General features: G+C 67.1%; 47 protein-coding genes and 2 pseudogenes. 17 read left to right on the forward strand and 32 right to left on the reverse strand.

From position 1 onward, the window contains the following. Together ACXDF8_RS22515 and ACXDF8_RS22520 are read left to right on the forward strand one after the other, a co-directional pair. Positions 1-1,097, forward strand: a 1,097-nt coding sequence (locus ACXDF8_RS22515; RefSeq protein ID WP_457225499.1) for a cytochrome P450, incomplete at its 5' end; no start/stop codon positions are given. A 350-nt stretch (positions 1,098-1,447) separates the two neighbouring features. Then, positions 1,448-2,191 carry an aspartate/glutamate racemase family protein gene (locus tag ACXDF8_RS22520; protein ID WP_457225500.1) on the forward strand — a complete coding sequence of 248 codons (744 nt, stop codon included), beginning with the start codon at positions 1,448-1,450 and terminating at the stop codon, positions 2,189-2,191. Here the strand turns inward: ACXDF8_RS22520 and mftG are convergent. The 7 genes from mftG to mftA all read right to left on the reverse strand — a co-directional run bounded on the left by mftG (position 2,114) and on the right by mftA (position 8,609). After that, positions 2,114-3,550, reverse strand: coding sequence for a mycofactocin dehydrogenase MftG (gene mftG, locus ACXDF8_RS22525; RefSeq protein WP_457225501.1), 1,437 nt, complete (start codon positions 3,548-3,550; stop codon positions 2,114-2,116). The two genes, ACXDF8_RS22520 and mftG, sit on opposite strands and share 78 nt — an antisense overlap. Positions 3,551-3,554: 4 nt before the next feature. Then, positions 3,555-4,967: a mycofactocin biosynthesis glycosyltransferase MftF gene (mftF, locus tag ACXDF8_RS22530; RefSeq protein WP_457225502.1), complete on the reverse strand. Its 1,413-nt coding sequence runs from the start codon at positions 4,965-4,967 to the stop codon at positions 3,555-3,557. Further along, positions 4,964-5,707: a mycofactocin biosynthesis peptidyl-dipeptidase MftE gene (gene mftE / locus ACXDF8_RS22535; RefSeq protein ID WP_457225503.1), complete on the reverse strand. Its 744-nt coding sequence runs from the start codon at positions 5,705-5,707 to the stop codon at positions 4,964-4,966. Before mftE ends, mftF begins: the two co-directional genes overlap by 4 nt. Positions 5,708-5,833: 126 nt before the next feature. Further along, on the reverse strand, positions 5,834-7,027 hold the full coding sequence (gene mftD, locus ACXDF8_RS22540) for a pre-mycofactocin synthase MftD (RefSeq protein ID WP_457225504.1): 1,194 nt from the start codon (positions 7,025-7,027) through the stop codon (positions 5,834-5,836). Between the two features lie 3 nt (positions 7,028-7,030). Then, on the reverse strand, positions 7,031-8,200 hold the full coding sequence (mftC, locus tag ACXDF8_RS22545; RefSeq protein WP_457225505.1) for a mycofactocin radical SAM maturase: 1,170 nt from the start codon (positions 8,198-8,200) through the stop codon (positions 7,031-7,033). Next, entirely contained in the window at positions 8,197-8,511 is a 315-nt protein-coding gene (mftB, locus tag ACXDF8_RS22550; RefSeq protein ID WP_457225506.1) for a mycofactocin biosynthesis chaperone MftB, read from the reverse strand. The genes mftC and mftB overlap by 4 nt, the downstream gene beginning before the upstream one ends. A gap of 2 nt (positions 8,512-8,513) precedes the next feature. After that, positions 8,514-8,609: a mycofactocin precursor MftA gene (mftA, locus tag ACXDF8_RS22555; protein ID WP_457225507.1), complete on the reverse strand. Its 96-nt coding sequence runs from the start codon at positions 8,607-8,609 to the stop codon at positions 8,514-8,516. 90 nt (positions 8,610-8,699) lie between these two features. Between mftA and mftR the strand changes: the two genes are divergently transcribed. After that, a complete protein-coding gene (gene mftR, locus ACXDF8_RS22560) occupies positions 8,700-9,317 on the forward strand; it encodes a mycofactocin system transcriptional regulator MftR (protein WP_457225508.1) in 618 nt (205 codons plus the stop codon). A 44-nt stretch (positions 9,318-9,361) separates the two neighbouring features. Here mftR and ACXDF8_RS22565 read toward each other — a convergent pair whose 3' ends face one another. Both ACXDF8_RS22565 and ACXDF8_RS22570 read right to left on the reverse strand, forming a co-directional pair. Further along, positions 9,362-10,549, reverse strand: a complete 1,188-nt coding sequence (locus ACXDF8_RS22565; protein ID WP_457225509.1) for an NAD(P)/FAD-dependent oxidoreductase — start codon at positions 10,547-10,549, stop codon at positions 9,362-9,364. A gap of 66 nt (positions 10,550-10,615) precedes the next feature. Then, complete coding sequence (locus ACXDF8_RS22570) at positions 10,616-11,062, reverse strand: Rv2324 family transcriptional regulator (RefSeq protein ID WP_457225510.1); 447 nt, start codon at positions 11,060-11,062, stop codon at positions 10,616-10,618. Between the two features lie 123 nt (positions 11,063-11,185). Here ACXDF8_RS22570 and ddaH point away from each other — a divergent pair, with 123 nt between their 5' ends. The 4 genes from ddaH to ACXDF8_RS22590 are packed head-to-tail and all read left to right on the forward strand — an operon-like array spanning position 11,186 to position 15,665. Beyond that, positions 11,186-12,031: a dimethylargininase gene (ddaH, locus tag ACXDF8_RS22575; protein WP_457225511.1), complete on the forward strand. Its 846-nt coding sequence runs from the start codon at positions 11,186-11,188 to the stop codon at positions 12,029-12,031. After that, a complete protein-coding gene (gene rocD, locus ACXDF8_RS22580) occupies positions 12,028-13,251 on the forward strand; it encodes an ornithine--oxo-acid transaminase (RefSeq protein ID WP_457225512.1) in 1,224 nt (407 codons plus the stop codon). Before ddaH ends, rocD begins: the two co-directional genes overlap by 4 nt. Before the next feature lie 42 nt (positions 13,252-13,293). Further along, the gene (locus tag ACXDF8_RS22585; protein ID WP_457225513.1) at positions 13,294-14,787 is read left to right on the forward strand and encodes an amino acid permease; all 1,494 of its coding nucleotides are present in this window, start codon (positions 13,294-13,296) and stop codon (positions 14,785-14,787) included. Next, positions 14,784-15,665 (forward strand): universal stress protein, encoded by an 882-nt coding sequence (locus ACXDF8_RS22590; RefSeq protein WP_457225514.1) that lies wholly within the window; start codon positions 14,784-14,786, stop codon positions 15,663-15,665. Before ACXDF8_RS22585 ends, ACXDF8_RS22590 begins: the two co-directional genes overlap by 4 nt. Before the next feature lie 6 nt (positions 15,666-15,671). On the opposite strand, the gene ACXDF8_RS22595 is transcribed toward ACXDF8_RS22590, so the two are convergent. The 8 genes from ACXDF8_RS22595 to ACXDF8_RS22630 form a co-directional block, all read right to left on the reverse strand. Continuing rightward, on the reverse strand, positions 15,672-16,526 hold the full coding sequence (locus ACXDF8_RS22595) for a mycofactocin-coupled SDR family oxidoreductase (protein WP_457225515.1): 855 nt from the start codon (positions 16,524-16,526) through the stop codon (positions 15,672-15,674). Positions 16,527-16,690: 164 nt separating this feature from the next. Continuing rightward, positions 16,691-17,554, reverse strand: coding sequence for an SHOCT domain-containing protein (locus tag ACXDF8_RS22600; RefSeq protein WP_457225516.1), 864 nt, complete (start codon positions 17,552-17,554; stop codon positions 16,691-16,693). Positions 17,555-17,616: 62 nt separating this feature from the next. Next, on the reverse strand, positions 17,617-17,928 hold the full coding sequence (locus ACXDF8_RS22605; protein ID WP_457225517.1) for a hypothetical protein: 312 nt from the start codon (positions 17,926-17,928) through the stop codon (positions 17,617-17,619). Positions 17,929-18,066: 138 nt separating this feature from the next. Beyond that, positions 18,067-19,257 carry an elongation factor Tu gene (gene tuf / locus ACXDF8_RS22610; RefSeq protein ID WP_457225518.1) on the reverse strand — a complete coding sequence of 397 codons (1,191 nt, stop codon included), beginning with the start codon at positions 19,255-19,257 and terminating at the stop codon, positions 18,067-18,069. Between the two features lie 82 nt (positions 19,258-19,339). Then, positions 19,340-21,442: an elongation factor G gene (gene fusA, locus ACXDF8_RS22615; protein ID WP_457225519.1), complete on the reverse strand. Its 2,103-nt coding sequence runs from the start codon at positions 21,440-21,442 to the stop codon at positions 19,340-19,342. A 73-nt stretch (positions 21,443-21,515) separates the two neighbouring features. Beyond that, entirely contained in the window at positions 21,516-21,986 is a 471-nt protein-coding gene (rpsG, locus tag ACXDF8_RS22620) for a 30S ribosomal protein S7 (protein ID WP_078017994.1), read from the reverse strand. Continuing rightward, positions 21,986-22,360, reverse strand: coding sequence for a 30S ribosomal protein S12 (rpsL, locus tag ACXDF8_RS22625; RefSeq protein WP_007767794.1), 375 nt, complete (start codon positions 22,358-22,360; stop codon positions 21,986-21,988). The genes rpsG and rpsL overlap by 1 nt, the downstream gene beginning before the upstream one ends. A 300-nt stretch (positions 22,361-22,660) precedes the next feature. After that, on the reverse strand, positions 22,661-23,299 hold the full coding sequence (locus ACXDF8_RS22630) for a TetR/AcrR family transcriptional regulator (RefSeq protein ID WP_457225576.1): 639 nt from the start codon (positions 23,297-23,299) through the stop codon (positions 22,661-22,663). A 175-nt stretch (positions 23,300-23,474) separates the two neighbouring features. Here ACXDF8_RS22630 and ACXDF8_RS22635 point away from each other — a divergent pair, with 175 nt between their 5' ends. Beyond that, positions 23,475-23,873 (forward strand): DUF3060 domain-containing protein, encoded by a 399-nt coding sequence (locus tag ACXDF8_RS22635; protein ID WP_457225520.1) that lies wholly within the window; start codon positions 23,475-23,477, stop codon positions 23,871-23,873. Positions 23,874-23,890: 17 nt separating this feature from the next. Here the strand turns inward: ACXDF8_RS22635 and ACXDF8_RS22640 are convergent, their stop codons facing one another. Genes ACXDF8_RS22640 through ACXDF8_RS22655 form a run of 4 tightly spaced genes read right to left on the reverse strand, consistent with a single transcriptional unit; the run spans position 23,891 to position 27,967 of the window. Continuing rightward, positions 23,891-24,697: a crotonase/enoyl-CoA hydratase family protein gene (locus tag ACXDF8_RS22640; RefSeq protein WP_457225521.1), complete on the reverse strand. Its 807-nt coding sequence runs from the start codon at positions 24,695-24,697 to the stop codon at positions 23,891-23,893. Then, complete coding sequence (locus ACXDF8_RS22645; protein WP_457225577.1) at positions 24,694-25,416, reverse strand: PaaX family transcriptional regulator C-terminal domain-containing protein; 723 nt, start codon at positions 25,414-25,416, stop codon at positions 24,694-24,696. Before ACXDF8_RS22645 ends, ACXDF8_RS22640 begins: the two co-directional genes overlap by 4 nt. Positions 25,417-25,430: 14 nt before the next feature. Further along, on the reverse strand, positions 25,431-26,342 hold the full coding sequence (locus tag ACXDF8_RS22650) for a crotonase/enoyl-CoA hydratase family protein (protein ID WP_457225522.1): 912 nt from the start codon (positions 26,340-26,342) through the stop codon (positions 25,431-25,433). After that, the gene (locus tag ACXDF8_RS22655; protein WP_457225523.1) at positions 26,339-27,967 is read right to left on the reverse strand and encodes an acyl-CoA dehydrogenase family protein; all 1,629 of its coding nucleotides are present in this window, start codon (positions 27,965-27,967) and stop codon (positions 26,339-26,341) included. Before ACXDF8_RS22655 ends, ACXDF8_RS22650 begins: the two co-directional genes overlap by 4 nt. A gap of 62 nt (positions 27,968-28,029) precedes the next feature. On the opposite strand from ACXDF8_RS22655, the gene ACXDF8_RS22660 reads away from it, so the two are divergent. Beyond that, the gene (locus tag ACXDF8_RS22660; protein ID WP_457225524.1) at positions 28,030-28,365 is read left to right on the forward strand and encodes a cupin domain-containing protein; all 336 of its coding nucleotides are present in this window, start codon (positions 28,030-28,032) and stop codon (positions 28,363-28,365) included. On the opposite strand, the gene ACXDF8_RS22665 is transcribed toward ACXDF8_RS22660, so the two are convergent. Beyond that, positions 28,362-29,123 carry a deoxyribonuclease IV gene (locus tag ACXDF8_RS22665; protein WP_457225525.1) on the reverse strand — a complete coding sequence of 254 codons (762 nt, stop codon included), beginning with the start codon at positions 29,121-29,123 and terminating at the stop codon, positions 28,362-28,364. The genes ACXDF8_RS22660 and ACXDF8_RS22665 overlap by 4 nt on opposite strands. An 82-nt stretch (positions 29,124-29,205) precedes the next feature. Here ACXDF8_RS22665 and ACXDF8_RS22670 point away from each other — a divergent pair. After that, positions 29,206-29,280 (forward strand): annotated as a pseudogene (locus tag ACXDF8_RS22670) (BBE domain-containing protein); the annotation flags it as partial. A gap of 133 nt (positions 29,281-29,413) precedes the next feature. Here ACXDF8_RS22670 and ACXDF8_RS22675 read toward each other — a convergent pair. The 6 genes from ACXDF8_RS22675 to rplJ form a co-directional block, all read right to left on the reverse strand. Then, a complete protein-coding gene (locus tag ACXDF8_RS22675) occupies positions 29,414-33,367 on the reverse strand; it encodes a DNA-directed RNA polymerase subunit beta' (RefSeq protein ID WP_457225526.1) in 3,954 nt (1,317 codons plus the stop codon). Between the two features lie 62 nt (positions 33,368-33,429). Beyond that, positions 33,430-36,927: a DNA-directed RNA polymerase subunit beta gene (gene rpoB / locus ACXDF8_RS22680; protein WP_457225527.1), complete on the reverse strand. Its 3,498-nt coding sequence runs from the start codon at positions 36,925-36,927 to the stop codon at positions 33,430-33,432. 376 nt (positions 36,928-37,303) lie between these two features. After that, on the reverse strand, positions 37,304-40,582 hold the full coding sequence (locus ACXDF8_RS22685; protein ID WP_457225528.1) for a lipocalin family protein: 3,279 nt from the start codon (positions 40,580-40,582) through the stop codon (positions 37,304-37,306). A gap of 245 nt (positions 40,583-40,827) precedes the next feature. Then, positions 40,828-41,874: an ABC transporter ATP-binding protein gene (locus tag ACXDF8_RS22690; RefSeq protein ID WP_457225529.1), complete on the reverse strand. Its 1,047-nt coding sequence runs from the start codon at positions 41,872-41,874 to the stop codon at positions 40,828-40,830. A gap of 179 nt (positions 41,875-42,053) precedes the next feature. Then, the gene (rplL, locus tag ACXDF8_RS22695) at positions 42,054-42,443 is read right to left on the reverse strand and encodes a 50S ribosomal protein L7/L12 (RefSeq protein ID WP_457225530.1); all 390 of its coding nucleotides are present in this window, start codon (positions 42,441-42,443) and stop codon (positions 42,054-42,056) included. Positions 42,444-42,476: 33 nt separating this feature from the next. After that, positions 42,477-43,016, reverse strand: coding sequence for a 50S ribosomal protein L10 (gene rplJ / locus ACXDF8_RS22700; protein ID WP_457225531.1), 540 nt, complete (start codon positions 43,014-43,016; stop codon positions 42,477-42,479). 394 nt (positions 43,017-43,410) lie between these two features. On the opposite strand from rplJ, the gene ACXDF8_RS22705 reads away from it, so the two are divergent. Further along, positions 43,411-44,286, forward strand: a complete 876-nt coding sequence (locus tag ACXDF8_RS22705; protein ID WP_457225532.1) for a type IV toxin-antitoxin system AbiEi family antitoxin — start codon at positions 43,411-43,413, stop codon at positions 44,284-44,286. Between the two features lie 74 nt (positions 44,287-44,360). On the opposite strand, the gene ACXDF8_RS22710 is transcribed toward ACXDF8_RS22705, so the two are convergent. The 4 genes from ACXDF8_RS22710 to ACXDF8_RS22725 are packed head-to-tail and all read right to left on the reverse strand — an operon-like array spanning position 44,361 to position 50,873. After that, complete coding sequence (locus ACXDF8_RS22710; protein WP_457225533.1) at positions 44,361-45,260, reverse strand: ROK family protein; 900 nt, start codon at positions 45,258-45,260, stop codon at positions 44,361-44,363. Position 45,261: 1 nt separating this feature from the next. Further along, complete coding sequence (locus ACXDF8_RS22715) at positions 45,262-45,897, reverse strand: DUF7158 domain-containing protein (protein ID WP_457225534.1); 636 nt, start codon at positions 45,895-45,897, stop codon at positions 45,262-45,264. Continuing rightward, positions 45,894-50,078, reverse strand: a complete 4,185-nt coding sequence (locus tag ACXDF8_RS22720) for a glycoside hydrolase family 38 N-terminal domain-containing protein (RefSeq protein WP_457225535.1) — start codon at positions 50,076-50,078, stop codon at positions 45,894-45,896. The genes ACXDF8_RS22715 and ACXDF8_RS22720 overlap by 4 nt, the downstream gene beginning before the upstream one ends. Before the next feature lie 27 nt (positions 50,079-50,105). Next, positions 50,106-50,873, reverse strand: coding sequence for an endonuclease/exonuclease/phosphatase family protein (locus ACXDF8_RS22725; RefSeq protein ID WP_457225536.1), 768 nt, complete (start codon positions 50,871-50,873; stop codon positions 50,106-50,108). A gap of 332 nt (positions 50,874-51,205) precedes the next feature. On the opposite strand from ACXDF8_RS22725, the gene ACXDF8_RS22730 reads away from it, so the two are divergent. The 6 genes and pseudogenes from ACXDF8_RS22730 to ACXDF8_RS22755 all read left to right on the forward strand — a co-directional run bounded on the left by ACXDF8_RS22730 (position 51,206) and on the right by ACXDF8_RS22755 (position 57,493). Continuing rightward, positions 51,206-52,552, forward strand: a complete 1,347-nt coding sequence (locus ACXDF8_RS22730) for an ABC1 kinase family protein (protein ID WP_457225537.1) — start codon at positions 51,206-51,208, stop codon at positions 52,550-52,552. 3 nt (positions 52,553-52,555) lie between these two features. Further along, positions 52,556-53,464, forward strand: a complete 909-nt coding sequence (locus ACXDF8_RS22735; RefSeq protein WP_457225538.1) for an alpha/beta fold hydrolase — start codon at positions 52,556-52,558, stop codon at positions 53,462-53,464. Positions 53,465-53,606: 142 nt separating this feature from the next. Further along, positions 53,607-54,405 (forward strand): annotated as a pseudogene (locus ACXDF8_RS22740) (class I SAM-dependent methyltransferase). Positions 54,406-54,541: 136 nt separating this feature from the next. Continuing rightward, entirely contained in the window at positions 54,542-55,447 is a 906-nt protein-coding gene (locus ACXDF8_RS22745; RefSeq protein ID WP_457225539.1) for a cyclopropane mycolic acid synthase family methyltransferase, read from the forward strand. A 135-nt stretch (positions 55,448-55,582) separates the two neighbouring features. Next, the gene (locus ACXDF8_RS22750) at positions 55,583-56,281 is read left to right on the forward strand and encodes a YciI family protein (RefSeq protein WP_457225540.1); all 699 of its coding nucleotides are present in this window, start codon (positions 55,583-55,585) and stop codon (positions 56,279-56,281) included. Then, complete coding sequence (locus tag ACXDF8_RS22755) at positions 56,282-57,493, forward strand: RNA polymerase sigma factor (RefSeq protein ID WP_457225541.1); 1,212 nt, start codon at positions 56,282-56,284, stop codon at positions 57,491-57,493. It begins immediately after the preceding gene. Positions 57,494-57,671 lie beyond the last annotated feature (178 nt).

The raw sequence follows: 57,671 nt of genomic DNA on the forward strand, positions 1-57,671 counted from the left end.
TCACCAAGCACGCCGACGTGATGGCCATCGAGCGGCAGAATGACCTGTTCACCAACGCTCCCCGCCCGTTGCTCATGGAGACGGAGCTCGACGCGAAGCTGCTTGCCGACCGCGAAGCGGGGATCGGTCTGAGCACCCTGATCCACATCGACGATCCGCACCATCGCGACTTACGCAAGATCGGCGCCGACTGGTTCCGCCCGAAAGCCATGCGCGCCTTGAAAACCCGGTGCGACGAGCTGGCGAAGATGTACGTCGACCAGATGGTCGAACGCGGCCCGGAGCTGGACTTCGCCCAGGAGATCGCGGTCAACTACCCGCTGTATGTGATCCTGTCGCTGCTGGGTCTGCCTGAGTCGGACTTCCCCCGCATGCTCAAGCTGACCCAGGAGATGTTCGGCGGCGAGGACAGCGAATTCCAGCGCGGCAACACCACCGAGGACATGCTCGCGGTGTTGCTCGACTTCTTCAACTACTTCGCCGCGTTGACCGCGTCTCGCCGCGAAACACCCACCGAGGACCTGGCTTCGGCGATCGCCAACGCGACCATCGACGGTGCGCCGCTGTCGGATATGGACACCGCCTCCTACTACGTGATCGTGGCCAGCGCCGGACACGACACCACCAGCGCCGGCATCGCCGGCGGACTGCTGGAGCTGCTGCGCAATCCCGGTGAGCTGGCGCGGTTGCAGAACGACATGAGCCTGATGGGCACCGCCGTCGAAGAGATGATCCGCTGCGTGGTGCCCGTCAAGGAGTTCATGCGCACCGCTCAGGCCGACACCGAGGTCCGCGGCGTGCCGATCGCCAAGGGCGAATCGGTACTGCTGTCCTACGTTTCGGCCAACCGCGACGAGGACGTGTTCGACGATCCGATGCGTTTCGACGTGGGCCGTGACCCCAACAAGCACCTGTCATTCGGCTACGGGGTGCACTTCTGCCTCGGTGCAGCGCTCGCGCGCATGGAGATGCACAGCTTCTTCACCGAGCTGGTCCCGCGGATCACGTCGATCGAACTCACCGGCGACCCGCAACTGATGGCCACCACCTTCGTCGGAGGCCTCAAACGCCTGCCGATCCGGTACTCGCTGAAGTGATCTCGGCGGCCGCCGTGCGGTGGACGGCCAGGAAGCCATCCACCGCGGCGCGGGCGCAGTCGCGGTAGTCGAAGTCAGCCAATGTGCTGATCCGCCCTGCCACCAGCGGGCCTATCAACAGCCCTGGCCGAACTCGGCGAGGTGGACCGCGCCCAGGCCATCATGCTGGGCCGCGGATCGCTGCGTCGGTCCGCCATGGCGCACCTCCTTTTGCGCGCTTCTGCGCGCAGGTCCCGGTTCGGGTTGCGTCACCGGCAGTTTCGTTCGTGTCGACTCCACAGGGTACCGATTCGTCTCGGCGGCGTTGCTCATCCGGCGGATGGCCGGCCCCCGGCACTAGACTCACACCCGTGCGGCTGCTGTTCGTCAACCCCAACACCACAGCGACCATGACGGCCGCCATCGCCGCGGCCGCCGCCAGCTGCGCGGACCCGGCAACGGTGGTCGAAGCCGTCAATCCACCGCGGGGGCCCGCCAGCATCGAGAACGACGACGACGAACGTCTTTGTGTACCTGGACTTCTCGCGGAAATCACGACAGCGTCGAATCGGTCTGCCGCACACCGGCCGGACGCCTACGTGATTGCCTGCTTCGGCGATCCCGGTTTGATTGAGGCTCGACGGTTGGTCGGCACCCCCGTGCTCGGGATCGCGCAGGCGGCGATGCACGCCGCCGCTCTGCTCGCCGGCCGGTATTCCGTCGTCACCTCGATGGCGGCCACCATACCGAGGGCGTGGGAGCTTGCCCGCGCCTACACCACCGACGCGTGTGCGGGGGTGTATGCCTGCGACATACCGGTGTTACGGATCGACGACGACGCCAGTTTCGGTCCGATCGCGGCGCTGTGTGAACGGGCACTGGCCACCGACGACAGCGGGGCGGTGGTGCTGGGTTGCGCGGCGATGGCCCGCTTCGCCCAACCGCTGCGGGAGCGGCTGGGTGTCGCGGTGATCGACGGCGTGCAGGCAGCCACCCGGCTGGCCGAGGCGTTGGTGCCCCTGGGCGGAGCTGTTCGCTCAGCGAACGAATTCTGCCGCGCGATGCCCGAGCATGGCGATCGTGGCGTGCGGTCCGCGGCTGGTGATTCGGGGTAGCACCGATCCGTCGACCACCCACAGACCGTCGATTCCCCGCACTCGGCAGCGCAGGTCGACAACGGCGGCGTCGTCGCCGTCGGCACCCATCGGCGCGCTGCCGCAGAGGTGCTGCGAAGTCGACCACAGCGGTTCGCCGAGCTGCGTGCTCCCGCCGAGCATCTCCGTTGCCATCCGGAGCCCGCTTCGCAGGTCGCTGACGTCGTCGGGCTCACTGTCGTAACGATGCTCGATCAGCGGTGGCACCGCCGGGTCCGCCGAGGCCAGTGTCACCCGACCGCGCGCCCGTGGCTGCATGAGTGCCACACCGAGGTGCGGCCAGTCCGGCCGCCCAGTTGTACCGTCCCCGACCATGGCGATGAAACCGCCTGTATAGGGCCTGATCTCGAGCCCCTCGGCCACCAGAACCACCTCCAGAACCGGGCGCGAAGCAGCGACGGCCCACGTGGTGGGCACCACCCACTCCGGATGATCAGAGGTCCGCCGGCCCACCGGAAGGTCGACGAGCGTCCTCACCCCCGCGCCCTGCAGCACCGAGGCGGGGCCGATACCGGAGAGCATCAGCAGATGCGCCGAACCGATGGCACCGGCCGAGAGCACCACACGGTCGGCCGTGATCGTCACCGGTCCAGCCGGCCCGATTGCCTCGACGCCGACCGCTCTGGAGCCACGCGACAGCACCCGCAGCACCCGGGTCCGCGACTGCACGGTGAGGTTGGGCCGGGTCATCGCCGGCTCCAGGAACGCCGCCCCCGGGCCGGTGCGCACCCCGGCGACGATGTTCAACGGTACTGCCCCGACTCCCGGTGGAGCATTCGCACCCGATGGCTCGGCGTTGAGATCGGGCAGCCAGCGCAGCCCCGCTGATCTGGCAGCGTCGATGAATGCCGCTGTGCTGCCGGCGAACTCACCGGTACGGCCGATGACGATCGCGCCACCGTCGGCCCGGTCGGGAAAGTCGAGGTCGGTCTGGATGGCCCGGTAGTGCGCCAGTACGTCCAGCCAAGCCCAGCCCTCGAGGCCCAAGTTGTCGAAGTCGGCGGGCAGCGCACGACAGAAGTAGCCGCCGTTGACCGCACCCGAGCCGCCGACGGTCGCGCCGCGTACGAGGTCGGCGGGTCGGTCGGGGTCCTCGGTCAACCGGGTGCGGAAGCGCGCCACCAAAGGGCTGGCCGCGCCGATCGGCAACTGCAGGCCGTTGCGGGTCAGCGCGGCCACGCCTGGCTCACCCGTCCCGAGACCGGCCTCCACAACAGTGACCCGACAGCTGGAGTCGGCACTGAGGCGTTCGGCGAGCACAGAGCCGGCACTGCCGGCTCCCACGACCAGTACGTCGCTGTGCGGGATGTCGTCGACCACCGGGTCAGGTTTTGATCTGCGGTCTGAGCGGCCGCAGCGTACGTTCCCGGACCACACCGGTCCAGAGGCCAGCACCGTAGGCGAGGTCGTCGAGCCGTTTGAGAAGCAGGTACGCCAGAAGACCGATCGGCTTGCCTTCGGCGTCGGCGTTGCGACTGCGGCTGATCCAGTCCTGCACCCCGTCGAGCACCGCCGCGACCAGCACCGCCTGGCGACACCGTCGTGAGACCAGAGCCGCGACCAGCGCCAGCGGCCAGTAGTGGCGGCACACCGCGGCCGAAAGTTGCAGTGGCGCCGCACCGATCCCACGCAGTGCCAGGATGGCCACGTCGACGAGCCCGGCGTCGGTGTTCTGCATTGCCTTGGCGGTGCGGCGGGTGGTGACTCCGGCGACCACCAACGAGGCCACGTACCCCGACACCGAACCCAGCGCCAGCAACAGCCAGACCACCAGGCTCCACGCCGAGATGACCATCGGCGCTGTCTTGTCGGGGTGCCGGATCGACAGCGGCGCCGCCGAGCTGCCATAGAAGGCCTTGCGGCCCAGCCATTCTCGCATCTGCGTACGGTGTTCGTGGGCGACCAGCGCGATGGGTTCGTAGCGCAGCCGCGACCCGGACTCGATGAGCCGCCAGCACAGGTCGACGTCCTCACCGGCGGGTAGCGTCTCGTCGAAGCCGCCCAATTCGTGCAGTGCCGACCGCCGGCAGATGATGGCGGCGCTGGGCACGTAGGACACCGGACCATAGGGCACCACCGGCGCCTCCCGCTCGCCGAGATCCAGGGACGAGCGCACCGCTTCGTAGCGCGCGACCAGTTGATCGCTGTGGCCCAGCCCGACGATCCGGGGGGCGACCAGCGCCACCGCCGGATCGCAAAAGTGACCGAGCAGCGCTTCCAGCCACCCCCGCCGCGGCACCACATCGGAATCCAGGAACGCCACGAAGTCCGTCGTGCATGCGTTGAGTCCGGTGTTTCGGGCGGCGGCCGGGCCCCTGCTGCGCGGATGCCGAAGCACCTCGATATCGCACCGGGCGCCGGTGAAGTCATCCTGCTGTACCGCAGTCGCCGAGCCGTCGTCGACGACGATCACCCGCATCCCGCGCAGCGACATCACCAGGCGATAGAGCCCAAAGGGGTTGTCCCGGACCGGGATTACGACGGTGACGTCACGATGCGAGGGTCCACCGGCAGGGCGCGGATGCGCGACGGTCGCGTCGAGCAGGGCACGGGCAAGCTGTGCGCTCACCGCGTCCCGGACCTCAAGGCGACCGCCATCGAGCAAAGTCTGGGCCGCCGGCGCGAGCCGCAGCAGTCGGGTCGGTGACCCACCGAGCAACGCCGAGCCGGCGCCCAGAGTGCGGACCCGGCGGTCGACCTGCACGGCGAATCCGTCGGGCAACCGAGGCTGGGTCATGCGAGCATCCCGTCGGCACCGGGCTGCCAGCGGCCCACCCGTCGCGAACAGTCGGCAACCATCTGTTCGAAGATCCGGGCCCCATCCACCGCAGTCGCCGTCGTCGGATCACCCAACACGCCCACCTCACTTACCGCAGCCACCCCGCCGCGACGCATCTGCGGCAAAAGGGTAGCCAGTGGCGCCTGATTCCCGCTACACCAGGCGTCGGTATCGACGGCCGACGGCGAAATATGCAGCAATAACGACGTTTCCGTATGCCCGGCGTGGGCATCCCCGCCATCGGCCAGACACGGGCACCAGGCGGCGTCGCGGCCTTCGACCCGCAACAGGCGCACCGCCGATCGCAGCGCTTCGACGTTGCCGCCGTGGCCGTTGACGAAGACGATCCGCCCGGCCCAGTCGCACGCCGAGCGGCCGTACTCGACCAGCACGGTGGTCAGCACCTCGGTGCCGATGGAGATCGTGCCAGGGAAACCCTGATGCTCACCGGAGGCGCCGTAGGCGATGGCGGGCGCGAGCAGGTACTCATCCCGATCGAATCCGTTGAGGCCCTCGGTGGCAGCGCGGGCCACCGCCGTCGCGATCCGGGTGTCGGTGTCCAGCGGAAGGTGCGGGCCGTGCTGCTCGGTGGATCCGAGCGGGATCAAGATCGTCGGCGCGGTATCGCGGAGTTGTCTCGACGTCGAGTCGCCCAACTCACTCCGGAAAGCCACGCGCCGATGGTAGGCCGAATTCACCTGTCGTGCGCCAATTGTTCGAGGAGTAGACGCAATTCTTTCGCTTCCGGGCGGAACCGGCCCGTCCGCCGGGTTTACCGACGTCCCGTCAGTCACGCCAGCACCACAACCGCACTTACCTCGGGGTCAGAGCGCGCCGTCCCTCGGCACTCCCAGCGCCCGCACGAAGCCGTCCGGAACCAGGATGTCCTCGGCCGTCAGATCGTGCACCGACGCCTTGCCGAGCCCCCGCAGAGCCGAGTCGATGCCGCCGGTGAGGATGTCCAGCACGTTCTCCACACCCGTCTGCCCAGCGGCCGCGAGGCCCCACAGGTAGGCCCGGCCGATCATCACAGCCCGGGCGCCGAGCGCCAGCGCCTTGACTACGTCGCTGCCGCGGCGAACACCGCCATCCAGCAACACCTCGATCTGATCACCCACCGCGGACGCGATCACCGGCAGCGCTCGGATCGACGCCGGCGTCCCGTCGAGGTTGTTGCCGCCGTGATTGGACACCGAGATCGCCGAAACACCGGCATCGACAGCGCGTTTGGCGTCATCAACCCGCATGACACCCTTGAGCATGAACGGTCCGCCCCACAGCTCACGCAGCCAGGCGATGTCGTCCCAGGTCGGCGGGGGCGTACCCATCCACTGGCCGTAGGCGTCGAAGAACGCCGGGCCGGCTTCGCCCTTGCCAGCCTGATTCGGCACCGACAGCGTCGGCGGCCGCATAGTCTTGGCCCACTCGTAGAACCAGCGCGGCTTGGTCAGGACCTCGGGGCTCATCTTGAGCATGGTCTTGAGGTCCATCTTCTCCGGAATTTTCGGGCTCCCCCAGTCCCGCCCGTGGCTGAAGCTCCAGTCCGTCGTGACGATGAGCCCGACGGCACCGGCAGCGCGGGCCCGCTCGGCGCGCGCGGCGATGGCGTCCCGGTCACCCAACCAGTAGATCTGGAAGAACGTCTTGGGGTTTGCCGCGACCACCTCTTCGACGGGCTTGCTGGCAAACGACGACAGCCCCATCGCGGTGCCGCGGGCCGCCGCGGCTCGAGCCACGGCCACCTCCCCGTCGGGGTGCACCGCTTGCACCCCGGTCGGCGAGATGACGACCGGCAGCGAAATGTCCTGCCCCATCACCGTGGTTGCCATATCCCGCTTTTCAAGGGCGCCGATGACGTGGGGCGCGAAGCCGAGCTCGTTGAAGGCCTCGTTGTTGCCGTTGACGGTGAGGCCCTTCTCGCTACCACCGACGAGGGCACCGTAGGCGGACTTGGGAAGGCGCTTCTTGGCGCGCTGCTGCGCGATGGCGACGGTTTCGAACCAGGTGTCGCGTGTCATGAACTAGACCGGACTTTCGTTGCAGGGTTTGGCTGGGGGCCGGGTGGACAGGGTCAGCATGATCGGCTTACCGCGAGAATGGTCGGCGCTGGGGCGCGGCTTGTCCCGCTCCGTGGCCAGGGCCGGTGCGCCGTAGCCTTCGACGCACTCCGGGTCGGGGCCATCCAGGGGCAGACCGGTGAAGAACTTGGCGGCCATGCAACCACCCCGGCAGGCGTCGTAGTGTCCGCAGCTGCCGCACGCACCGGCCGACTGCGGCTCGCGCAGCTCGCGGAACAATGGCGCGTTCTTCCAGACGTTATCAAAGCCGTTATCCGACACAATATTTCCGGCCAGGAACCGGTCGTGAATCGCGAACGGGCAGGCGTAGACATCGCCGACGGGGTCGATCAGACACACCACGCGGCCCGCCCCGCACATGTTCAGCCCGGCCAGCGCGCCGGGCGCGCCCAGCCCGGCGAGGTGGAAGAACGAGTCACCGGTGAGCACCCGTTCCCCCTTCGCCACCAACCACTCGTAGAGGGTCACCTGCTGTTCGGGGGTGGGATGCAGTTCGTCCCAGACGTCGGCGCCGCGGCCCGAGGGACGTAGCCGGGTGATGCGCAGGGTGGCGCCGTACCGGTCGGCCAGCGCCTTGAACTCGTCGAGCTGGTCGACGTTGTGGCGGGTGACGACCACCGAGATCTTCGCGTCGGTGAACCCGGCAGCGGCCAGGTTCTCCAGCGCGCGGGTCGCCATCACGAACGAGCCTTCGCCACGCACCGCGTCGTTGACCTCGGCGGTGGCACCGTCGAGCGAGATCTGCACGTCGACGTAGTCGCTGGCCGCCAGCCGGGCCGCCACCTCCGGGGTGATCCGCACGCCATTGGTGGAGAACTTCACGCCGACGTGGTGGGCGGTCGCATAGTCGACCAGTTCCCAGAAGTCCGGTCGCACAGTGGGTTCGCCGCCGCCGATGTTCACATAGAACACCTGCATGCGCTCGAGCTCGTCGATGATGCCCATGCACTGCGCCGTGGAGAGCTCGCGGGGATCACGCTTGCCCGACGAGGACAGGCAGTGCACGCAGGCCAGATTGCAGGCGTAGGTCAGTTCCCAGGTCAGGCAGATCGGGGCGTCGAGGCCACTCTCGAACTGCTCGATCAACCGGGGTACCGGTGCCACCGAAGTCATTGGGATTCCTTGCAGATCAGCATGTTCGAGGTCACCAGCACGGCCAGTGCGTGCAGGTAGGGCGCCTCGTCGGATTCGTCGACGCCTGCGGCGCGCAGGGCCGAGCGCGCGTCGGGGTGTTCGGGCAGCGAATTCACCACCGCCAGGATCGTGCGGTTCTTCAGAAACGACAGCTTGCGGGTTCCGAAGTGGTAGAGCAGCGCGCCGAAGGGTTCCGGACGCACCGCCACCTGCGGGTGCAGACGCCAGCTGAGGGCCGGGTCGAAAGCCGACCCGGCCACAGCCGGATCGCCCACTGCGTGGGCGGGCACGGTCAGTAGACCCCGCACATCCCGTCGATGGAGACCTCTTCGACCAAGGTCTCGGTCACCATTTCGGTCTCGTTCTCGGTTGCCTGGCTCGGCTCCATGAAATGCACCCTTTCGTCACCTGGGTTCTCGACAATTGTGATCGAGATCGCAAGAATATGGCATCGGGTGCCGAAACGGAAGAGGGATTGATGGCGAATGCTCCGGCCGGTGTTCCGACGGCACGGGTGGGCCGGCGCCGGTCCACCACCCAGGACCACATCGCTGACGTCGCGCTCGACTTGTTCGGCACCTATGGCTTCGGATCGGTCAGCGTCGACGACGTCGCGCAGGCCTCCGGGATCGCCCGACGCACGCTGTTCCGCTACTACTCCTCGAAGAACGCGATCCCGTGGGGAGATTTCGACTCCCATCTGCAGCACTTCCACCGGTTGCTCGAGGGTGCGGCGCCCGGCACTGCGGTCAGCACGGCATTGCGGGCAGCATTGTTGGCGTTCAACACCTTTGACGAATCCGAGACCGAGCGGCATCGGCAACGGATGCGGGTGATCCTGCAGACGCCCGAGCTGCAGGCCTACTCGATGACCATGTACGCCGGCTGGCGCGGGGTGGTGGCGGAGTTCGTCGCGGCGCGAACCGGCGCAACACCCACCGACCTGATCCCCCAGTCGGTGGCCTGGCTGATGCTCGGCGTCGCGTTGTCAGCCTACGAGTACTGGCTGGCGCACGAGTCGGTGTCGCTGCCGCAGGCGCTCGGTGACGCCTTCGACGCCGTGGCGCACGGACTCGACGGCCTGGACGCCCGCTAAGCCGGTCACGCCGACACCGGCGATCCCCCGGTCGCTGGGATCGCTCAGGACTCGGGGAGCACCTCGGCGATGGGTGCACCGTTGGCGATCTTGGCCCGGCTCTTCATGACCTTGCCCGGCATGCCGCCCCCGACCACGCCGGCGACGATGCCGTCGCGCTCGTAGAAGGCCAGGAACTTGCGGCCGTCATCCTCGACGATGTGCACGATATCGGTGGCCTCCGGCTCACCGAGGCACTGGATCTTGACGTCGTACTGATCGCTCCAGAAGTAGGGCACGACAATCACCGACGGCGGCTCCTGCCCCAGCATGGTCGGCACAATCACCCGGGCCTGCTCGGCGACATTGCTCCAATGCTCCACCCGCGCTTGGTGACCCGTCGCGTCGCGCCAGGAGGCCGCATCCCCGAGCGCCCACACGTGGGCGACGCTGGTGCGGCCGGCCTCGTCGCAGACCACCCCGTTGTCGACGGCCACCCCGCTGCCTGCCAGCCAATCGGTGGCCGGCCGCGAACCGATGCCGACCACCACCAGATCGGCAACCAGCTCGCTGCCGTCGGAAAGCACCACAGCGCTCACCTTGCCGTCGGCGCCGCGGACTTCGGCAACGCCGACCCCGGTGCGCACGTCGACGCCTTCGGCTCGGTGCAGCCGGGCGACCAGGCTGCCGACCTGCTCCCCCAGGACCGCGGCCAACGGGGCGGGCTGCGGCTCCACCAGCACGACGTCGACCCCGAGCTTGCGCAGGCTGGCGGCCACCTCGCAACCGATGAAGCCGGCACCGATGATCACCGCATGCCGTGCCGAGGCCGCGTGCGCACGCAACGCCAGCGCCTCGTCGAGGTTGCGCAGCACCCGGATGCCCTCGAGGTCGGGGAAGGACGGAATCCGCTTGGGCACCAGACCGGTCGCGATGACCAGCTCGTCATAACCCAGCACCGAGCCGTCGGCGAGAGTGACCGTCTGCGCCGCGGTGTCCAGCGACGTCGCGGCACTGCCGAGGCGCAGCGTGATGTCGTTGTCGGCGTAGAACTCGGCCGGCTTCAGCGTGACGTCGTCGAGGTCGGCGTGCAACACGTCCTTGGACAGCGGCGGCCGGTCGTAGGGCAGATGCGCCTCGTCACTGACGATGGTGACGCGTCCGGCGTACTCCGACTTCCGCAGCTGCTCGGCAGTGCGGGTGGCGGCCAGGCCACCGCCGACGATGAGAATCCCGTTATCGCTCGTACTCACGAGGTGTTCTTACACGATGGCCGGCCCGACGTGGCGTCCAGCCCACCCTGAGAGCACCGCACGGAGTTAGGACGGTGAGCGGTCGATCAGGTTCGACAGCACCACGATGCTCTCGCTGCGCTCGATGTCTGCGCTGGCCCTAATCCGCTCCAGGGCTGCCTCGAGGTGTCGCATGTCGCGCGCGAGCACGTGCAGAATCGCGTCCGAGGTGCCGGTGACGGTGGCGGCGCTGATCACCTCGGGGATGTCGATCCAGGCCTGCCGCAACTGATCCGGCGCGATGGTCCCATGGCAGTAGACCTGGACGTAGGCCTCGGTATTCCAGCCGAGTGCACTGCGGTCGATCACGGTGGTGAAGCCGCGGATGACACCGCTGTCGAGCATGCGATCGACCCGCCGCTTGACCGCGGGCGCCGACAGATTCACCTTCGCCCCGATCTCGGCGAACGTGGCGCGGGCGTGCTCGGCGAGCTCGGCGAGGATGCGTTCATCGGTGTGGTCCAACCGGTCCACTGGCCGCCCCCTTCAGATCGACGCAACAGATCGACACGCTGCCGACTCTGACGCAAGAATTCGAGTATAGACACGCAATAAGTGGCGATTGCTTGCGTCCGGGGGTGCCCATATCGTTGATTCATGACGTTATCGCCCGATATCGCCGCCCAGTCCAGCAGCACTCCACGCCGACAACGGCTCCGCCACTACGCCATGACAGCGCCGACGTTCTTCACCGTCGAGTATGCGATCAACCCGTGGATGGACACCGCGACGCCGGTCGACACCGATCTGGCCCTCGCGCAGTGGGAGAACCTGCGCGACACCTATCGGCGCCTCGGCCACACGGTGGATCTCGTCGATCCGGTTCCCGGCCTGCCCGACATGGTCTACACCGCCAACGCCGGATTGATCATCAACGGCACCGCGATCGTCGCGCGGTTCAAGCATGCCGAGCGCCACGGCGAGTCCGCCGCCTACGCCACCTGGATGGACCAGCACGGCCACCGGCCGATCGCCACCCGTCACGTCAACGAGGGCCAGGGCGATCTGCTCGTCGTGGGCGCGATGATCCTCGCGGGCACCGGCTTTCGCACCCACCCGCACGCCCACGACGAGGTCGCCGCGATCACCGGGCTGCCAGTGGTGTCATTGGAACTCGTCGACCCCCGCTTCTACCATCTCGACACAGCGCTCACCGTGCTCGACGACACCACGATCGCCTACTACCCGCCGGCCTTCACCGATTCCGCGCGCGCCCGGCTGACCGAGTTGTTCCCCGACGCCATCGAAGTGGCAAGCACAGACGCCTACGTCCTGGGTCTCAACGCGGTCTCCGACGGTAAGCACGTGGTGCATCCCGCCGCGGCCCACGGCTTCGCCGAGCAGCTGCACCGCTGCGGTTTCGACCCGATCGGCGTCGACCTGTCCGAGTTGCTCAAGGGCGGCGGCTCGGTGAAATGTTGTACGCTGGAGGTCTTTTCATGACGCTCGCGCATAGCACCACCGGGGCTACCGCAAGCGCCATCGCACTTGACGACACCTACCTGGCCCACAATTACTCGCCGCTTCCGATCGTCGCCGCCAGCGCCCGCGGGGCGTGGATCACCGATGTCGAGGGCCGCCGCTACCTGGACTGCCTGGCCGCCTACTCGGCGGTCAACTTCGGCCACCACAACGACGAGATCATCGCCACCGCCCACCGCCAGCTCGATTCGCTGACCCTGGTCAGCCGGGCGTTCCACTCCGATCGGCTCGGCCCGTTCGCCGCCGCGCTGGCCACGCTGTGCGGCAAGGACATGGTCTTGCCCATGAACAGCGGCGCCGAGGCGGTCGAGAGCGGGATCAAAGTCGCCCGCAAATGGGGCGCCGACGTCAAGGGCGTCAGCGACGGGATGGCCAACATCATCGTGGCTGACAACAACTTCCACGGCCGCACGATCAGCATCGTCAGCTTCTCCTCCGACCCCTCCGCACGCGGCGGGTTCGGTCCCTTCACACCGGGATTCCGCTCGGTGCCCTTCGGCGACGCCGACGCCGTTGCCGCCGCGATCGACGAGCACACCGTCGCGGTGCTCGTCGAGCCGATCCAGGGCGAAGCCGGGATCATCGTTCCGCCCGACGACTATCTACCCCGGGTCCGCGCGCTGTGCACCGACCACAACGTTCTGCTGATCGCCGACGAGATCCAGTCCGGCCTGGCCCGCACCGGACACACTTTCGCCTGCGACCACTGGGGGGTGGTGCCCGACATCTACCTGCTGGGCAAGGCCCTCGGCGGCGGCGTGGTGCCGTTGTCGGCGGTGGTCGCCGACCGGGATGTCCTGGGCGTGCTCAACCCGGGCGAACACGGGTCGACGTTCGGTGGCAACCCGCTCGCCGCCGCCATCGGCACGACGGTTGTCGAGATTCTTCGCCGCGGCGAATTCCAGTCCCGCTCAGCTGAACTCGGCCTGCACCTGCATGCCCGGCTGCGCTCGCTGATCGGCCAGGGTGTGCTGGCGGTGCGCGGGATGGGACTGTGGGCCGGCGTCGACATCGACGCGCGCCTTGGCACCGGCAAGGAGCTGAGCAAGGCGCTGGCGCGGCACGGCGTCCTGGTCAAGGACACCCATGGTTCGACGTTGCGGTTCGCCCCGCCGCTGGTGATCACCGTCGAGGAGATCGACTGGGCTGTTGACCAGTTCGCGAGCGTGCTGACCCGGTGAGGCCCATAATCGGCTAAATCTCGCCCGACCCGGGAGGCGCACATGACAGCCCCGCCAATCAATCTGACCGAGCAGATGCTGCGTCGGCGGCCCACCCTCGGCGCCCCGGTGGCACATGGCGCCTCCGATCATCTCAAGCGCACCATCGGCACGTTCCAGCTGACGATGTTCGGCGTCGGGGCCACGGTGGGCACCGGCATCTTCTTCGTGCTCTCCGAGGCCGTCCCGGAGGCCGGACCCGGCGTCATCCTCTCGTTCGTGATCGCCGGCATCGCGGCGGGCCTGGCGGCGATCTGTTACGCCGAACTGGCTTCGGCGGTACCGGTGTCGGGCTCGACGTACTCCTACGCCTACACCACCCTGGGCGAGGTGGTCGCCATGGGCGTGGCGGCCTGCCTGTTGCTCGAGTACGGCGTGTCGACGGCCGCGGTGGCCGTCGGCTGGAGCCAGTACGTCAACAAGTTGCTCGACAACTTCTTCGGGCACCATCTGCCCCAAGCTATTTCGGCCGCGCCCTGGGACAGCAGCCCCGGGATGGTGAACCTACCCGCCGTGGTCCTGGTGGTGCTGTGCGCCCTACTGCTTATTCGGGGCGCCAGCGAGTCGGCGACCGTCAACACCGTCATGGTGCTGATCAAGCTCGGTGTTCTGGTGATGTTCGCCGTGATCGCGTCCACCGCCTTCGACCTGGATCGCTTCGCCGACTTCGCCCCGCTGGGCGCCGCCGGAATCGGCTCGGCCGCCGGCACGATCTTCTTCTCCTACATCGGTCTGGACGCCGTCTCCACCGCCGGCGACGAAGTGAAGGACCCCCAAAAGACCATGCCGCGGGCCATTCTCGCCGCACTGCTCACCGTCACGGCGGTCTACATCCTGGTCACCGTGGCCGCCCTCGGCGCGCAGAACTGGACCGATTTCGAAGGCCAGGAGGCCGGCCTGGCCACCATCCTGGATTACGTCACCGGCGCTCACTACTGGGGCACCGTGCTGGCCGCGGGTGCGGTCATCTCGATCTTCTCGGTGACGCTGGTGACGCTCTACGGCCAGACCCGGATCCTGTTCGCCATGGGCCGCGACGGACTGCTGCCCCCGATGTTCGCCAAAGTCAGCCCCCGCAGCATGACTCCGGTGAACAACACCGTCATCGTCGCGGTCGTGGTCGGCATCCTGGCCGGGATCGTCCCGCTGAACTACCTGGCCGACATGGTGTCGATCGGCACCCTGGTCGCCTTCATCGTAGTCTCGGTGGGCGTGGTGCTCCTGCGTGTGCGTGAACCCGATCTGCCCCGCGGGTTCCGCGTGCCCGGCTATCCCGTCACGCCCGTGCTCTCGGTGCTGGCCTGTGGCTACATCCTGTTCAGTCTGCACTGGTACACCTGGATTGCCTTTTCCGGCTGGGTCGCCGTCGTGCTGGTGTTCTACTTCGTCTGGGGCCGCCACCACAGTGCGCTCAACGGCGGCGGCAGCGTGATCGCCGGTGCCGCACCGGGAATCGAGGACGTCGAGGTGGTCACTCCGCCACGGGACGCGTCATGACCGTGGTCGTCGGCTACCTGGCCGGTAAGAGCGGGACGGCTCCGCTGCACCTGGCCGTCGGCGCCGCACGCACGCTGGGCACCTCACTAACGGTGGCGACCGTGGTCCCCAAGCCGTGGACCACCCCGTCCCCGGCGCGCATCGACGCCGAGTACGCCGCCTGGGCCGACCAGCTGGCCGCCGATTCCGCCAAAGAGGCGCAGCGCTACCTGACCGGCCTGTCCGACGGCCTCACGATCGCCTATCACAGCCACGCCCACCGCTCGGTCTCCGGCGGACTCGTCGAGGTGGTCGGAGAACTCGAGACCAAGCTCCTGGTGCTGGGCTCCTCCGCCAATGGCCAGCTCGGACAGGTGGTGGTCGGATCCACCGCCGACCGATTGCTGCACTCATCGCCGGTTCCGGTCGCGGTCGCCCCACGCGGCTACCGCGGCTCGCGAGGCGGCCGGCTCACCCGGATCACCTGCGCCTACCCCGGCACACCCGAGGCACTGCCCGTGGTCAGCCGGGTCTCGGAGTTCGCGACTCAGTTCGGGCTGCCGCTGCGGGTAATCACCTTCGCGGTGCGCGGGCGCACCATGTACCCGCCGGAAGTCGGCCTGCATGCCGAGGATTCGATTCTGGCCGCGTGGGAGACCCAAGCCAGGCAGATGCTCGCCCAACTGCGCCGCGACGGCGTGGTCGACGACGACGCCGTGCTTCAGGTGGTCAGCGGCAACGGCTGGGATCAGGCGCTCGACGCCGCCGAGTGGCAGGACGGCGAAGTTCTGGCGCTGGGCACCTCACCTCGGGGCGATGTCGCCCGGGTCTTCCTCGGGTCGCGAGGGTCGAAGATCATGCGGCACAGCCCCGTTCCGGTACTGGTGCTGCCGGGGTAGGTCCGCTCAGTACTTCATGACTCCGCGGTCGACGCTGATCTGGGAGCCGGACAGTGTCGACGAATTGTCGCCCGCCAGCCAGACCACCACATCGGCCACCTCGTCCACGCTCATGAAGTCCGATCGCTTGCCCGTCGCGCTCTGCCCCACCGGCAGGTAGGGCATCGGCGCGAATCCGTTCAGATAACTGGGATGCGCGGCGAAAACACCGATCATCGCGTCGTTTTCGGTCATTGGCGTGGCGACCGAGTACGGATGGATGGAGTTCACCCGGATGCCGTACTCACCGGCTTCCAGGGCCAGGGAATTGGTCAACGCGGTCAAGCCGTGCTTGGAGGCCGCGTAGTGGCTGTTGCCCGGGGTCGCCTTCACCCCGGCCGACGAACTCACCACGATGATCGAACCGCCGTTACCCGCCTCGATCATCGCAGGGACGACGGCGCGAAGTGTGCGCCAGGTGCCGGTGAGGTTGACGTCGATCACGGTGTTCCACTGCTCGTCGGTCAGCTCCCAGAGCCGTCCCCAGGACAGCACACCGGCATTGGCGACGAGGACATCGAGCCGGCCGAACTGCTCCACACCGTCGGCGACCAACTGGCGCAACGCCGCGTCGTCGCGGACGTCGACCTCGCGCGCCAGCGCCTTGCGGCCCTGCTCCTCGACCAGTCGCACGGTCTCGCGCAGTTCGTCGGGGGTGGCGCCGGGATAGGGCACGGTGTCACTGACGGGGGCGCAGATGTCGCAGACGATAACGTCCGCGCCCTCCTGGGCCAGCCGCACCGCGTGTGCCCGGCCCTGGCCGCGCGCGGCGCCGGTGACGAATGCCACTCGTCCATCAAGCGTGCCCGACGATGTTGCCATCCAAGGTCCTTTCGATCAGTCCAGACCAAGGTATCAGCCGCACTGGAACGTGTTCTAGATGTCGCCGAATGAGCATTCGGCCCCGCATCGGCGAGATGACCGACCACACGAGCGAACCGTCCGCTGAACCCGTTGGCGCACGGCGGTTTCGACCACCTGCCCGATCAGAGCTCGGAGAGGATCTGCTGGCGTTTGGCGGTGTATTCGGCCTCGGTGATCGTGCCGGTCGCGCGCAGCGTCGCCAACTCCTGGAGACGCTGCGCGGTCGTCATGTCCGGTATCGGCGGCAGGTAGGGCTGCGGCATCGGCGGCGAAGCGGGCGGGGCCGGCGGGGGCGGCGGCGTCCCGGCTGAAGCGGACGCGGTAGCCGCGGCACGGCGCACGACGTCCATCACTTGTTGTCGGACCACCGGATTGGACCGAATGTCGATAGTGCCGTTCATCGGCACACCGTTGGCACGCAGAATCTGCATGATCTGCATCAGCGGCCCGGCCTGACCGCGCAGATCGTAGGTCTTGTTGTCCTCGGCCAGGGTGAACTGCGCGGGCACCACACCCGCGATCAAAGCGCTCGCGTCCCAGTCGATTTCGTATTTCTGGGTGCCGGGTTCGACAAGTGCCACCAGTTTGTGGGCGTTGAGGATCTGCATCCGCACCGGGCTGGAAGCCACGGTCACGGTGGCTTCGAAGCTCGGCTGTCCCGGCACGTCGAAGCGCAGATTCACCTTGATCATCTGCTGGTCGTTGACGAACCAGGAAGTGTCGGAGATCCCGGAGATTTCCGCCAGCACCAATACCCCGCGCTGGGCCAAGTCCTGATGACGGGCCGCGGATTTGGCACCGGCGTTCGTCAGCCAGAGTGCGGCCAGCACATCGGTCGCGGTGATGAGCAGGCCCACCCAGAACATCCAGTTGAGGTAGGGCCGGGCCATCGGCCCCAGGGCGAAGTACACGATCAGGAAGATCGGGCCGACGAGACCGCCGAACAGCAGAACGGTCAGCTGTGCCTTGAGATAACGACCCAACATGGCCATGTCCCTTCTCGACAGGCAGTTGCCGGACACAGATTAGCGCCAACTGACGGGCGGCATCAGGGGTCGGGCGTCGATTCCAGCAATCGATCGAGGCTCGGCATCTGCGGGGTCAGGTGGGTGAGCAGGCCACCCAATGGGTCGTCGGCGGGCGGCTGGCCAGCGACTGCCGTCGGCATCGGAGCGGTTGAGGTGGTCGGCCTCGGCATCCGACTGGCCGGCGACTCCCGGCGCCCGTCGACACTGGCCGCGCTGACCATCACGACCGACACCACCAAGGCCACGAGCACGACGATCAGCGCCGCACCGCCGATCAGAACCGACGGCGGGTACGCCCGTGGCTGGTAGCCCTCGATATCGCTGGTGTTCACTCCCCCCACCCGCTTGAGATGCCGCAGCGTAGCACCCGGGCGGGCGCTCGTAGACCGGGTCCGCAGAATACGAAAGCGGCGCCCACCCGAAGGTGAGCGCCGCTTCGCGCGACTGAACCTAGATGCTCAGACCATTACCTACTTGATGATCTTGGTGACCCGGCCGGCGCCGACGGTGCGGCCACCTTCACGGATCGCGAACCGCAGGCCCTCGTCCATGGCCACGGGCTGGATCAGCTTGACGGAGATGTCGGTGTTGTCACCGGGCATCACCATCTCGGTGCCCTCGGGGAGGGTCACGACGCCGGTCACGTCCGTGGTACGGAAGTAGAACTGCGGGCGGTAGTTGTTGAAGAACGGCGTGTGGCGGCCGCCCTCGTCCTTGCTCAGGATGTAGACGCTGCCCTCGAACTCGGTGTGCGGGGTGGTGGTGCCGGGCTTGACGACGACCTGGCCGCGCTCGACGTCCTCACGCTTGACGCCACGGACCAGCAGACCGACGTTGTCACCGGCCTGGCCCTGGTCGAGCAGCTTACGGAACATTTCCACACCGGTGACCGTGGTCTTGGTGGTGGTGGGGCGGATGCCGACGATCTCGACCTCTTCGTTGACGTTGATCACGCCACGCTCGACGCGACCGGTGACGACGGTGCCACGGCCGGTGATCGTGAAGACGTCCTCGACGGGCATCAGGAACGGCTTGTCGGTCTCGCGGACCGGGTCCGGGATCGACTCGTCGACGGCGTCCATGAGGTCCTCGACGGACTTGACCCACTGCGGGTCGCCCTCGAGAGCCTTCAGCGCGGACACCTTGATGACCGGTGCTTCCTCGTCGAAGTCCTGGGCGGCCAGCAGTTCGCGGACCTCCATCTCGACGAGCTCGAGGAGCTCTTCGTCGTCGACCATGTCGGCCTTGTTCAGCGCCACCAGGATGTAGGGGACGCCGACCTGGCGGGCCAGCAGCACGTGCTCGCGGGTCTGCGGCATCGGACCGTCGGTGGCGGCGACCACCAGGATTGCGCCGTCCATCTGGGCGGCACCGGTGATCATGTTCTTGATGTAGTCAGCGTGGCCGGGAGCGTCGACGTGGGCGTAGTGACGCTTCTCGGTCTGGTACTCCACGTGGGAGATGTTGATGGTGATACCGCGCTGACGCTCCTCGGGCGCATTGTCGATCTGGTCGAATGCGCGCGACTCGTTCAACGTCGGGTACTTATCGTGCAGAACCTTCGTGATTGCTGCAGTCAGCGTGGTCTTGCCGTGGTCAACGTGACCGATGGTCCCGATGTTGACGTGCGGCTTCGTCCGCTCGAACTTCGCCTTCGCCACTTCTGTGTCCTCCTGGACTTGTTGGTGCTTGCTAAAGCAGTTTTGATGTTTTCAGTTGTGTGGTCCGCCAAGCCGACCGGGTTTACTGCCCGGTTGCCTTCGCGATGATCTCCTTCGACACGTTCGCCGGAACTTCGGCGTACGAGTCGAACACCATGGAGTAGTTTGCCCGGCCCTGTGTCTTCGACCGCAGGTCGCCGACATAGCCGAACATCTCCGACAGCGGAACCTGGGCCTTCACGACACGAGCACCGCTGCGCTCCTCCATGGCCTGAATCTGACCACGGCGGGAGTTCAGGTCGCCGATCACGTCACCCATGTAGTCCTCGGGTGTGGTGACCTCGACGGCCATGATCGGTTCGAGGATGACCGGCTGTGCTTGCGCGGCAGCCTTCTTCATCACCTGGGAACCGGCCACCTTGAACGCCATTTCCGACGAGTCGACGTCGTGGTAGGCGCCGTCGAGCAGGGTGACCTTGACGTTCACCAGCGGGTAGCCGGCCAGGACGCCGTACTGCATCGCGTCCTGCGCACCAGCATCCACCGACGGGATGTACTCGCGCGGGATGCGGCCACCGGTGACCTTGTTCTCGAACTCGTAGGTCGCACCGTCTTCGCCGGTGAACGGCTCCAGATCGATGATGACCTTGGCGAACTGACCCGAGCCACCGGTCTGCTTCTTGTGGGTGTACTCGACGTTCTTGGCGGCGCGACGGATCGTCTCGCGGTAGGCCACCTGCGGCTTACCGACGTTGGCCTCGACCTTGAACTCACGACGCATGCGGTCCACCAGGATGTCCAGGTGGAGCTCGCCCATACCGCCGATGACGGTCTGGCCGGTGTCCTGATCAAGGTGCACCTTGAAGGTCGGGTCTTCCTCGGCCAGCTTCTGGATGGCCGTGCCCAGCTTCTCCTGGTCACTCTTGGTCTTGGGCTCGATGGCGACCTCGATAACCGGGTCGGGGAACGTCATCGACTCCAGCACGATCTGCTTGTTCGGGTCGCACAAGGTGTCACCGGTGGTGGTGTCCTTGAGGCCGATGACCGCGTAGATGTGGCCGGCGGACGCCGAGTCGACCGGGTTCTCCTTGTTGGAGTGCATCTGGAACAGCTTGCCCAGCCGCTCCTTCTTGCCCTTGGTCGAGTTGATGACCTGCGCGCCGGAATCGACCTTGCCCGAGTACACCCGGACGTAGGTCAGCTTGCCGAAGAACGGGTGCGTGGCGACCTTGAACGCCAAGCCCGAGAACGGCTCGTCTGCCGACGGCTTACGAGAGATAACCTCGTCTTCCTTACCCGGGACATGGCCCTCGGCGGGCGGAACGTCCAGCGGGTTGGGCAGGTAGTCGATGACGGCGTCGAGCATGGGCTGAACGCCCTTGTTCTTGAACGCCGAACCGCACAGCACCGGGTAGGCCGCGCTGGTGATCGTCAGCTTGCGAAGGCCGCCCTTGATCTCCTCGACGGTGAGTTCCTCGCCGCCCAGGTACTTCTCCAGCAGCGCCTCGTCGGTCTCGGCAACAGCCTCGATCATCGCGGTGCGGTACTCCTCGGCCTTTTCCTGAAGGTCCGCGGGGATCTCGACGACGTCGTACTTCTCGCCGAGCTTGGTCTCGCCGGTCCACACCTTGGCGTTCATCTCGACCAGGTCGACGACGCCCTCGAAGTCGGCTTCGGAGCCGATCGGCAGCTGGATCGGGATGACGTTGGCGCCCAACCGGTCCTTCATGGTCTGGACAGAGAAGTAGAAGTCCGCGCCCAGCTTGTCCATCTTGTTGACGAAGCAGATACGGGGGACGTCGTACTTGTCGGCCTGGCGCCATACCTGCTCGGACTGCGGCTCGACACCTTCCTTGCCGTCGAAGACGGCCACGGCGCCGTCGAGCACGCGCAGCGAGCGCTCCACCTCGACGGTGAAGTCGACGTGGCCAGGCGTGTCGATGATGTTGATCTGGTTGTTGTTCCAGAAGCAGGTGGTCGCAGCCGAGGTGATGGTGATACCCCGCTCCTGCTCCTGCTCCATCCAGTCCATCGTGGCGGCGCCGTCGTGCACCTCACCGATCTTGTAGCTCATACCGGTGTAGAAGAGGATGCGCTCAGTCGTCGTCGTCTTGCCGGCGTCGATGTGCGCCATGATGCCGATGTTGCGGACCTTCGTCAGGTCGGTCAACACGTCCTGTGCCACGGCTAAATTCCCACTCTTTCGCTTGAGTTAATGCTGTTGGTGTTGAACCCGCGCAGCACTGCGCGGGTCGGTGTCACCAGCGGTAGTGCGCGAAGGCCCGGTTCGCTTCGGCCATCTTGTGGGTGTCCTCACGCCGCTTGACGGCGGCACCCAGACCATTGCTGGCATCGAGGATCTCGTTGGCCAGGCGCTCGATCATGGTCTTCTCGCGGCGCGCCTTGGAAAAGCTGACCAGCCAGCGCAGGGCCAGCGTGGTCGAGCGATCGGGGCGCACCTCGACGGGCACCTGGTAGGTGGCACCACCGACGCGGCGGCTGCGGACCTCCAGGGCCGGCTTGACGTTGTCCAGCGCCCGCTTGAGGGTGATGACCGGATCGGTGCCGGTCTTGTCGCGGGCCTGTTCGAGTGCACCATAGACAATGCGTTCGGCCAGGGATTTCTTCCCGTCGAGCAGCACCTTGTTGACCAACTGGGTGACCAGCTGGGACCCGTAGACCGGGTCGTTGACGAGAGGACGCTTGGGAGCGGGGCCCTTGCGCGGCATCAGCTCTTCTCCTTCTTCGCGCCGTAGCGGCTACGGGCCTGCTTGCGGTTCTTGACGCCCTGGGTGTCCAGCGAACCGCGGATGATCTTGTACCGAACGCCGGGCAGGTCCTTCACACGACCACCACGCACCAGCACCATCGAGTGCTCCTGCAGGTTGTGGCCCTCACCCGGGATGTACGCGGTGACCTCGACCTGGCTGGTCAGCTTGACGCGCGCGACCTTGCGAAGCGCCGAGTTCGGCTTCTTCGGCGTCGTCGTGTACACGCGGGTGCACACGCCGCGGCGCTGCGGGCTGCCCTTGAGGGCCGCGGTCTTCACCTTGGCGACTTTGTCGCGGCGACCCTTGCGGACCAGCTGCTGAATGGTTGGCATGTACCGGCTTTCTGTCTCTCGTTCGTCTTTGCGCGATCTTCAAGTCTCTGTACTGCTGTTTCGGCCCTTCCGCGTCCCCCGCGGCCGGGCGTGTCGCACGCACTGTGCATCGGCTGAATCCGATGCATACTGGACATGCGAATTGGCCCGGCGTGCGCGCATGCGTCCCCGCTTGCGCCCCTAGTGGCCAGGCACGAGCCCCCACGATACCAGGCACGGCACGCGCCCTCCAAACTCAGAGGCCGATGCCTTCCCGCAGGTCAACGCGCGAATGCCGGCAGCGGTTGCGAAACTCGCCGATCAGCCGCGGCCACCGTTGCGGTGCGCCATACCCGTCGCCAGGCGCAGCACCATGTCGGAGAACACCGCGTCGGTGTCCACCTCATCCATGACGCCGGTCATCTCCAGCAGCACGAACCCGTGCAGCGCCGCCCAGAACTCCAGCGCGGCGTAGAACGCGGCGTCGCCGTCCAGGCCGTAGGAGGCCAGCACCTCGATGACCGGGGCGGCGGCGGCGTGCGAAGCGGCCGTGTACTCCGGATCGTCCCCGCCCAGCGGCATCCTGGTGAACGCCGAGTAGCGGCCCGGATGGTGATGGGCATAGCTGCGGTAGGCGCTGGCCATCGCCATCACGGCGTCGTCACGGGTGCGGCCCTGGCCGACCGTCGAGAGCATCTGCAGGATGTCGCCGACGACCCGCATCCGCACGGTGCGGCGCAGGTCTTCCAGGCTGTGCACGTGGTTGTAGAGCGAGGGCCCCTTGGTGCCGAGCTGGATGGCCAGCGCATTGATTGTCAGACCGTCCCAGCCTTCGCGGTCCAGGAAGGTCAGCGCTGCATTGACGATGACGTCGCGGCTGAGTTTGACCGACCTCGCCGGTGTCCGGCCCCCGGCGCGCGGCCGCCCACCCGCCGAGTCGGATTCCGGCCGAGATGCCATCAGTTCGCCCTTCATCGTGGATCGTCGAAGAACTCTAGTTGACCGTCGGGCGGCCCCGTAGGCTCCAACTGGGGTCGAGCGATAACGTCGTCGACGACCTCACGGTCTAGCGCCGGGATCAGTACCGACCGGGCCGACCGCGTTCCGGCCGAGGATGAGAAGGAAGTTGTCGCCGATGCACTCCCCCACTCTGATCGCCGGGATCGGCGTTCTGACCGCGCTGGCCCTGGCGGGCTGCGGGTCCACCAGTAACGACAGCCACACGCCGACGGCCACAGCCGGCAGCTCGGGCGCCCAGGTCGAGGTGGGTAACACCATCAACTACGGATCGTTCGGGACCACCGCCGACATCGACTGCGCCGACGGCAAGTCGCTGAATGTGGGCGGCTCGAACAACACCCTGACGGTCAAGGGCACCTGCGCGTCGGTGAACATCGGCGGCGCGGACAACAAGATCACCTTCGACAAGATCGATAGCGAGCTGTCGGTCGTCGGCCTGAACAACACGGTCACCTACAAGGGCGATCCGAAGGTCAACAACCTCGGCTCGGGCAACACCATCAACAAGAGCTGACCCGCGCCGGGCCTGACTCAGGCCCGCGCTCCGTGCCGGCCGGCTCCGTTGGCGAACCGCTGCGCTCCGGCGATCGACTCGGCCGCCACCCGCGACAGGCTGGCGAACTCGAAGTCCATGGCGTCGGCCTCGGCCTGCCCCCACTGATGGAGCACCGAGAGCCGATCCGAGCGCAGGCAGCCCTGCGGCAGCTCGGCGAGTTCGGCGGCCAGTTCCTCTGCGACGCGGCGGGCCTGCCCCGTCGGCACCACCCGGTTGGCCAGCCCGATCGCCAGCGCCTCCTGGGCGTCGACCGCCCGGCCGGTCAGGATCAGGTCCATCGCCCGGCTGTGTCCGATCAGCCGGGGCAGCCGTACCGTGCCGCCGTCGATCAGCGGGACCCCCCAGCGTCGGCAGAACACCCCGAACACCGCGTCCTCCTCGGCGATTCGCAGGTCACACCACAGCGCCAGCTCAAGGCCACCGGCCACGGCGAAACCGCTCACGGCGGCGATCACGGGTTTGGACAACACCATGCGGCTGGGTCCCATGGGCCCCGGAGCCGGCGGGCCGGCGACATCAGACCCCGTCCGGGGGCGATGGACCGGATTGCTGTCGGGCGTGCCGATCGCCTTGAGATCTGCTCCAGCACAAAAGGTTCCGTTGTCACCCCACAGCACGGCGACCGATGCCGACTCGTCGCGGTCGAAGTCGTCGAAAGCCTGGAACAGGGCCATCGCGGTGGGGCCGTCGACAGCGTTGCGGGCATGCGGACGATCCAGGATCACCGTCGTCACCGCGCCGGTACGCTCCACCCTGACCTGCTCGCGGGGCTGCTCGCTCATATCGTCTCCACCAATCGTCCCTCGTCGCGGCGCGCACCGAGTTCGGCGGCGAAGTCTGCGTAGGTCTTTCGAAGTTCAGGACCGGGCCAGCGTGGCGGCAGCAACTCGTCGGGCAGGACCGGATCGGTGAGCAGGTGGCGCACGATGGCCGCGGCGGCGACGAACCGCTGGGGGATGTCGCGGGCGGCGGCCATCTGCGCGAGCAGTCGGTGGCCGGTGCGCGACCAGTCGTCCAGCCCCCACAGCCGCCGGGCAAGGTCGACGGGGTCTTCGTCGCGCGAGTGCAGCACTCGGACCCGGCCGGTGATCTCGGCGGGAAGCTTGCCGTCGAGATTATCGGGTCGTAGCCACAGACCTTCCCGTAGCTCACCGAATCGATTGCTCTGCAGATTGTTTCGAAACGCCGCGCGGGCTCGGGCGTCCATGCCGACCGCCATGATCACGAGGGTGACCCAGCCGCCGTCCCAGGCTCTGGTGCGTGGGTCGAGCGCATCGTCCTGCCGGCGTTGCCTGTCGAGCAGTCGACCCGACAGCCGGTAACCGTCATCGGACCGCACCAGGTCACCGGCAGCGACCATCCTGGTCAGCGCTACCCGCAGGGTCTGCTCGCGGATACCGAAATCGGCAGTCAGGCGCAGTAGCTCGGCGGACGTCGCCGACGCCGGATGGGCGCCGAGCAGCACCGACAGCACCACCGATCGCGCGGTCATCTTCGACAGCGATGCCGGCATGCTCACACCCCCGAGGCGCGGCGACCGTAATCGCCGAAGGGCTCGTCGCGATGCCGAACCGCATCACGGAAGCCGTGCTCGCGGGCATCGGCCACGAAGGCGTGGCCCTCGGGGGTGTGCCGGGCAATCCCGTCGAAGACCGTGCTGACCATCCGGCTGGTCGCGACCCCCTGCTGGTAGAGCGCGGAGTTCATCGCCAGCTTGACCATGATCAGCTGGTTGACCGGCATCGCGGCGATGCGTTCGACCAGCCGCTCGGTGCGGTCGTCGAGGTCCCGCGGGTCGGGCGCCTCAACGGCGAGCCCCCACTCGGCGGCCTGCGCGCCGGTGATGCAATCCCCGGTCAGCAGAAGTCGTTTGGCGCGCTGGTCACCGAGACGATGCGCCCACAGTCCGGCCGCCGGCACTCCCCACACCCGGGTCGGCGGATAGCCGATCTTGGCGTCGGCCGCGGCGATCACCTGGTCGGCGTGCAGGGCGATATCGGTGCCGCCGGCGACGCAGTACCCGTGGATCTTGACCACCGTCGGCTTGTCGGCGTGCATCAGGCTGGCGAATCCGCGCACGAAACGGCTCATCATCTGATAGTCGATCATCGGATCCCATGGCCGGTCCGGGCGGTGGTTGACGGCCTGGGTCTTGCCGTCGAGCACCGTGCCCGCGCGCTCGTCGCCACCTGGCCGCGACGATCCGTCGGCGTAGGCGCTCAGGTCGAAACCGGCGCAGAAGCCTTCGCCGCGGCCGGACACCAGGATCACGTGAACCGCCGGATCGAGGTCGGCCCGCTCGACGAGAGCGGCCAACTCCAGCGGGGTGTCGGCGACGATCGCGTTGCCCTTTTCGGGGCGATTGAAGGTGATTCGGGCGACCCGATCGGTGACCTCGTAGGTCATCGTCTTGAGGTCGTCGGTCATCCCTTCACCAGGCAGCGTTCCAGGATCGGCGCGACGTCGAGCCCCGCTGGGAGGGTGCCGAAGGCGCCGCCCCAGTTGCGGGCCAGGCGCGTCGCCAGGAACGCCTCGGCCACCGCGGGGTGCCCGTGGCGCACCAGCAGCGAACCCTGCAGGGCCAGCGTGATGTCCTCAGCGACCTTGCGGGCGCGGTACTCGACGGCTTCGGTGTTCTGCAGATCCGAGCGCAACCGGGCCACGTGGGCGTCGAGTCGCGCGTCCTGGCCGGCGCCGAAGGCCAACTCGTCGAATAGTACGGCGACACACTCGGGCCGGGTTGCCATGGCGCGCAACGTGTCCAGCGCGCTGACGTTGCCCGAACCTTCCCAGATGCCCATCAGCGGTGCCTCCCGGTACAGCCTCGGCATACCGGACTCCTCGGCATACCCGTTGCCGCCCAGGCATTCCATGGCCTCGCCCGCATGGGGCGTGGCGCGTTTGCACACCCAGTACTTGGCGGCGGCCAAGCCGATCCGCCGCAGCAGGGTCTCGCGCTCGTCGCCGCGGACCGCGCCGTCGGTCGCACCGGCCATCCGCATCGCCACCATGGTGGCGGCCTCGGCCTCCACCGCCAAGTCGGCCAGTACATTGCCCATCAGCGGCTGGTCGATGAGGTAGGCACCGAATGCCTTGCGATGCTGGGCGTGGTGGACCGCGCGGGTCAGGCCGCTGCGCATGCTGGTGGCGCTGCCAAGCGTGCAGTCCAGCCGGGTCAGGTTGACCATTTCGATGATGGTCGGCACACCGCGACCTTCCTCCCCCACCAGCCACGCGAGCGCGCCGTCGTACTCGACCTCACTGGACGCGTTGGCGTGGTTGCCGAGCTTGTCCTTCAAGCGCTGCAGGAACATTCGGTTACGGCTGCCGTCCGGCAGTACCCGCGGCAGCATGAAGCAGCTCAGGCCGCCCGGGGCCTGCGCGAGCACCAGGAAGATGTCGCTCATCGCCGCGGAGGTGAACCACTTGTGGCCGGTAAGGGTGTAGCTGCCATCGCCGTTGGGGACGGCTTGGGTGGTGCCGGCCCGGACGTCAGAACCGCCCTGCTTCTCCGTCATCGACATCCCAGCGGTGATACCGGCTTTAGTCGCTGGCACCTTCAGCTCGGGGTCGTACACCCGACTGGTGAGCAGGGGCTCGTAGACCGCGGCGAGCTGAGGGTTGTGCCGAAGCGCAGGGACGACGGCGTAGGTCATCGAAATCGGGCAGACGTGGCCGGGTTCGGGAGTCCACACCGACATCTTGGCGGCGCGGACCACATGCGCACCGGGGCGGTCGTCGGACCACGGGGCGGCGTGCAGGCCGTGGGCGATGGCCGTGCGCATCAGCTCGTGGTAGGCCGGGTCGTACTCGATCTCGTCGACCCGGTGGCCGTAGCGATCGTGGGTGTGCAGGATCGGGACGTTCCGGTCGGCGAGCTCACCCCACCGTTGCGCCTGGGTGCTGCCGGAGAGCGCGCCCAATTCGGTGACCTCCTCGAGGCCCCACTGGCCGCCCTCGCGGATCAGCGCCTCGACAAGCACCGGCGACGTCGCGGGGTTGTGGTCGCACAGTGGCGGGACTTGGTTGGTGACGACGTGAGTGTCCGACATGCCACCATTGTTACGTTTTTTCGACGGTTGCACAAGATACGTAATATGGCATCCTGCTAAAGGTGAAGCCAAACTCTGTCGTGCACGCCGCCATCGAGTGGCTCGAGCACGAGTCGGTGCCCCCCGAACAGTCGCTCGGCGGGGATCCGCACACCGGGACTGCCGAATTGGGGCGGTTCGGCGGCCTTCAGGTCGGGGTGTGGGAGATGACTCCCGGGGTGATGAGCGACGTGGAGGCCGACGAGTTGTTCGTCGTGCTCTCCGGTGCCGCCACCGTCGAGTTCGACGACGAAACGTCGGCACTCACGCTCGGGCCGGGCGATGTGGTGCGACTCGCCGCCGGCGCCAAAACGGTATGGACGGTGAGCGAGACGCTGCGAAAGGTCTACCTGACCTAGCCGGTCGAACCCAGCTGGTCGCGCAGGAATGCGATGTCGTCCTTGCGGCCCTCGTCGGCCGTCTCACAGATCACCGGCGCGCCTGCCGCAGACACCACGGCGACCAACAGCTGCGGATCGATCTGTCCGGCACCGAAATTGGCGTGCCGGTCGGCTCCCGAGCCCTTGGCGTCGCGGGAATCGTTGCAGTGCACCAGGTCGATGCGGCCGGTGATCGACATGATGCGCTCGACCGCGTCGATCAGCTCCTCGCCGGCCGCCCAGGCGTGGCAGGTATCGAGGCAGAACCCGATTCCGGTGTCGCCGATGCGATCCCACAGCCGGCCGATGGTGTCGAAGTAGCGCGCCATCGCGTGCTCGCCGCCCGCGGTGTTCTCCAGATAGACCGGGACGTCGGTCTCCAGCTGAGCCAGCGCCTTGACCCAGCGCTCGAAGCCGGCTTCCATGTCGTTGTCGTCGGCGTGGCCGCCGTGCACGATCACCGCAGTGGCGCCGATCTCCGCGGCGGCGTCGCAGGTGTCCTGCAGGATCTTGCGTGACGGGATGCGTACCCGGTTGTTAGCCGAAGCGACGTTGATCAAGTAGGGCGCGTGCACGTAGAGCGGGATGGCCGCCGTGCGCAGCATGTCAGCATCGGCACGGGGTTTGGGCTTCTTCCAGCTCTGCGGGTCACCGAGGAAGAACTGCACCGCCTCGGCGTCTTCGGCCTGAGCGGCGGCTAGCGGGTCGTCAGAGCGGACGTGCGAACCGATCAACACGCCGCCCAGTCTAGGCGGGTGCAATTGGCGACCTTTCTGACGTCGACGCGAATTTCTGTGAGGATCGCCGCACCCGGACTGGCAACGGGCCTATTACGGCGCGAACTTCGACCGTTTGCGCCGCGTGAAGCACACGTACGACCCCGGCCCCTTCTGACGAGCAGACACAGAATCGCACCAGCGCAGCCGGATTCATGCAACTCTGCGTCTGCTCGCGGACAAGAAAAGAGCCCCCGCTGCTGCGAGGGCTCTCTTCTTGACTGCGGAGTGGTAGGTATTACCCGCAGGCCCTACCGATAATCCGAGTACCCGTAATCGTCCAGCGGCACCGCGGCACCGGTGCCCTGACCGAAGTCCGGGCTGTAGTACTGATCCTCGTAGGACGGGATCGTGTACGCCGCGGCCCGAGCTTCCTCGGTCGGCTGAACCTGGATGTTGCGGTAGCGGTTGATACCGGTACCGGCCGGGATCAGCTTGCCGATGATCACGTTCTCCTTCAGACCCTGCAGCTTGTCGCTGCGGCAGTTGATCGCCGCATCGGTCAGCACGCGAGTGGTCTCCTGGAACGACGCCGCCGACAGCCACGAATCGGTGGCCAGCGACGCCTTGGTGATACCCATCAGCACCGGACGGCCGGCCGCGGGCTCGCCACCCTCGGCCACAACCCGACGGTTCTCCGACTCGAACTCGGCACGCTCGGTCAGCGAGCCGGGCAGGAACTCCGTCGCACCCGAGTCGATGATCGTCACGCGACGCAGCATCTGGCGGACGATGACCTCGATGTGCTTGTCGTGGATCGACACACCCTGCGCGCGGTAGACCTCCTGGACCTCCTTGACCAGGTGGATCTGGACCTTGCGCGGGCCCTCGACACGAAGCACCTCGTGCGGGTCGGCCGAGCCCTCCATGAGCTGCTGGCCCACCTCGACATGGTCGCCGTCGACCAGCAGACGCTCGGTGCCGTCGTCGTGCTTGAACACCTTCAACCGCTGACGCTTGGAGAGCTTGTCGTACACGACCTCCTCGCTCCCGTCGTCGGGAACGATGGTGATCTTGTAGAACTTGTCGGTCTCCTCCAGCTGCACCCGCCCGGCGACATCGGCGATCGGGGCGCGGTTCCGCGGAACACGCGCCTCGAACAGCTCCTGCACGCGAGGCAGACCACCGACGATGTCGGCGCCACCGGTGACACCACCCTGGTGGAAGGTGCGCATGGTCAGCTGGGTGCCGGGCTCGCCGATGGACTGCGCGGCCACGATGCCCACGGCCTCGCCGATGTCCACCAGCTTGCCGGTGGCCATCGAACGGCCGTAGCACATGGCGCACACGCCGGAGGCGCTGGTGCAGGTGAGCACCGAACGGACCTTCACCGAGGTGATGCCGGCTTCGAGCAATGCGTCGATAGCCGGGTCGCCCAGATCGTGTCCGGCTTCGACGACCACGTTGCCGCTCTCGTCGACCGCGTCGGCGGCCAGCGTGCGGGCGTACGCCGAGGTCTCGACGTGCGGGTCGCGGATGAGGGCATCACCCTGCAGCTCGGCCAGCTCGACGACGATGCCGCGCTCGGTGCCGCAGTCGTGCTCGCGGACGATGACGTCCTGGCTGACATCGACCAGACGACGGGTCAGGTAACCCGAGTCGGCGGTACGCAGAGCGGTGTCCGCCAGACCCTTTCGGGCGCCGTGGGTGTTGATGAAGTACTCCAGCACCGTCAGGCCCTCACGGAACGAGGACTTGATCGGCCGCGGGATGAACTCACCCTTCGGGTTGGTCACCAGACCCTTCATGCCGGCCAGCGTTCGCGTCTGGGTGAAGTTACCCGTCGCACCGGAATCCACGATCGTGATGATCGGGTTGTCGTTGGGGTAGTGCGCCCGCAACGCGTTACCGACCTCTTCGGTGGCTTCCTTCCACAGCTCGACCAGGGCGTCGTTGCGCTCCTGCTTGTTCAGAGCACCGCGCTGGTACTTCTTCTCGATGCTGTCGGCTTCGGCCTCGTAGCGCTCGAGGATCTCCTGCTTCTCCGGCGGCACGATGACGTCGGCCATCGAGACGGTGACACCCGAGCGGGTGGCCCAGTGGAAGCCGGCGTCCTTGAGCTTGTCGACGGTCTGCGCGACGACGATCATCGGGTAGCGCTCGGCCAGATCATTGATGATCCGGGCCTGGACCTTCTTGTGCATCTGCTCGTTGACGAACGGATAACCCTGCGGCAGAAGCTCGTTGAAGAGCACCCGACCCAGCGTGGTCTCGGCGGTCCAGGCATTGCCCGGGCGCCAACCGTTCTCGCCGAACAGCTCGGCCTCGACCTCATGCGGCGGACGCAGCTGCGTCAGACGCACCTTGATCTGGGCGCGAGCGCTGAGCACACCGCGGTCCATCGCCATGATGGCCTCGGCCGGCGAGCTGTACACGCCGGTCTCCGGGGTGTCCTTGGCGGCCGGCGCGTATTCCCCGGCCGCGCCGGGAACCAGCGTGGTCAGGAAGTACAGACCGGTCACCATGTCCAGACGCGGCATGGCCAGCGGCTTGCCCGACGCGGGCGACAGGATGTTGTTCGAAGACAGCATCAGGATGCGGGCCTCGGCCTGTGCCTCGGCGCTCAGTGGCAGATGGACTGCCATCTGGTCACCGTCGAAGTCGGCGTTGAACGCCTCACAGACCAGCGGGTGCAGCTGAATGGCCTTGCCTTCCACCAGCTGCGGCTCGAAGGCCTGGATACCCAGGCGGTGCAGCGTGGGGGCACGGTTGAGCAGCACCGGGTGCTCTGCGATGACCTCTTCGAGGACATCCCACACCTGGGGACGCTGACGCTCGACCATCCGCTTGGCGCTCTTGATGTTCTGCGCGTGGTTCAGGTCGACCAGACGCTTCATCACGAACGGCTTGAACAGTTCGAGTGCCATCAACTTGGGCAGACCACACTGGTGCAGCTTGAGCTGCGGGCCGACCACGATGACCGAACGACCCGAGTAGTCGACGCGCTTGCCGAGCAGGTTCTGGCGGAACCGGCCCTGCTTGCCCTTGAGCAGATCGCTCAGCGACTTCAGCGGACGGTTGCCCGGTCCGGTGACCGGCCGGCCACGGCGTCCATTATCGAACAGCGCGTCGACCGACTCCTGAAGCATCCGCTTCTCGTTGTTGACGATGATCTCGGGCGCACCGAGGTCGATCAGTCGCTTGAGCCGGTTGTTGCGGTTGATCACGCGGCGGTACAGATCGTTGAGGTCGGAGGTGGCGAAGCGGCCACCGTCGAGCTGAACCATCGGGCGCAGCTCCGGCGGGATCACCGGAACCGCATCGAGCACCATGCCCATCGGAGAGTTGCCCGACTGCTGGAACGCGGCGACAACCTTCAGACGCTTGAGCGCACGAAGCTTCTTCTGTCCCTTGCCGTTCCGGATGACGTCACGAAGGATCTCCGCCTCGGCGTCGATGTCGAAGTTCTCGATGAGCTTCTGGATCGACTCCGCGCCCATCGAGCCCTGGAAGTACTCGCCGTAGCGGTCGACCAGCTCGCGGTAGAGGTTCTCGTCGACGATCAGCTGCTTGGGAGCCAGCTTGGTGAAGGTGGTCCAGATCTCGTCGAGCCGGTCCAGCTCACGCTGGGCCCGGTCACGCAGCTGGCGCATCTCGCGCTCGCCGCCGTCGCGCACCTTGCGGCGCACGTCGGACTTGGCACCCTCGGCCTCCAGCTCCGCCAGGTCGGCCTCGAGCTTCTGGGCCCGTGCCTCCAGATCGGAATCACGCTGGTCGGCGACGGCCTTCTTCTCGACCTCCATCTCGGCTTCGAGAGTGGACAGCTCGTTGTGGCGCATCTCGGTGTCGACCGCGGTGATCACATAGGCCGCGAAGTAGATGATCTTCTCGAGATCCTTCGGGGCCAGGTCGAGCAGGTACCCGAGGCGCGACGGGACGCCCTTGAAGTACCAGATGTGCGTGACGGGAGCGGCCAGCTCGATGTGGCCCATCCGCTCGCGACGCACCTTGGCGCGAGTGACCTCGACGCCGCAGCGCTCGCAGATGATGCCCTTGAAGCGGACGCGCTTGTACTTGCCGCAGTAGCACTCCCAGTCGCGAGTCGGTCCGAAGATCTTCTCGCAGAACAGGCCATCCTTCTCCGGCTTGAGCGTGCGGTAGTTGATGGTCTCCGGCTTCTTGACCTCGCCGTAGGACCAGTTGCGGATGTCGTCCGCGGTCGCCAGACCGATGCGGAGTTCATCGAAGAAGTTGACGTCTAGCACGTAACTCCCTTTCCCCTTTCGGGATTAGAAAACCAAATAACCAAGCGCGGCCTTCGCCGCTATCAGGCCAGATCCTCGACGGACGCGGACTCGTTGCGCGACAGGTTGATTCCCAGGTTCGCGGCAGCACGTTCCAGGTCCTCGTCGTCACCATCGCGCATCTCGATCGCGGCACCGTCGCTAGACAGGACCTCGACGTTGAGGCACAGCGACTGCAGCTCCTTGAGCAGCACCTTGAACGACTCCGGAATGCCCGGCTCGGGGATGTTCTCGCCCTTGACGATCGCCTCGTAGACCTTGACCCGGCCGACGGTGTCGTCGGACTTGATGGTCAAGAGCTCCTGCAGCGTGTACGCCGCGCCGTAGGCCTGCATGGCCCAGCACTCCATCTCACCGAACCGCTGACCACCGAACTGCGCTTTACCGCCCAGCGGCTGCTGGGTGATCATCGAGTACGGGCCGGTGGAGCGGGCGTGGATCTTGTCGTCCACCAGGTGGTGCAGTTTCAGGATGTACATGTAGCCGACCGTCACCGGGTACGGGAACGGTTCGCCGCTGCGGCCGTCGAACAGCACGGCCTTGCCGTCCGCGTTGACCATGACCTCGCCGTCGCGGTTCGGCAGCGTCGAAGCCAGCAGACCCTGCAGCTCCCCTTCCTGAGCACCGTCGAACACCGGGGTGGAGACGATGCTGTCGGGCTGCGCCTCGAGCAGATCCACGGGCAGGTTGGCCGCCCAGTCCGGCGTTCCGTCGACCTTCCAGCCGGCCTTGGCCACCCACCCGAGGTGGGTCTCCAGGATCTGGCCGATGTTCATCCGTCGCGGCACACCGTGGGTGTTCAGGATGATGTCGACGGGGGTGCCGTCCGGCAGGAACGGCATGTCCTCGATGGGCAGGATCTTGCCGATGACGCCCTTGTTGCCGTGGCGGCCGGCGAGCTTGTCACCGTCGGAGATCTTGCGCTTCTGGGCCACGTAGACGCGGACCAGCTCGTTGACACCGGCAGGCAGCTCGTCGTCGTCCTCGCGGGAGAACACCCGGATGCCGATGACCTTGCCGGACTCACCGTGCGGCACCTTCAGCGAGGTGTCGCGGACTTCGCGGGCCTTCTCGCCGAAGATCGCGCGCAGCAGCCGCTCCTCGGGGGTCAGCTCGGTCTCGCCCTTCGGGGTGACCTTGCCGACCAGGATGTCGCCGTCGCGAACCTCGGCGCCGATGCGGATGATGCCGCGCTCGTCGAGATCGGCGAGCACCTCATCGGAGACGTTCGGGATGTCCCGGGTGATCTCCTCGGCGCCCAGCTTGGTGTCGCGGGCATCGATCTCGTGCTCTTCGATGTGAATCGAGGTGAGCACGTCCTCCTCAACCAGGCGGCTGGAGAGGATGATCGCGTCCTCGTAGTTGTGGCCCTCCCACGGCATGATCGCGACGAGCAGGTTCTTGCCCAGCGCCATCTCACCGTTCTCGGTGCACGGCCCGTCGGCGAGCACCTGGCCCGACTCGACGCGCTGCCCGGCATCCACGATCGGACGCTGGTTGGCGCACGTGCCGTGGTTGGAGCGGGCGAACTTGCGCATCCGGTAGGTGTGCCGGGTGCCGTCGTCGGCCATCACGGTGATGTAGTCGGCGGAGACCTCCTCGACCACACCGGCCTTCTCGGTCACGATGACGTCACCGGCATCGATCGCCGCACGCAGCTCCATACCGGTACCCACCAGCGGCGCCTCGCTACGCACCAGCGGAACCGCCTGGCGCTGCATGTTGGCACCCATCAGGGCGCGGTTGGCGTCGTCGTGCTCGAGGAACGGGATCATCGCCGTCGCGACCGACACCATCTGGCGCGGCGAGACGTCCATGAAGTCCACCTCGTCGGCGCTGACGTACTCGACCTCGCCGCCCTTACGGCGGACCAGGACGCGCGTCTCGGTGAAGCGACCCTCGTCATCGGTAGGCGAGTTGGCCTGCGCCACGACGTGGCGGTCCTCCTCGTCGGCGGTCAGGTAGTGGATGTCGTCGGTGACGGCACCATTGACCACCTTGCGGTACGGCGTCTCGATGAAGCCGAACGGGTTGACCCGTGCGTACACCGACAACGAGCCGATCAGACCGATGTTCGGGCCTTCGGGGGTCTCGATCGGGCACATCCGGCCGTAGTGGCTGGAGTGCACGTCGCGAACCTCGAGGCCGGCACGCTCACGGGACAGACCACCCGGGCCCAGCGCCGACAGGCGGCGCTTGTGGGTCAGACCCGAGAGCGGGTTGTTCTGGTCCATGAACTGCGAGAGCTGGCTAGTGCCGAAGAACTCCTTGATCGCCGCCACGACGGGACGGATGTTGATCAGGGTCTGCGGCGTGATCGCCTCGACATCCTGAGTCGTCATCCGCTCGCGGACGACGCGCTCCATGCGGGACAGGCCGACCCGGATCTGGTTCTGGATCAGCTCGCCGACCGTGCGCAGACGCCGGTTACCGAAGTGGTCGATGTCATCGACGTCGACCGGCACCTCGACGCCGCCGGGAGCGGTCATCGTGGTCTGGCCCTCGTGCAGCCGGACCAGGTACTCGATCGTCGCGACGATGTCCTCTTCGGTCAGCGTCGAGCTGGTGATCGGCTGGCCGGCGTTGAGGCCCAGCTTCTTGTTGACCTTGTAGCGACCCACCCGGGCCAGGTCGTAGCGCTTGTCCTTGAAGAACAGGTTCTCCAGCAGGGTCTGCGCCGACTCCTTGGTCGGCGGCTCGCCCGGGCGCAGCTTCCGGTAGATGTCCAGCAGCGCCTCGTCGGTACCGGCGGTGTTGTCCTTCTCCAGCGTCGACATCATGATCTCGGAGAACCCGAAGCGCTCGCGGATCTGCTCGTTGGTCCAGCCCAGCGCCTTGAGCAGCACGGTGACCGGCTGACGGCGCTTACGGTCGATACGCACACCGACGGTGTCGCGCTTGTCGACGTCGAACTCCAGCCACGCACCGCGGCCGGGGATCACCTTGACGCTGTGCAGCGTCTTCTCGGTGGACTTGTCGATGGTCTCGTCGAAGTAGACACCCGGCGAACGGACCAGCTGGGACACCACGACACGCTCGGTGCCGTTGATGATGAAGGTGCCCTTCTCGGTCATCATCGGGAAGTCACCCATGAAGACCGTCTGGCTCTTGATCTCACCGGTGTTGTTGTTGATGAACTCGGCCGTGACGAACAGCGGGGCCGCGTACGTCATGTCCTTGTCTTTGCACTCGTCGACCGGAGCCTTGACCTCGTCGAAACGCGGGTCGGAGAAGCTCAGGGACATCGAGCCCGAGAAATCCTCGATCGGCGACAGCTCGGCGAGAACCTCTTCGAGGCCACCCACCGGGTTCACGTCACCGCGCGCCTCGGCGATTCCGCGCCAGCGCGGCGAGCCGATCAGCCACTCGAACGACTCCGTTTGGACGTCGAGCAGCCCGGGTACCTCAAGAGGCTCGCGCAGCTTGGCGAAGGAAATTCGTTTCGGTGCTCCGGGAACGGAGTTAGAAGTAGTAGTCGTTTTGCTCTGGCTAGAGACTGCCAAGATGCATCCTTCCAGCACCTAATGCGACTGACCGGATGGCTCCGGAGGCCGCGATATCTGCGTCGGTTCGGCTGGCCTACTCGAGGCCCGGCCTGTCCCCGACGCACGCGACACACAGAAGGTCCGAGCTGGAAGTCTTGGCTCAGACTTAGGACCGGGTGTCAGGTGCGGGTTGAGGTGGGCAGGAGGCAGCCAGCGCAACGTCCAACGATAGCGCAGAACGGCGCATTCCTCAACAACCGCATCCCGGGAAGGCTGGCGCTGGCTGGCGATCTAGCTACCCGTACATACATGCTGGACAACAGACTGACCCGTTTACGGCCTTCCGTCAAGCGTTAACGCGGTAATTGGTGTGGATATGTCGCGGGATTTAACGCGACTTCGGCGTTGCCGATCACACCGCCACGCTCGCTGGCACATCAGCCGGGCCGGGCAGTGCGGCGGCCGACGATGTCGGGTACTGCCGGGTCCGCAGGATCAGGCCCCAGACACCAAGCTCCCTGGCCCGCGCCACCAGTGCCTGGTATTCGGCGTCGTCGATTGTCTGCTGCCGGGTGAGGATGAATCCGCTGTAGCCGGACGAGTCGCTGACGATCGCCCAGCTGTAGTCGGTGGCGTAGTCCAAGATCCAATAGTTGCCCGGTTCGGCGCTGCTCGGCGTGGAGCCAAAGAAGCCCACGTTGAGCCGGGTGTTGAAGTCGTTGACCGGAACGGCCTCACCCACGATGTTCACCGCCGGTCCGTTGGCGGTGAAGTAGTTGCCGGAGTTCTGCACCCGGATGGTGCCGTCCGGGTTGAGGCTGTACTGCGCCTTGGTGTTCACCAGACCGATCGAGAAGAACTGGCGCACACTGCCCTGCTCGTACCAGGTGCCCAGGTAGTTCTCGTCCGGGGGAAGGGCGGGATCCACGGTCACCGGCGGCGGGGCGGGCAACGTGGTGGCCCCGGCCTCGCCCATGACGATGGGCTGGTTGGGCACGTAGGTGCCGTCGTTGGGATTGCCGTAGATGCCGTAGACCGGATCGGTGGGCCCCTTGCCGGCGTATATGTCGTTGATCCAACCGGTGGCGAACGTCCGCACCGCGGTCTTGCCGCCGAGCGGGGACGGCTTGACGATGATGGTGCTGAGCAGCTCCCCCAGCCATCCGAAGGGGTTGCCGCCCGCGATGACATCGGTGTGCGAACCGTTGTCGATCTGCACGCCGTAGAACCTGTTCGGGCCATAGAACGCGTACATGAGCTCGGTGGCCGTTCCGTAGGCGTTCCAGCGCTGCGGCGGCGCGGCGATCTGGTAGTCGGGAATGCCGGCCGCCTCCAGCGCGGTCAGGGAATCGGTGAACAACGGGTCGCGGGAGACGCCGTCGAACATCACCACGCCGAGCAGATTGTCGACCTGGTCGCTCTGGGTGATCAGGGCACCGACGGCGGTGGCGAAGTTGCCACCGGCCGAATGCCCGGTGAGCAGGAACTTCTCCGGCAGCGTGCCCTCGAGGCCGGCAGCGTTCGCGCTGATGTTCAGCGCCGAGCGGTTTCCGGTGAACATCGACGCGACCGCCTCGCGCATCACCGATCCACCCAGGTAGCAGCCTGGGCACAGCGGGTTGTCGAACCAGAAGATGTCGGGAACGACCACGATGCTGTTGGTCTCCTGGGCCAGCTGCTGGGCCATGTCGCCGTACCAGTCGTTGAAGCCGAGGAATCCGTGCTGCAGCCAGATGATGCCGTTGGCTTGGACGGTGCCGTCGGCCTGGGTCGGGAAGTACCAGTTGGCCGGGGCGGCGTATCCGTTCTCTCCCGCGGGGATGTCGAGCACCGACGATCCGGTGCGCACTCCGGTGACACCGTTACCGACGGTGGCGACGGGGGTGTTGGGATCCAGTCCGTTGTCGCCGCTGTTGACCGGCGTGGGCAGCTGGAAACCGAAGAACCTGCCGACGGTGTCGATCAGAGCCTTGACGAGATAGTCGCCGAACGAGAGCTGGTTGGCCTGCGCGGCGGGCAGACCGACGGCGGCGGTGGGTCCCATGATGATCTGCTGGTTGGCGGCGGCATAGAGGCCGTACTCCGGAGCCTCGGGGGTGGCACCGGCGTACATGTCGTTGATCCAGCCGGCGCTCAGCGTGTAGGTCGCGGCGGTATTGCCGGCCGGAACGCGCTTGGTCACCAGCTGCGCGGCGAAATCGATCAGCGGGTTACTGCCGATCATCGAGTCGACGTGGGAGCCGTTTTGCAGCACGACGCCGATGAAGTCGCCGGACAGGGTCGAAGCCAGCACGTTGGTCGTGGCGCCGAACAGGTTCCAGGCCTGCGCCGGGGCGGCGATCTGATAGATCGGCTTGCCCGCCGCGTTCAGCGTTTGGACTTCCTGGGCGAAAGTGCCGTCGAGGGCTCCGTTGGACACCCCGTCGAACATCACCACGCCGATCAGATCGTTGGGGTCGTACTGGGCGTCATCACCGTCGAGGTAGTCGGTGGCCACCGCGGCAGCGAACCCGCCGCCGGCGGAGTGGCCCGCCAGCACGAAGTTCACGGGCAGAGCCGTGCCTTTAAACCCCGCGGCGGTCGCGCTGCTCAACAGCGCCGAGCGGTCCGGGCCGAACATGGCTGCGGCTGCGTCCTCGGTGACGCTGCAGGTCAAGCAGCCGCCGGAGAAGGTCACCGGGATCGACGACAGCGACGGCGCGACGACGATGCTGTTGGTGGTCTGAGCCAGATTGGTGGCCAGCGCCGAGTAAAAGGTGTTGGTGGCGCCGAAACCGTGCTGCAGCCAGATAACACCCTGGGCCTGCACCGTCCCGTCGGCCTGGGTCGGGAAATACCAGTCGGCCGCCACCGTGTTGCCGATGAACGCGCCGGGGATGGTCAGCCGCGAGTGCCCCACCACAACACCGGTCACCCCATTAGTGGGCTCAACCGGCAGCAGCGCTGCCGTGGTGGCGGCGGTCGTGGTGGCGGCCGCCGTGGTCACGGCCGCGGTCGGGCGCGTGCCGATCGCCAGCCCGGAGAGCAGGTTGAGCACCGCGGTGGCGGCCAGGCCGGTGGCGGTCGCCTCGCTCGCGGTGGGGGCTGCGGTGATGGAGCCGGCCGAGGCGATCAGCTGATCGATCTGAGCCTGGCGTGCGGCGGTGATGACGGCGCGCCGGGAGAACCCCAGCGCCGTCGGTGCCGGTTCGGCGACCGCGGCCGATGCCGCCGGATCGGTCGTCGTGGCGGCGGCCGCGACCATTTCGGTGGTGCGCTCGGCCTGAGCCGAGGCCGCAGCGGTGGCCGTGGGGCGTGCCGGCCGAGTGGTCTGGGTCGACGTGGTCTGGGTCGACATGGTCTGGGTCGACGTGGTCTGGGTCGACGTGGTCTGGGTCGACGTGGTCTGGGTCGACGGAGTGGCCGCAGCCGGCTGAGTGGTCCCACGTCCACCCTGGCGCTCGGTTGCCGAGTGTCCGGATCGTGCGCCGGCGACCGTGCTCTGCGCACGGCTCTCGGTTTTCGCGCGGCGGCTTGCCGCGGTCGTCTTACCGCCGACAGATGTCGACGAATCCGACGCTGACGCAGGGCCGCCGGCGGTGTCGTCGGCTCCCCCGCTCTCAGCGTGGGCGGCCCCCGGGCCGGACAACAACGCCGCCCCCAACCCCATCACCATCGCACCAGTGCCGAGCCACGCACGCCGTTCGACCATGAGATCTGCCTTCCCCGTTGACGCCGAGAACGTAGGCAGATTCGCGACACCGTGTCAGGCAATTCCACCGTCTGGCCTGATTCGTCACGGATTCGTCAGGTGCAGACCGACGTTCTTCCGGCCCGAGCGGCGGCACGAAAAGACTCAGTGGGACTCAGCGAATGGCAGCGAATGGCAGCGAATGGCATTGCTACACAAAGACATCCGGTATCCGGCAGCCGACGGGCCGCCGTGCGAGAAGGTGCTCAGGCCTCGTCGTCGTGGTGAGCCGCGTGTGCGGGCTCGCCGGCGAACTGGTGCGTGGGCAGCTGGTGGGTGCCCTCAAGGTCGTCGAGGATCGCCTTCTGCGCGGCCGGCGGCAGGGTGTGCAGGATCTGGCGCACCCGAGCCTGACGGCGGCCGACAGCCTGACGCTCCGGCATTCCGGGAGTGGCCTGGATCTGCGGGGGGACGCCCTCAATCTCCTCGACGCCACCGTCATGGTGGCCGGCATCGGCCAGGGCCTGCTCCTCGGCCATGGTGCCTTCGTCCTTCTCCTCGGACATGCCGATCGGACCGAGGCGGCGGCCGTTGAGGAACTGCTTGACAACCGGCTCGTCACTGGTCAGCAGAACCTCGCGCGGGCCGAACATGACCAGATGCTTACGGAACAACATGCCCATGTTGTCGGGCACCGTGCGGGCGATGTTGATGTTGTGCGTCACGATCAGGATCGTGCAGTCGATCTGAGCGTTGATGTCGATCAGCAGCTGGCTCAGGTAGGCGGTGCGGACCGGGTCCAGACCGGAGTCCGGCTCGTCGCAGAGAATGATCTGCGGGTCGAGCACCAGCGAGCGGGCCAGCCCGGCACGCTTGCGCATACCGCCGGAGATTTCGCCGGGGAACTTGTTCTCGTCCCCGCCCAGACCCACCAGGTCCAGCTTCTCCATGACGATCTTGCGGATCTCGCTTTCCTTCTTCTTGGTGTGCTCACGCAAGGGGAAAGCGGTGTTGTCGTAGAGGCTCATCGAGCCGAACAGCGCACCGTCCTGGAACATGACGCCGAACAGCGTGCGGATCTCGTAGAGCTCCTTGGCCGAGCACTCGATGATGTTGGTGCCGTCGACGATGATCTTCCCGCGCTCGGGTCGCAACAGGCCGATCAGCGACTTCAGGAACACCGACTTACCGGTACCCGAGGGACCGAGCAGCACGCTGACCTCGCCAGCCGGGATGTCCAAGGTGACGTCCTCCCAGATGCGCTGGGAACCGAACGACTTGGTCAACCCCTCGACCTGAATAGAAATGCCCACTCGCGATCCTTCCGCCCACACCGGTCAGCCACTGCCTTCGACGGCCTGTGGTTTGAGTCACTGTAGCGCACGCAGATTGGCGCCACTTAGTTTGTGTACCTAGCCGTGATCGGCTCCGGGAAACGAAAAATCCCCCGCGCGCCCAGCTGGGCTCGCGGGGGATTTCGCCGTCGTGCGAATTACTTGACGGTGACGGTGGCGCCGGCAGCCTCGAGCTTGGCCTTGGCGTCCTCGGCGGCCTCCTTGTTGACCTTCTCCAGCAGCGGCTTGGGGGCGCTGTCGACGAGGTCCTTGGCTTCCTTCAGGCCCAGGCCCGAGACGATCTCGCGGACGACCTTGATGACGCCGATCTTCTTGTCGCCGGCACCCTCGAGGATGACGTCGAACTCGGACTGCTCCTCGGCGGCCTCGGCCGGGGCACCGGCGGCGGGGCCGGCAGCCGCGACGGCGACCGGAGCGGCGGCGGTGACGTCGAAGGTCTCCTCGAACTGCTTGACGAACTCAGAGAGCTCCAGCAGGGTCATTTCCTTGAACGCGTCGAGCAGTTCGTCGGTGGACAGCTTTGCCATGGTGATTCCTTATCTCTGTATGGGTGGTGGGGTCTAAGCGGCGGGCTCGGTGGATTCCGAACCGGCCTTCTTCTCTTGCAGAGCTGCGGCCAGCCGCGCGATCTGGGACGCGGGCGCCACGAACAGCGCCGCGGCCTGCGACTGCTTGGCCTTCATCGCGCCAGCCAGCTTGGACAGCAGCACCTCGCGCGACTCGAGATCGGCGATGCGCTCGACCTCGGAGACGCTCAGGGCGCGACCGTCCATGTAGCCGCCCTTGATGACGAGCGCCTTGTTGTCCTTGGCGAACTTCTTGATCGCCTTGGCGGCGTCGACGGGCTCGCCACTGATGAACGCGATGGCGGTCGGCCCGGCGAACAGCTCGTCGAGACCGTCGATGCCGGCCTCGGACGCGGCACGCTTCACCAAGGTGTTCTTGGCGACGGTGTAGGTCGTGGTGTTGCCCAGCGACCTGCGCAGCTCGGCAAGATTGGCCACCGTCAAGCCGCGGTACTCGGTGACGACGGTGGCCGTCGCCTCCTTGAACTTCTCGGCGATGTCGGCGACCGCGGTGGCCTTGTCAGCCTTGGCCATGCTTGCCTCCTCGTGATGGTTGGGACGTCCACCAACCGACCACGGGGCACGAGAAACTTGAGTGGCCCGGAAATGACGAACGCCCCGACACAGGACAGGTCGGGGCGCACACAGAACTACTGCTACCTCGTCCTCCTGCGTGGGCCGCCCGGAAATCCCGGGACCTTCAACCGATTGCTCGGTGACCGACGGTCTTCGGTGGAACCCGACCAGAATAGCCTGGCAGCGTGCACAACTCCTAATCCGCGCGAGATACCTGAGCGATCCCCGCGAGCAGACGCACAATTGCGCAAAAGTGCCCCACCGAGTGCAAGTCTGCGTCTGCTCGCGAGCTATGCACAGCGGCGCCGACGGGTTGCACACCAGAATCGCGCCCAACGTCGACGCTCGTGTCGTGAACACAGCGGTTACCGCGCTCTTCGAGAGCGGTGGCGGCATCGCCACCACCGCACAGCTGCTGACGGTGATGAGCCGGCGACAACTCGACGCTCAGGTACGCAGAGGTGGTTTGGTACGCGTCTGGTACGGGGTCTACACACCCGTCGAGCCAGACCTGCTCGGGCGGCTCGCGGCGTTGGACGTGTTCATGGGTCAGACTGCCGTCGCGGTAATGGGCACCGCAGCCGCGCTGTACGGGTTCGACACCGAGAGTGCCACTGCCATCCACATACTCGACCCCGGTGTTCGGATGCGTTCGACGACGGGCCTGGTGGTCCACCAACGGACCGGCGCCCCGGTGCAGTGGGTCGCGAGTCGACCGGCCACGTCGCCGGCGTGGACGGCTGTCGAGGTGGCGCGGCAGTTGAGCCGCCCGCGGGCGCTGGCCACGCTGGACGCGGCGCTGCGCTCCGGTTGGTGCACGCGGAGTGATCTCGAACAGGCGCTGCACGCACAACGCGGGAGACGAGGCATCGCGGCCGTGCGCGACTTGCTGGCTCACGCAGATGCCCGTTCGGAGTCGGCGATGGAAAGTGAAGCGCGCCTGATCATGATCGATCACAGGCTGCCGCCACCCGAGTTGCAGTTCACCATCCGCGCCGCAACAGGCCAGCGCTGGCGAGTGGACTTCGCCTGGCCGCACGCAAGGGTCGCGGCTGAGTACGACAGCATCGAGTGGCACGCTGGCCGAGCCGAAATGTTAAGGGACAAGGCACGGTTCGCGGCCGTGCAGGAGGCGGGCTGGACCGTGGTACCCATCGTCGTCCATGACATCCGCCGGCAACCGGAGCGGCTGGCTCAGCGGATCGCAAGCCATCTCGCCCGGGCGTGAGTGAGATCCCCGCGAGCAGACGCACAATTGCGCAAAAGTGCCCCGTCGAGTGCAAGTCTGCGTCTGCTCGGCCGTCAAAGGCGCAGCAGGGCCGCGGCGCCGACCAGACCCGCTTCGCCGCCCAGCGCCGCCGGAACGACCCGCAGCTCCGACAAGAAGTCCAGACCCGCGTAGGTGTGCACGGCGGCCCGGATCGGATCGAACAGCAGCGGCCCGGCCTTGGCCACACCGCCGCCGATGATCACTAGGTCGAGATCGCACACGGCGCCCACCGACGCGATCATCGCCGCGATGGCGCGCCCGCCGCGGTCGAAGGCCCGCAGCGCGATCTGGTCCCCAGAAGCGGCGGCCGCGGCCAGTTCCTTGGCGTCGGCACCGGACCACCCCTGCTCACGGGCCCAGGCCGCCAGGTGCGGCCCGCTGGCGATCGCCTCGACGCAGCCGCGGGCGCCGCAGCTGCAGGGCGGCCCGTCAAGGTCGACGACGACGTGACCGACGTGACCGGCGTTGCCGGTGCGCCCGGCGTAAGGGGCACCGTCGAGCACCAGTCCCCCGCCCACGCCGGTGGACACCACCATGCCCAGCAGGAACGGCACGCCCTGGCCGGCACCCCGCCAGTGTTCGCCCAGCGCCATGCACAGCCCGTCGCCGGCCAGCCGGACCGGTACACCGGGGACCGCTGCGGTTACTCGGTCACGGATGGGGAATCCGCGCCAGGCGGGGATGTTCACCGGACTGATAGTGCCGTCGGGCAGGTGGATCGGGCCGGCCGAGGAGATGCCGACACCGGCGACGTTGCCGCCGGCCTCGGCGAAGGCGTCGGCGATGGTCCGGCGGGCGGCAGCCCACACCCGCTCCGGGTCGTCGCCGCGCGGGGTGGGCTGGCGGGTCTCGAAACGCAACCGGCCGGCGGGGTCGACGAGGCCGGCGGCGATCTTGGTGCCGCCGATGTCGAGCACGAGGGTGTCGGTCATGTCAGTGCTTGTGGGTGTTGTCGGGTTGGCGCGGGTCACCGGGATGTTCATAGCCCGGCGCCAGCCACACCAGGTCGGCGTGCCGCTGATCCAGCCAAGTCCGGAAGCGCCGGCGCCGGGCGGCAGCGCGCAAGTGTGCGGCGATCAGCGGCGCCACCTCGGGTAGGGCCGCCGCGGTGGCGCGCCGCCAGCCACCGGTGCGCGCCGGCGTTTCCGGCGACGGATTCGCGGTGGCGTAGCGCTGGAACCGCCGCGGGTTGCGGGCGTAGTAGTCGGCGACCGCGGCGTCGTCGACCTCGACATCGCGGGTGACGTGCGCGAACACCGCGCGCGCCAGCGGGTCGGCCAGCACCGCGGCGGCGATGCTGCCGATCTCGAGTCGGGCGGTGGCATCCGGCAGCAGGTCGTCCTCGCTGGGCGAGTCCGCGGTGACGACGACACCGAGATCTCTTGCCTCCAGCGCGATGACCCGTTCGGTCACCAGGAGCTGGGTCAGCCAGCGCCGCAGTTGTCGTCCCTCGCTGGTACCGGGGCGCGGCAGGGCAGCTACCTGGGGCGCCGCTCGCAACGCGGCCTCGCGGGTGTCGACCTCGCTGGTATCGACCCGTTCCCCGGCGACGGTGGCGGCCAGGCTCACCGGACCGTCACCGCCACTGCCGGGGTGTAGAGCAACCGGCCCGCGCAGCCGATGCGGATCAGCGCCCACCATCGGCCGGGCGTCACCCACGGCGGGGGCGCCACATCGAAGGTCACCGCGACGGTGGACCGGGACCGCAGCACCGCGCCGCGGACGGCCGGCCCGAGCCAGTCCCAGGTGCCCCACGGGCTGATCAGATGGGCCTCGAGCGCCAGGTCGGCGTAGGCGTCGTTGGCTATCTCGACGGTCAGTCGAGCGCGTTGCCCGGCATCGACGACCACGTCCGACGGCTCGGTGACGAGCCGTACAAGTTCGCCGGCGGGCCCCACCGAGACCACGCAGATGTCCTCTACCGTCTGCCGCCACGCCGGTGGCACATCGCCGGCCAGGGTGAGTTGGGCACGCACCGGATAGTCACCGGGTGCGGCGACGGCCGGTGCGGTGACGACGATCTCGGCTTCGCGGTGGTGGCGGGTTGCCAGTTCGAAGGGCAGTTCGTCGGGGTCAACGGTCCAGCCTCGGGGGCCGCGAAGTCGGACGGTGCCGCTCAGTGTTGCATCGCTGCAGTCGCTGGCCACGGTAAGCCGTAACCGGATGGTCTCGCCGGGGGTTGCGGTGGCAGTCTCGGGGTGCAGGTGGGCGACGGCGGGCAGGCCGCCGAGCGGTGCGGGACCGCGGTTGTGCAGCCAGTAGCGCGCGTAAAGCGGCTGGGCGGCTTCACTGTCGGGAGCCAAAGCGGAACCGTCGGCATCGAGAACCGCGTGGAGGTCCAGCCTGGCCAGCAGGGTGGCGATTTGGTAGCCGTGTATCCGCAGCGGCGGGTCGCCGTCGGGGCGCACCGCCTCCAGCAGGTCGGCGGCGACGACCGCCGACACCGCACCCACACCGCTGGAGATGGCGACTTCGGCTGCGCCGCCGTGATTTTCGACCAGACGGATGGTGACGTCTTCGGGAGCGACGGTGGCGGAACTGCCGGTGGCGGTGGGATTGCCGCCGGCCTTGAGCGCCGCGAGGTGAACCGCGCCCGCCGGCTCGACGCTCAGCAGCGAGCCGTCAGCGGGCAACACACCCACACCGTCGGAAGCCACGACGCAGACCATCGGGTGGCTGAATTCCGCACTGCGCGAAGCTATCCGGGATTCACGCCAGTCGCCCTGACCGGCGACCAGCGCGAATTCGAAGGTGTGCGTCCAGTGCTGGAGCTCAAAGTTGGACCCGTCGGGCGCCTTTCGCTGCGGCGGGTCGATCCACACCCCCGACGGCCAGCCGGTGCACGATCGCATCAGTGAGGCGTGCAGGGTCTGGTCTGGGTCGACGGCGAAGCCGGGCACACCGCGGTTGAGCAGTGCCACAGTGCGCGACTCGAAGTCCGAGATACCCGCCGGCGCATTCTGCGTCACCTCGATCTGGGCGTCGTCGAGATCGTCGACCACAGCCGCCACCGCCAGGGCCAGACCACCGGCCCAATGGCCGGCGACGATGAGCACTGGCAGCGCGCGGGCACCGCGCAGGTCGGCACCGGGACGCCACACCCCGGCCAGCGGTTCGGCGGCAGGCACCCATACCCGGGCCTGTCCAGTGGCAGCAAGCTGCCGGTGCAGTTCGGCAGTGTAGGCGTGGTCAGCGGCCGCGAGAACCTCAGCGGTGAACGGGTTCTCGTCGGGGCCGCCGAGCGCGATGCGCGTGTCGGGCAGATTGGAGTCGACGTCGAGGTGGCCGTAACGCGGGCCGCCACCGGCGGTGCAGGTCGCGGTCACGCCGGCCCGCACCAGAGCGATCATCAGGTCGCGGGCACCGGCGGCGCCCCCGTCTGGCCCGACCACCTCGGCCACCGACACCGCTCGCAGATCTGCGCCCACCTTGATTCGGGCAGCCGACGACAGGCCGAACCAGCCGTGGGCTGGATTGTCAAGTGTCCAGGGATGTTTCGCGGAGTCGACGGCGCAGCCCGCGCGATCGTCCGGGTCGTGCAGCAGGCCGAAGCCCCGTCCGATGACGGCATCACCGACCTCACTGACCGGCAGGGCGCCGGGCACCGGGCAGGGCCAGCGCAACCGCACCAGCCGGTCCGCGCCGGTGAACTCGTCGATCGTAGTGCTGAGGTCCACCCGGTCGACGCCGTGCCACAGCGTCAACACCTGGGTGTACCGAAGCAGCTCGTCGATGCGGCCGCACACCACGAGTCGCTCACCGAGCGGACAGCGCAGCGCCTGCACCGAATCTGCCTCTGCCGCCGAGGAACACAGCACCGGTCCGGCTGGCAGCAGATGCCACGGCCCCTCCCCCGCCTGCGGGTGCGCCGGGTACTCCTCGTACACCGCGATCTCGTTGCCGACTCGGCCCTCGGCGATCAGCTCCTGACCCGACGACAGCTCCGCGAGGGAGACGACCGCCCCGCCGCGCGCCGGGTCCACCCGCAGCCGGTGGTGGTCGTTGGCGATCTCCAGGCCCTCGACGGGTTGCCAGCCGGTGTCGTCCGGCGACGCCGTGAGGCGGTAACTGCGCCACCCCAGGGAGTCGACGTCGGTGGCCAGCCAGCTGACCGAGTGGCCGTCGTCGCCAACCAGGGCGGGCCCTGCGACCCCAGTCGAGTCCAGCACCGAGACACCGGAGTCGACGGGCTCGTCCAGGCGTACGGTGACCACATCAGTACGTTTGTGCCCCAATGGATTCCACACGACGACACAGCCCGGAGCCGGCGCCACCGCTTGCGACATCAGCTCGAGGGAGGCGGTTCGGGTGGCGCTGCCGATCTCCCAGGCGTCGCGCCAGCCGGTCAGCAGGTCGAGGTAGACCTGGTCGGATTCCGAGCCGGTGATGGCGTCGTGGTGAGCCCCGTAGGCCAGCTGCACCCAGGCCTTGGCCAGCGCCGCCTCAGGATAGCGGGCCCCTGACAGCAGGGCGGCGAACACCGCGAACCGCTCGGCACCGAGCACCGCGTCCTCAGCGGCGCGGTTAGCCTGCTTGGTATCGATGTAGGAGACGTCTTTGCCGGTGTAGACCGGGTTCATGTCGCGGGTCTGCGGCGAGGGCACCAGTCCGCGTTCGGTGGCTTCGGCGCGCACCGCGGCGAAGAATTCCGACGGCAGCGCGCAGATGAACCGGGGCCAGGTGTAACGGGCGTTCCAGTCGCGGTGGATCTGGGTCACCCAGGTGTTGGGCGGGGTGTAGTCGGTGCCGACGGGCAGCAGCACGTTACGGGTCAGCGCAACCGATTTCAGCGAAGCGAACAGCTCGTAGGTCGCTTGTTCGGCGTCGGCAAGCGACGCCGCCGAGTCCATCCACCAGCCGGCCGAGTAATGCGCCGGCATGTAATGGGTGAGCAACCCCAGCCCGGACGGGGCGATCCATTCGAACTCGCTGCGGAACTGCATGCGGGTCGGATCACCCTCGTCGGCCATCGGACCCCATTGGTGATGCGGGCCGCGCGCCCACGAACTCGACGTGAGGCCGGCGTCGGCCGCCATTCCGGGGAATTGCGGATCGTGGCCGAACACGTCGAGCTGCCAGGCGGTGGCCGGATCCGCGCCCAGCACGTCGCGCTGATAGCCGATGCCGTGGACGAAGTTGCGGATCGCCGTCTCCGCACCGACCAGGTTCGTGTTGGGTTCGTTGTAGGTGCCGCCCATCACCTCGACGCGTTCCTCAATGATCAGCCGTCGAAGTTCGGCGCGGTCTTCGGGGTGGGTGTCGAAATAAGGTTTCAGATAGTCGATCTCGGCCAGCACGAATTTGTAGTCCGGGTCTCTACGGGCCATTTCCAGGTGAGCGGTCACCAACGCGAAGCCGTTGTTCTGCCGGGCCCGCCCCGGCGGCTCCTCGGTCCACTGGCTGGTGTAGGCACCCTGCGTGTTCCACCACACCGGGTCGTAGTGGAAGTGACTGATCATGAACATCGTCCAGCCGGGCTCACCGACGGTGAACACGAAGGGATGTTCGACGTCACCGACCAGCACGCGGGCGGCGCGCTGCTGCCCGGCCACCGGCGCGGTGACGCGCACCGGCACCTCGACCGACCCGTCGCCCGGCCGCACCTCGACGATGTCGGAGGTTAGCCCCTCGCCGACGATACTGAGGGCCTGCGTCCCGACAGCGTCGGTATAGCCCACGCGAACCAACTGCAGTGGCGCGTCGGACTGGCCGACGAACAGCTCCGTCGACTCCGCGGAGGTCACCTGCACGCCAGCAATCTACGGCCCGACCCTCCCCTAGCGGAGCGAGACGTCGATGACGAGCGCGCGATGGTCGGAAATGGGCAGTATCGGCGTGTCACTGTCGGTGGCCACCAAGCCGTCGTGATCAGTGAGGATGTGATCGAGCTGGCGGGCCGGGCAGTGCAGCGGAAACGTCGGCGCCACGGCCAGCGGACGCAGTCCGCTCCGGCGAGTCGGGGCGGGCGGCGTCATGTTCAGGTCGCCCATCAGTACCCGCGGACCGGGCAGTCCGCGCAGGTCTCTGACGAGCCGGGCGAGCTGAATCCGGTTCCAGCCCGGGACGAACGACAGGTGCGTGTTGGCCACCGTCATCAGCCCGAGCGGAGTGTCGAGTTGGGCGACCATGGCCGCGCGGGGTTCCTCGTCGACGATCCCCACCCGATGGGGTCCCGGCAGGTACATCGGGAAGCGCATCCGCAGCCGCGGCAGCCGCAGCACGTGCCAGGAGATCGCCGGGTAGCGCGACAACAGCGCGATGCCATAGCCCGCGGTGCCCGGCTGCTCGCTGCCGGTGGCGGCCAGCCAAGTTGCGCCCGGGGTGCCGGCGATGGCGGCGACGAACCGGTGGGATGTGGCGCCCATCGCCGCGGCGGCGATGGCGGTGAGATCGGCCAGCGACGAACGCGGCTGGTCGCAGTCGACCTCCTGTAACGCCAGCACGTCGGGGTCAAGTCGCTTGATGCACGTCGAGAGCCGCTCCAGGTTCACTTGACCGTCGTCCAGGCTGCGTCCGTGCAAGATGTTGAAGGTCGCCATCCGCATGGGTACCAAGTACCCGTACTCGCCCGAAATGATGACCTCCGGCCGTGCCCCGCTGTGCTCCTGGTGCGCACCGGCCGGCCGGGCATCACCGCCTGACTGCGGCGCGAAGCGGAGCCGGGTACAGCACGAGTTGAGCGGCGTCGTCTCTCGGCGAGAATTATTGCGCGAGAAATTCTTCGGTGAACCGATAGCGAACGCACGCAACATGCCGGTACGGCGGGGCGGTGATGGCGCGCCGCACGTAGGCCCCGCGTCGGGTGCCGCACCGGCTGCATACCCCATGACCACCTTAAATTGGCCCTTCCACATGCGGGTTTGGCACACTGGCAAGAATGAGTTCGACCAAACACCGCGAAGTAGCCAAGCTCGATCGCGTTCCGTTGCCGGTCGAGGCGGCCCGCATCGGTGTGACGGGATGGCAGCTCACCCGCACCGGTGCCCGCGTGCTCACGACCCTGCCGGGCCGGGGCCGTTGGCAGCAGAAAGTCGTCAAGCAGATTCCACAGGCCTTCGCCGACCTGGGCCCCACGTACGTCAAATTCGGCCAAATCATCGCGTCCAGCCCGGGCGCGTTCGGGGAGTCGTTGAGCCGGGAGTTCCGCGGCCTGCTCGACTCGGTGCCACCGGCCGACACCGACGAGGTGCACCAGCTCTTGAAGCAGGAGCTCGGCGGCGACCCGGCTGACCTGTTCGCCAGCTTCGACGAGCAGCCGTTCGCATCGGCGTCCATCGCCCAGGTGCACTTCGCCACCCTGCACAACGGCGAAGAGGTCGTCGTCAAGATCCAGCGCCCCGGCATTCGCCGTCGGGTCGCCGCCGATCTGCAGATCTTGAAGCGGTTCGCGCAGCTCGTCGAGTTCGCGAAGCTGGGCCGGCGCCTCTCGGCGCAGGACGTGGTGGCCGATTTCGCGGACAACCTCGCCGAAGAGCTGGACTTCCGCCTCGAGGCACAGTCGATGGAAGCCTGGGTATCGGGTCTGCACGGCTCGCCGCTGGGCCGCAACATCCGGGTGCCGCGGGTGCACTGGGAGTTCACCAGCGAGCGGGTGTTGACGATGGAACGGGTGCAGGGCGTCCGCATCGACGACGTCAAGCAGATCCGCAGCAAGGGGTTCGATGGGACCGAACTGGTCAAGGCCCTGCTGTTCTCCACCTTCGAGGGTGGGCTACGCCATGGCCTGTTCCACGGTGACCTGCACGCGGGCAACCTGCTGGTCGACGACGACGGCCGGATCGTGTTCCTCGACTTCGGCATCATGGGCCGCATCGATCCCCGCACCCGCTGGCTGCTGCGCGAGCTGATTTACGCGCTGCTGGTCAAGAAGGACCATGCGTCCGCAGGCAAGATCGTGGTACTGCTGGGCGCGGTCGGCACCGTCAAGCCGGAGGCGCAGGCCGCCAAGGATCTCCAGGCCTTCGCCGAGCCCCTGACGCTGAAGACGCTCGGCGACATGTCCTATGCGGACATCGGCAAACAACTATCGACGCTGGCCGAGGCGTACGACGTTAAGCTGCCCCGGGAACTGGTGCTGATCGGCAAGCAGTTCCTCTACGTCGAGCGTTATATGAAACTGCTGGCACCCAGGTGGCAAATGATGAGCGATTCGCAGTTCTCCGGGTATTTCGCCAACTTCATGGTCGAGGTCAGCCGCGAGCACCAGAGCGACGTCGAGGTCTAGGCGATGGAGATTCGAACCGGCACCGCACGCATCAATGACGAGCTGGAGATCTACTACGAGGATCTCGGCAATCCCGGTGACCCGCCGGTACTGCTCGTGATGGGTTTGGGCGCTCAACTCCTGTTGTGGCGCAACGAATTCTGCGAGAAGCTCATCGCCCAGGGCCACCGGGTGATCCGGTACGACAACCGCGATGTCGGGTTGTCGTCGAAGCTGCACGGCCGCCGTGCCGGCGGCGCCCTGGTGCCGAACCTGGTGCGGTCCTTCCTCGGCCTGCCCAGCCCGTCGGTCTACAAGCTCGAAGACATGGCCGACGACGCCGCCGCCCTGCTGGACCATCTCGAAATCGACCGGGCGCACGTGGTCGGTGCGTCGATGGGTGGGATGATCGCCCAGATCTTCGCGGCCCGCCACAGCCACCGGACCAACGCATTGGGGATTATCTTCTCCTCCAACAACTCTGCGTTCCTGCCGCCGCCGGCGCCGCGCGCGTTGTTGTCGTTGATTACCGGTCCGTCGCCGGACTCCCCGCGTGAGGTGATCATCGAGAACGCGGTACGCGTGGGAAAGATCATCGGCAGTCCGGGCTACCCGGTCTCCGAGGAGCGGGCCCGCGCCGATGCCATCGAGGCCTACGAACGGGCCCACTATCCGCAGGGCATCGCCCGGCACTTCGGGGCGGTCCTGGGCAGCGGGAGCCTCAAGCACTACGACCGTCAGATCAGCGCACCGACCGTCGTCATCCACGGTCGCGCCGACACGCTCATGCGCCCGTCGGGCGGGCGGTCCATTGCGACGACGATTCCCAATGCCCGACTGGTGCTGTTCGACGGCATGGCGCACGACCTTCCCGAGGCCCTGTGGGACGACATCGTGGGTGAGCTGAAGACCACATTCTCCGAGGTCAAATAGCAAATTTCGGTTCGCCACGGAGTCCTGGGCTCACAGTCGGACCCGCTAGCATCGCTGTTGCAAACTGCGGTGATCGCTTCATCCCGTCGGGGGGGATACGTGGTTGCTGCCTGCAGCATTCGATTGCGAAAGGCACAGAGTCATGGCCAAAAGGCTCCAACCTCACTTCGAGGACGTGCAGGCTCACTACGACCTGTCCGATGACTTCTTCCGGCTCTTCCTCGACCCGACCCAGACCTACAGTTGCGCCTACTTCGAGCGCGAGGACATGCCCCTCGAAGAGGCCCAGTTGGCGAAGATCGATTTCGCCCTGGGCAAACTGGGCCTGCAGCCCGGTATGACCCTGCTGGATGTCGGGTGCGGGTGGGGCGCGACGATGCTACGCGCCGTCGAGCGCTACGACGTCAACGTCATCGGCCTGACCTTGTCGAAGAACCAGCGCGACTACGTCGAGCAGATCTTCGCCGAGTCGGACAGCCCGCGAGACAAGCGAATCGAGCTGATGGGCTGGGCGGAGTTCGACCAACCGGTCGATCGCATCGTATCGATCGGCGCGTTCGAGCACTTCGGCCTCGACCGCTACGGCGACTTCTTCTCGATGGCCTACCGGACGTTGCCCGACGACGGGGTGATGCTGCTGCAGACCATCACGTCCCTGACGTTCCAGCAGATGGCCGACAAGAAGATCCCACTGACGTTCGAGGCGGGCCGGTTTCACCCGCACCCGAGTGCAGTCCCTGCAGCCGCACTACGCGCGCACGCTGGACTGCTGGGCGGCGGCATTGGAGGCCAACCGGAACAGGGCGATCGACGTGCAGTCCGAGGAGGTGTACGAGCGGTACATGAAGTACCTGACCGGCTGCGCGAACGGCTTTCGGGTTGGCTATATCGACGTCGATCAGTTCACGCTGGAGAAGCAACCGGAGAACACATCCCGTTAACGCACACTTAGGCGGCTGTTCGAGTGGGGCTGGACGGTATGGTGCAGATCACATGACGCATACTTGCGCGCAAGCAGTCACCACTCGCGGGGCCGTGGTGCAGTGAGTCAAGAAGAATCAGGAAGGCGTATCTCTCATGCCCGAGGCAACTGAAACCAAGGACATGCGGCCCCATTTCGAGGAAATACAAGCGCATTACGACCTCTCGGACGACTTCTTCGGCGTGTTCCAAGACCCGACGCGCAAGTACAGCTGTGCGTACTACACGGGACCGAACGTCAGCCTGTCGGAAGCCCAGATCGCGAATGTCGACCAGCACCTCGATCGATTGAACCTCAAGCCAGGGATGACCCTGCTCGAGGTGGGCTGCGGTTGGGGTCTGACGCTGCGGCGCGCAATGGAGAAGTACGACGTCAACGTCATCGGTCTGACGCTGTCGAAGAACCAGAAGGCGTACTGCGAGCAATTGCTGGCCAAGGTCGACAGCAACCGGTCCTTCGAAGTCCGGCTGGAAGGCTGGGAGCAGTTCCATTCACCCGTCGACCGGATCGTGTCGATCGAGGCCATCGAACACTTCGGTTTCGAGCGTTTCGACGACTTCTTCGAGACGTGCTTCGCCCTCCTGCCCGACGATGGCCGGATGACCGTCCAGAGCAGCTGCGGCTACCATCCTGATGACCTGCAGGCCCGTGGCAAGAAGCTGACATTCGAGTTAGCCCGCTTCGCCAAGTTCATGGCCGAGGTGATCTTTCCCGGTGGTCGTATCCCCAGCACCAAGATGCTGGTCGAGCACGGCGAGAAGGCGGGGTTCGTCGTGCCCGAGCCGCTTTCGCTGCGCAACCACTACATCAAGACCCTCGGAATCTGGGCGGCTCGGCTGGAGCAGCACAAGGACGAGGCCGTCGCGGCGGCCGGGGTCGAGAGCTACGACCACTACATGCGGTATCTGACCGGCTGCCAGTACTACTACCTCGATGAGGCCCTCGACGTGAGCCTGGTGACCTACCTGAAGCCCGGGGCAGTCGCCCAACTCGCGACCTGACAGAGAGTCTCCCAACACGCCCCGGCGTGTCGGGAGACTCTCTGTCTGCTGCCTGTCGGATTCGCGCGGCGCCGTTCGTCGGTCAGGTAGAGAGTGGAACACCAGGGTTCCGCTCCAGCCCCGGAGGACGTGACGATGTACTACCTCGCACTGCTACAGACCCCCGAACGAGACCTGACCCCGGCCGAACACGAGTCCGAGAGCCAGGCCTACCGCAGCTTCCACAAACAGGCGGCAGCCGCAATCCGCAATGGCGACGCGCTCGCCCCGGTCGCCGAGGCGGCGCGCATCAGTGGCGGACCGGAAGCACCGCTGATCACCGACGGACCGTTCGCCGAGGGTGCCGAGGTCACCGGTGGGTTCTACGTGTTCGAGGCCGACAACCTCGACGACGCACTCAAGCTGGCCGAGCAGGTGCCTGCCGCGGGCTACGGCGCGGTGGAGGTGTGGCCGTTGGTGCACTGGAATGAGCCGGCCGGACCCACCACCGGCGACGACTGGCTGGCGCTGCTGCTGGAACCCGCGGATCAAGTCACCGCCCCCGGCTCCCCGGAATGGGAACAGGGGGCTGCGCGACATCTGGAGTTCGGCGCCGCTGCCGGCGCACACATCCTCGGCGGTGCACCGCTGCACCTGCCGTCGACGGCAACGACAGTGCGAGTACGTGACGGCGAAGTGCTGTTGACCGACGGTCCGTTCTCCGAGGCAGCGGAGGTAGCCAACGGCTTCTACCTGCTGTCGGCCCGCGATCGTGAGGACGCCACCAAGGTGGCCTCGATGATCCCCGCGTCGGTGGTTCATCTGCGCCGGCTCGCGGGTGTGTCCGGTCTGTAAATGGGTGCACTGGACGGCGTCTTCCGGCGCGAGTGGGGTCCCACCGTCGCGGCGCTCGCGCGCTGGTCGGGTGATCTCGGTGTCGCCGAGGACGCCGTCCAGGAGGCCTGCGCCGAAGCCGTCCTGCGCTGGTCGGCCGACGGGCTGCCCGACAATCCGGGGGCATGGCTGACGGCCGTGGCCCGCAACCGGGCGCTGGACCGGCTGCGACGCGAATCGGCCAGGTCGGGAAAGGAATTCGCCGCGCAGATAATCGCCCCGTCTGACGTCGGCGAGGTGCCGCACCGAGTCCGCGACGACGAACTTCGGATGATGTTCACCTGCGCGCATCCGGCCCTGGAACGGGGCGCGCAGCTGGCATTGACGCTGCGGTTGGTCTCTGGTCTGACCGTGCCGGAGATCAGCCGGGCCCTGCTGCTCAGCGAGGCCGCCGTCGCCCAGCGGATCACCAGGGCCAAGCAGAAGATCCGCCACGCGAACATCCCGCTGCGAGTGCCTCCTCCGGAACTGCTGGCCGAGCGGACTCCGCACGTACAGGCGTGCATCTACTCGGTGTTCACCGAGGGGTACTGGTCGACGGCCGGACCGTCGGCGATCCGCGACGAGCTGTGCGACGAGGGCGTGCGCCTGGCGGGCGCCCTGTGTTCGGAGATGCCCACTACCCTCGACGCTCACGCACTGTATGCGCTTGTGCTGCTGCATGATTCGCGACGACGAACACGACTCGACGCGACCGGGGCGCTGGTCGGGCTGGAGGAACAGGATCGCCACCGGTGGGACCGCGGCCGAATCGCGCGCGGGCTGGACGCGCTGCGACACGCCGCGGGTTCGACCGGGCCGTATCTGCCCCAGGCGGTGATCGCCGCGGCGCACGCGACGGCGCCGAGTTGGGAAAAGACGAACTGGGAAACAATCTGCCGGGCGTACGACCGGCTGTTGGAGCTGACCGATTCCCCGGTCGTGCGGGCGAACCGGGCTCTGGCCATCGGACTGCGGGATGGCCCAGATCGCGGCCTGGCCGAACTCGACGTCGTCGCTCACGATCCGCGGCTGAACCGGTCGAACCTGGTGGCCACGGTGCGCGCCGACCTGTTGCGCCGCGCCGGTCGAAATGCTCAGGCGGTCTCTTGGTATCGCAGGGCTATGGAACTGAACGGCTCTGAGCCAAGCCGGGCATTTCTGCGTCGGCGAATCACCGAATGCGGCGGTTGAGTGCGGGCCAGTGGCGGCCTGCGGCCGCCGGTCGCCTCGCCGATCCCCGAGGGCACCCATGGCGCGGACGTGCGGCCGGACACCGCTGATGCTCGCTTACCCACTGTCCGACCGGCTGGCGTATGCGGCTGCCGCCGAGGAGGCCACCGGAGTTCTGTTCGACCTTCTTCGCCTTGGC

The sequence above is a fragment of the Mycolicibacterium sp. CBM1 genome (genome assembly GCF_054073305.1).

Bases quoted from the DNA above. Each gene is read 5' to 3' on its own strand.
- mftF (WP_457225502.1), bottom strand. From the start codon at position 4,967: ATGACCCAGCCTCGGTTGCCCGACGGATTCGCCGTGCAGGTCGACCGC.
- mftD (WP_457225504.1), bottom strand. From the start codon at position 7,027: ATGACACGCGACACCTGGTTCGAAACCGTCGCCATCGCGCAGCAGCGC.
- mftC (WP_457225505.1), bottom strand. From the start codon at position 8,200: ATGACTTCGGTGGCACCGGTACCCCGGTTGATCGAGCAGTTCGAGAGT.
- mftA (WP_457225507.1), bottom strand. From the start codon at position 8,609: ATGGAGCCGAGCCAGGCAACCGAGAACGAGACCGAAATGGTGACCGAG.
- mftR (WP_457225508.1), top strand. From the start codon at position 8,700: ATGGCGAATGCTCCGGCCGGTGTTCCGACGGCACGGGTGGGCCGGCGC.
- ddaH (WP_457225511.1), top strand. From the start codon at position 11,186: ATGACGTTATCGCCCGATATCGCCGCCCAGTCCAGCAGCACTCCACGC.
- rocD (WP_457225512.1), top strand. From the start codon at position 12,028: ATGACGCTCGCGCATAGCACCACCGGGGCTACCGCAAGCGCCATCGCA.
- ACXDF8_RS22585 (WP_457225513.1), top strand. From the start codon at position 13,294: ATGACAGCCCCGCCAATCAATCTGACCGAGCAGATGCTGCGTCGGCGG.
- ACXDF8_RS22590 (WP_457225514.1), top strand. From the start codon at position 14,784: ATGACCGTGGTCGTCGGCTACCTGGCCGGTAAGAGCGGGACGGCTCCG.
- ACXDF8_RS22595 (WP_457225515.1), bottom strand. From the start codon at position 16,526: ATGGCAACATCGTCGGGCACGCTTGATGGACGAGTGGCATTCGTCACC.
- ACXDF8_RS22600 (WP_457225516.1), bottom strand. From the start codon at position 17,554: ATGTTGGGTCGTTATCTCAAGGCACAGCTGACCGTTCTGCTGTTCGGC.
- rpsG (WP_078017994.1), bottom strand. From the start codon at position 21,986: ATGCCGCGCAAGGGCCCCGCTCCCAAGCGTCCTCTCGTCAACGACCCG.
- rpsL (WP_007767794.1), bottom strand. From the start codon at position 22,360: ATGCCAACCATTCAGCAGCTGGTCCGCAAGGGTCGCCGCGACAAAGTC.
- ACXDF8_RS22630 (WP_457225576.1), bottom strand. From the start codon at position 23,299: ATGGCATCTCGGCCGGAATCCGACTCGGCGGGTGGGCGGCCGCGCGCC.
- ACXDF8_RS22635 (WP_457225520.1), top strand. From the start codon at position 23,475: ATGCACTCCCCCACTCTGATCGCCGGGATCGGCGTTCTGACCGCGCTG.
- ACXDF8_RS22640 (WP_457225521.1), bottom strand. From the start codon at position 24,697: ATGAGCGAGCAGCCCCGCGAGCAGGTCAGGGTGGAGCGTACCGGCGCG.
- ACXDF8_RS22650 (WP_457225522.1), bottom strand. From the start codon at position 26,342: ATGACCGACGACCTCAAGACGATGACCTACGAGGTCACCGATCGGGTC.
- ACXDF8_RS22655 (WP_457225523.1), bottom strand. From the start codon at position 27,967: ATGTCGGACACTCACGTCGTCACCAACCAAGTCCCGCCACTGTGCGAC.
- ACXDF8_RS22685 (WP_457225528.1), bottom strand. From the start codon at position 40,582: ATGGTCGAACGGCGTGCGTGGCTCGGCACTGGTGCGATGGTGATGGGG.
- rplL (WP_457225530.1), bottom strand. From the start codon at position 42,443: ATGGCAAAGCTGTCCACCGACGAACTGCTCGACGCGTTCAAGGAAATG.
- rplJ (WP_457225531.1), bottom strand. From the start codon at position 43,016: ATGGCCAAGGCTGACAAGGCCACCGCGGTCGCCGACATCGCCGAGAAG.
- ACXDF8_RS22710 (WP_457225533.1), bottom strand. From the start codon at position 45,260: ATGACCGACACCCTCGTGCTCGACATCGGCGGCACCAAGATCGCCGCC.
- ACXDF8_RS22725 (WP_457225536.1), bottom strand. From the start codon at position 50,873: ATGCGGATGGCGACCTTCAACATCTTGCACGGACGCAGCCTGGACGAC.
- ACXDF8_RS22730 (WP_457225537.1), top strand. From the start codon at position 51,206: ATGAGTTCGACCAAACACCGCGAAGTAGCCAAGCTCGATCGCGTTCCG.
- ACXDF8_RS22735 (WP_457225538.1), top strand. From the start codon at position 52,556: ATGGAGATTCGAACCGGCACCGCACGCATCAATGACGAGCTGGAGATC.
- ACXDF8_RS22745 (WP_457225539.1), top strand. From the start codon at position 54,542: ATGCCCGAGGCAACTGAAACCAAGGACATGCGGCCCCATTTCGAGGAA.
- ACXDF8_RS22750 (WP_457225540.1), top strand. From the start codon at position 55,583: ATGTACTACCTCGCACTGCTACAGACCCCCGAACGAGACCTGACCCCG.
- ACXDF8_RS22755 (WP_457225541.1), top strand. From the start codon at position 56,282: ATGGGTGCACTGGACGGCGTCTTCCGGCGCGAGTGGGGTCCCACCGTC.